Here is a 53,169-nt window from a genome sequence, read left to right on the forward strand (position 1 = left end):
GAGCGTGCCCGCCATGTAGCCGACGCCGCGGTAGGCACCGACCGGGGTCTTGTTGGTCGCGACCGCCTTGTAGGAGTACTCCGCGGCCGGTACGTCGTACATGCCGCTCGGTGTCATGACGGCGGCACACCAGGGCTCCACGGCCATCGACCACGGCGGCTGGTGGTACGCACCACCGTCACCGAGGGCATGCGTGCGCACCGCGGTGATCCGTCCTCCGCCGTCGAGCGCGTAGGAGATGTCGACGTACTGCTCGTGCGCGTGGGTCCCGGCCATGAGGTTCTCCCGACGGTCCTCGACCCACTTCACGGGCCGATCGACCTCGCGCGCGAGCAGCGGCAGAAGCATCTCCTCGACGTACACGTGCGCCTTCTGGCCGAAGCCACCGCCGGTGTCCGGCGTGATGACCTCGATGCCCTGCTCCGGAAAGCCCAGGTACGCCGTCAGGCAGTACCGCAGGTAGTGCGGCATCTGGGTCCCGGTCCAGACCTTCAGCTGCCGCGACGCCCAGTCGTAGGTCGCGATCACGCCGCGGGTCTCCATCGGGGCCGCCGACACCCGGCAGGTGTAGAACCGGCCCTGCACCACGGTCTCGGCGGCGTCGAACGCCCCGGCGACATCGCCGTGGGTGTCGCCTCCGGACAGGCCGACGTTGTCGGGGAGCTGGCCGTTGGCGACCGCCTCGACCGCGACTGCAGCGTCAGCCCTGACGACGGCCGGCAGCTCCTCGAAGCCCCACTCGACCCGCTCGGCGGCGTCCTCGGCGACGTACCTCGACTCGGCGACGACGACCGCGACGGGCTCTCCGACGTAGCACAGCTCGTCGTGCGCGAGCAGCGGCATCGTCGTCGGGTTGCACCCCTCGACGGCGAACTCGCCGACGAGGCCCTCGCTGTGCTGCAGCGCGTCGGCTCCGGTCCACGCGAGGAAGACCCCCGGTAGGTCGAGCGCGCCGGAGACATCGATGCTGGTGATCCGGGCATGTGCCACGGGCGAGCGGACGAAGGCGACGTGCAGCTCGCCGGGCAGGGTCACGTCGGCGAGGAACTGGCCGCGGCCGCTCAGCAGCCGCGGATCCTCCGAGCGCAGGACCCGGGTCCCGATCGACCGCGCGGCGACCTTCGGCGTCCGGAGGTGGTCGTAGGACTCCTTCATCGCTCGGTCCCTTCCTGCCCGGCGGCAGCTGCCTCTTCGACGGCTTCGATGATGGTCTGGTAGCCGGTGCAGCGGCATAGCGATCCCGACACGGTCTCGACGATCTCGTCGCGCGACGGGGTCGGGTTGGTCTCGAGCAGCGAGGTGGCCGACATCAGGAAGCCGGCCGTGCAGAACCCGCACTGCAAGCCGTGGTTGTTGCGGAAGGCTTGCTGGAGGGCGTTCAGCTCGGCACCGTCCGACAGGCTCTCGACGGTCCGGACCAGCCGACCCTCGGCCTGCACCGCGAGCATCAGGCACGAGCGGGCGGGCAGGTCGTCGACGAGCACCGTGCACGCACCGCACACGCCGTGTTCGCAACCGAGCTTGGTGCCGGTGAGAGCGGCGTCCTCCCGGATGAAGTCGGCGAGCGTTCGGCGGGGCTCGACCTTGCTGCGGTAGGTGCGACCATTGATGGACACTGCGATCGGGTGGAGGTCGTCGGGGGTCGTGGACACGTCAGGCTCCTTCGCTGAGATCGAGTACTGCGCGGCGCGTGAGCGTTCCGACGAGCGCACGCCGGAACGCCGCGCTGCCGTGGATGTCCGAGATCGGCTCGAGGCTCGAGGCGGCTGCCGCTTCTGCGGAGCGGGCCAGCTCCTCCCCCAGCTCGGCCCCCTCGAGGACCGCCTCGACCTCGGGCAACCGGGTCACGGTGCCGACCGCGCCACCCACGCTGACCCGGGGCCGGCTGACGGCGCCGCCCGCCACGTCAGCGGTCACGACCACGATGGCAAGGCCGTAGTCGCCGACCTTGCGGGCCGCCTCCTGGAAGGACCACCGGCGCTCCTCGCGTCGGATCCGTACGCCGACGAGGACCTCGTCCGCTTCCATCGATGAGGTGAACGGACCGGTGAAGAAGTCGTCGATGGCGATCGCCCGATGACCGTTGGAGCCCACCACGTCGACCGTGGCCTCCGTGGCGAGCAGCACGGTCGGCCACTCGGCGGACGGATCGGCATGGGCCGTGCTGCCGCCGAAGGTACCGCGCGACCGGATCTGCGGGTGGGCGATGTACCGGGCGGCGTACGGCAGGAGCGGCAACGCCCCGGCAAGGGCCTCCGACTCCTCGATCACCCGGTGCGTCACCCGCGCGCCGATCCGCACCTCGTCGTCGGCGACCTCGATCCGCCCGAGCCCGGGAACATCCTTGAGGTCGACCAGCACGCTGGGTCCGGCGAGCCGCATGGCCAGCAGTGGCATGAGGCTCTGGCCGCCTGCGATCACCTTCGCGTCCGGCTCGGCAGCAAGGACACTCACCACACCCTCGACACTCGTCGGAGCGACGTACCTGAACTTCGGTGGTTTCACGATCGTTCCTCTCCTGCGTCCGGCAGCCCGGGCACGTCCGGCTAGCGTCCTACGGATCGCGCCTTGGCTGATGCGTATCCAGCGGCGAACACGCTGATCAGGGCCGCGCCGACGGCCACCAGCGTGCCGCCCGCGGGGATCGCCTTGGCCCACGACATGCCGCCCGCGAGGGCGAGGACGTCGAGCACCTCGTCGTCGGCCGGGCGCGGTGCCGCGGCGGGGGTGATCGCCGGAGCAGCCGCGGCTGCCACAGCAGAGGCAGGTGCCGACGGGTGGACGGTGCCGGCCGCGGCGGGCGCGAGTCCCTCGGCGGCGACCATCTCCTGCAGACGCTGGGCGAACAGACCCATCAGCGCGCCGCTGACGTCAGCCAGAACCCCGCGCCCGAACTGGGCGACCTTGCCGGTGAGGGCAAGCTCGGTCTCGACGCTCACCCGGGTGCCGCTGCCGTTGGGGTGCAGCGTGGCGGTCACGGTGGCGGTGGCGTCGCCCTGTCCGCGGGCATCCTTGCCGCGGGCGAGCAGCACCGCCCGGCGGTTGTCGACGTCCAGCTCGGTGAACTGCGCGACCCCCTTGTACTGCGCCGTGATCGGACCCACCTTGATCTTGGCCTGGCCCAGGAAGTCATCGCCCTCGCGCGAGGTGATCGACGCGCCGGGAAGGCAGGGCGCGACCTTCTCCAGATCGGTCAGGAGGGTCCAGGTCTGCTCCGGCGGCAGTGCCACCTCGAACTCGTTCAGCAACTGCATCGTTGTGTCTCCTTCGATCTGCTCGTATGGGAATCCTGGCACTGCCGGACGCCGGCGGAAGGCCCGCGACTCGGCCGATCACGCCGCGCAGGAGGCGCTACTGCAGCTGCGGCTGAGGCAGCCCGAACCGGTACTCCGGCGCACCCGGCGGGAAGGCTCCGCCGTGCTGGAGCACGGCCGCCATCGCCCGCACCTTGGTGAGATAGGCGTGGCCGATCTGGAGCTGACGGGGCTCCCAGGCTGCGAGCGCCGCGGCGACGTCGCCGCCGGTCGCCGCCAGGTTGTCCGCCAGGCCCCACGCGTCGGAGCACGCCTTCGCCGCACCGGCCGCGGCGTGGGGGCGCGGCGTGATCGCAGCGTCACCCATGAGGACCACGTCGTCGAAGACCATCCGGTCGATCGAGGCGTCCGAGACGATGGTCACGAACGGCTTCGACGCCGACCCGATCAGCTCGGCGAACGGGCCGTCGAGCTCCCGCGCCGCCCGTGCACGGAACTCCTCGAGGTTGTGCGGGGCGAGTGCCTCGTGGTGGACCGAGACCGGGCGACGCTCGCCGTCGGCCGCGGTCATGAGGTCGTCCAGGGCAGGGCCCTCCGCAACGTTCCAATACCACTGGAAGTTGAGACGGGCGTCCCCGGTGAGCCGGCCTTCGGCAGAGACTTGGGGGATCGGGTAGGCGATGATGTGGCTGTCGTCGAGGAGCCCGTAGCTGAAGGCGTCCTGGAAGAACTCCCACGTCTCGGCCGACACGTCGGCACGGTCGACCATGCCCCGCCAGGTGACATAGCCGGCGTACGTCGGCATCACGCCGAGGAGGGAAGCACGCGCGACGGAGCCGCCACCGTCCGAGCACACGAACAGGTCGGCCTCGACGACCTTTCCGTCCGCAAGCTCGGCGACCGTCCGGCCATCCTCCCGGCGAAGGCCGGACAATGCCTTGCCCAGGTGGTAGCGCTCGGTGCCGAACACATCCAGCAGCTGCCGGTACATCGCGTTGTACGCCGTGAAGCGCCACTCCGCGTCGACCTCACCGGCCAGCACGCTGGTCGACGCGTCGTAGTACCGCATCGACGAGCTCGGCACGCTGACGTCGTCCAGCGTTGCTCCGGCACGCTCGACGACATAGCGGACCAGCTCGGGTTGGACCACGATCCCGGTCCCGAACCCGGACAACAGCTGCGGCGTGCGCTCGTAGACGTCGACGTCGCAGCCGATGTCGCGCAGCAGGTTGGCTGCGGTGAGTCCGCCGATCGACCCGCCGATGACGGCTACCTTCGGCATGCTCATGGTCGTGGTGCTTCCCCTCGTCGTATGTCGGTCAGTTGGCCCGGAGCGGCAGGGCGATCGGGCGCAGCGGGGCGCCGCTGGCACCACGCAGCCGGATAGGCGCGGCGATCAGGCAGAACTCCTCGACACCGTCGCGCGACAGCTCCTCCAGGTTCGCCAGCTCGATCATCGGAACGCCCGCTTCGGCCAGGAAGTGGCAGTGCCCGGGCAGCCAGTTGTCCTCGTGCTGCGACGGACCGACCTCGACGCACTCCTGGTCGGCGGCGATGGCTGAGATGCCTTGACCGGTCAGCCAGTTCGCGGCCTCGAGGCTGAGTCCCGGAGGGTTGCCGAGCACCTTGGAACCGTCGGGCCAGTAGCGCATCCGTCCGGTCCGCACGAAGGCGACGTCGCCCGGCTCCAGAGTCAATCCCGCCGCGGCGAGGGCCTTCTGGCAGTCCTCCACGGTGATCGCGTAGCTGTCCGGGAGGCAGTCGACACCCATCACCTTCGCGACATCGAGCAGCACCCCCCGGGTGATGATCGGCGGGATGACCTCGGCGCCACCCTTGACCCAGCCGCGGCTACCGAGGTTCTCCTCGGCCTTGAAGTTGTTGTAGATCTGTCCGTCCACACCGAAGTGGTTCAGCGAATCGATGTGGGTCCCGGTGTGGGTGTACATGAAGATCACGTCGCCCGAGTAGCAGACGTGGCGGTTCACCGCATCGCCGACGCCGTTGAGGTTGTCGACCACCGTGCCCGCCGGGGTGTGGCTCATGTAGATCTGGTAGCTCGGGTCGCCCGCCGCCTGGAAGCTGGGCATGCCGACGAAGTAGTCGATGCTCAGGTCGTACGAGCGCGAGCCGTCGACCCGGGCCAGCACCGCCGCCGACTTCTCAGGGGTGAGGTGGTTGAGCGCGCCGAGCTCGTCGTCGGGCCCCCAGGGGCTCGTCGCGACCTTGATCCCGGCCTGCGCCCCCATCACTCGCCCTCGCGCACGAAGTCGACGACAGCTCGCTCGGCGAGCTGCGGCTTGAGCTTCGCGACGACCTCGAGGTGGAAGGAATCGACCGAGTAGCGCTGCAGGTCCTCCCACGAATCGAAGTCGTTGATGAGGACGCCGCTGAAGGGGGCGCCGTTGTCGCCCGGGTCGCCCTCGTGCGCGCCGAGCTCCCAGTACTTGATGTACGGGTACGGCTCGCGCAGCGTGTTCAGCAGCTCGATGACGTCATCGTTGCTGTGGCCCTCGGCCACCCGCCAGGAAAACACGTGTCGGATCATGGGCTTCTCCTTAAAGAACGCTGGACGACTCACGGGATTTCGTGTGGCGTCAGTCTCGGAGCGCTGGACATGAGGTGCCTCTTCATGCTCTGACAAGATCGCGACGCGGTTTGTCGGATTGGTGAGGGTCAGGCGCTCCTCCGGCGCGTCTACGTTGTGATGGTGACCACCGATCCGCGCCACGCTCCGCTGTTCGAGCCCCTCCAGGTCGGCCCGAAGACGTTCCGCAACCGCTTCTACGTTGCCCCGCACTGCTCGGGGCTCGGCGTCGAGTACCCGGGAGCGCAGGCCTACCTGCGCGGGATGCGGGCCGAGGGCGGCTGGGCTGCGGTCAACACCGAGTACTGCGCCGTGGACGCCGAGAGCGACGACGCGCCGTGGGTCCAGGCCCGGCTCATCGACCAGCGCGACGCGGCCAACCTTCGGCTCATGGTCGAGCGCGTGCACGAGTTCGACGCGCTCGCCGGCGTACAGCTGGTCTACATGGGACCCGACCACACCGGGTTCGTGACCCGCCTCCCCGCCGGCGGCCCATCACAGGTCACCAGCCCCATGTCCGGGCACTCCTGCTACGAGCTCGACAAGCGCGACATCCGCCGGATCCAGAAGTCGTACGTCGACGCGGCGATCCGGGCGCGCGACATCGGCTTCGACCTCGTCCAGGTCGCGGCTCGGGAAGGCTTCTCCCTGCCGCTGCAGTTCCTGTGGCGTTACTGGAACCACCGCACGGACGAGTACGGCGGTTCCATCGAGAACCGCGTCCGCTTCTGGCGCGAGACGATCGAGCAGGTCCGCGACGCGGTCGGGGACGACTGCGCGATCGTCGCCGGGTTCTGCCTCGACTCCTTCAACGACGAGTCGGAACGTGCGTTCAAGGTCAACGAGGACGGCATCGCCGTCGTCGAGCTGCTCGACGACCTGGTGGACCTGTGGGACATGCAGGTCGGTCACCTCGAGGACGACGTCAGCTCCTCGCGGTTCTTCGAGCCCTTCTGGCAGCGCAGCTACATCGAGCAAGTCCGTCCGTACGCCAAGAAGCCGATCGCCGCCGTCGGTCGCTTCACCGACCCGGAGCTGATGGCCCGCGCCGTCAAGGACGGGGTGATCGACATCATCGGTGCCGCCCGCCCGGCAATCGCCGATCCCTTCATCCCCCTCAAGATCAAGGAGGGACGCGGCGACGACATCCGCGAGTGCATCGGATGCAACATCTGCGTCTCCCGCTTCAACAACGGAGGCGGCCGCATCGTGTGCACCCAGAACGCGACCGTCGGCGAGGAGTACCGCCGCGGCTGGCACCCGGAGAGGTTCAACGCGTCCGAGGCGGCCGAGCGGCCCATCCTGATCGTCGGTGCCGGCCCGGCCGGCATGGAGTGCGCCCGCGTACTGGGCGAGCGCGGCTTCGAGAACGTCCACCTCGTCGAACGTGAGGCGGAGGTCGGCGGCCACGTCAACTGGGTCTCCCAGCTGCCCGGATTCCGCACCTGGCGCCGCGTCGTGGAGTACCGCGAGGCACAGCTCGCGAAGCTGTCGAAGGTCACCGTGCTGACCAACCACCCGATGGGCGTCGACGACATCCTCGAGTACGGCGCGCAGACGGTCATCCTGGCGACGGGCTCCGCCTGGGATCCCACGGGGACTAACCCCATCACGCACGTTCCGATCGACGGCGTCGCCGCGAACCCGGGGATGGTCTTCACCCCCGAGCAGGTCATGGTCGAGCGCGTGCAGCTGCCCGGCGACACGGTCGTCGTCTACGACTGCGACGGCTACTACATGGGGTCGAGCATCGCGGAGAAGCTCGCCAACGACGGCAAGTCGGTCACGCTGGTGTGCCCGGCGGACCAGGTCGGGTCCTACCTCTTCTTCACCGACGAGGGCGGCCACAACATGCACAGCCTGCTGCAGCTCGGCGTCGACATCGTGCCCAGCCACCTGGTCACGTCGATCGAACCGGGCAGGGTCAACGGTCATCACAGCTACCACTCCGGTCGTACGACGACGTGGGCCGCCGACTCCGTCGTGATGGTCACGCAGCGCCGCTCCCGCAACGACCTGTACGCCGACCTGACGAGCGACGCCGCGCGCCTCGCCGCCAACGACATCGAGCAGGTCTTCCGCATCGGCGACTGCGTCGAGCCGCGGGTGATCGCGGAGTCGGTATTCGAGGGACATCGGCTGGCACGCGAGATCGATGCGCCCGACCCGGCCGTCCCGCTCCCCTTCATCCGCGAGCAGCGGATCCTCGGCTGGCGCGAGGACGACTACGACGCCGAGCTGACCCACCGACACCTGCCCCTGACTCCGGTCTCGCGCACTTCCGCCACGCAGCCGGCACGTTGACCATGGCCGCCGACCCACGTGCGACGGCCGTTCGTCCCACCGACGTGCGCCGGCTGACCGGCACGCACGCCGAGCACCTGTCGTACTGGATGGTCGATGCCGTGGCATCCGAGGACGAGGTCCTCACGCGGCCGACGCTGGACAGGGACCTCAGTGCTGACGTGTGCGTCGTCGGCGGCGGCTTCACCGGCCTGTGGACGGCCATCGAGCTGAAGCGACGCGACCCTGGCACCGACGTCGTGCTGATCGAGGCCAACATCTGCGGCGCCGGTGCGAGCGGGGCGAATGCCGGGATCGCGATGAACCTGTGGCCCAAGCTCGGCGCCATGATGGCGGCCGGCGGGACCGACGAGGCCGTCGCCCTCGCGCACGCCTCGACGCGCGCCGTCCACTTCCTGATCGACTTCTGCGAGACCAACGGCATCGACGCGCAGGTGCGGCGGACAGGTTGGCTCTGGGCCTCGACGAACCGCACCCAGGACGGCGCGTGGGACGACGCGGTCCGGACCGCCTCGTCATACGACGGCTCGCCGTTCACGGTCCTCGATGCCACCACGGCCTCAGAACTCGCGGGCACGCAGGTCCGCGGCGGCGTGCTGGACAGCACCTGCGCGCACCTGCACCCGGGTCGCCTGGCGCGTGGCCTCGCGCGGGTGGCCGAAGGGCTCGGCGTCCGGATCCACGAGCGTACCCCGATGACCGGCATCCGGTACTCCACGGGCGATCCCGTCGTCACCACCCCCACCGGCTCGGTTCGCTCATCAAGCGTCGTCCTCGCCGTGAATGCGTGGGCGGCGAATTTCCGGCAGTTCCGTCGGCACCTGGTCATGACCGCCTCCGACAACCTGATCCTCAAGCCTGACCGGCCACTGGTGGACCGCGGCCTGGCCAGCGTGTCGGACGCGGGTCGGTTGCTCGACTACTGGCGGCCGCTCACGGACGGCAAGCTGTTGTTCGGAAAGGCCGGGCTGGGCCTCGGCTTCGGCGGACGCGGCGCGAGCACCCTGTACCAGCAGGCGCCGCGGGCAGGTCGGCTGCGGAGGCAGCTCCTCACTGCGCTGCCGGAGCTCTCCGGCGCACGGACCGTGTCGGCGTGGCGTGCGCCGGTCGAGTACTCCGTGTCGTCGCTGCCGTTCTTCGTCCCGCTCGCCGAGCATCCGCGCGTGTTCTGCGGCACCGGCTACTCCGGCGACGGGATCGGACCGTCGGTGCTCGGAGGGCGCGTGCTGGCAAGCCAGGTGATGGGGGTGCGCGACGAGCTGTCGACGTCATTCCTGACCAGGGAGCCGGCCGGGCGTGGGCTCCCGCCGGAGCCGTTCCGATTCCTCGGCGGCCAGGCCGTCAAGGCCGCCCTGCTCCGAGGCGACCGGCTGGCGGATGCGGCCCGCCCGATCGACCCGCTGACCCGGCTGGTGAGCCGGATCGACCCGACTTCGTTCGTCGGCTGAGGAGGACCGGAGGACAAATGAGCACAGAGGTGATCACCAACGACGAGGTCCTCGCCGCCGCACGACGCAGCTGGCTGGACGGCGAGATGTTCGGCATGGCCACCGTGGTCGGGACTCGCGGCTCGGCCCCCCGCCCGCTCGGCGCGCGGATGACGGTCGACCGCGACGGCGCGGCGCTCGGCTCGGTCTCCGGCGGCTGCGTGGAGGGTGCGGTGTACGAGCTCACGCAGGAGGTCATCGCCGACGGCACCCCCGTCCTGGAGAGCTACGGCTTCTCCGACGACGACGCGTTCGCGGTCGGGCTGACCTGCGGCGGCGAGCTCGATATCTTCGTCGAGCGTGTCGACGCACGCTCGTTCCCCCAGTTCGGCCTCTTCCTCGACGACATCACTGCCGACCGACCCGTCGCGGTCGCCACGGTCATCGCCCACCCCGACCCGGCGCGCGTCGGGATGCGGATGCTGGTGCGCCCGGGCGATCCGGCACTGGGTGAGCGCGGAACACTGGGGAGCGACCACACCGACCGGGCGGCGTACGACGACGCGCTCGGCCTCCTCGCTGCCGGTGAGAACGCCGTGCTCACCTACGGCCCCGACGGCGAACGACTCGGCTCGGGCATGCAGGTCTTCGTCGATTCGCACGCACCGCGGGCGCGGATGCTGGTCTTCGGAGCTATCGACTTCGCCTCTGCCGTGTGCTCACTCGGGAGCTTCCTCGGCTACGAGGTCACCGTGTGCGACGCTCGGCCCGTCTTCGCGACCCGGCGGCGTTTCCCGGCCGCGGACCACCTGGTGGTCGAGTGGCCCCACCGCTACCTGGCGGCCGAACGCGACGCCGGACGCATCGACGAGAGGACCGCGATCGTGGTCCTCACCCACGACGCGAAATTCGACGTGCCGCTGCTCGAGGTCGCCCTGCGTCTCCCAGCCGCGTACATCGGCGCGATGGGGTCACGCCGTACCCACGAGGACCGGCTGTCCCGCCTCGCGGCGGTCGGCGTCACCCCGCATGAGATCGCGCGCATGCACAGTCCCATCGGGCTCGATCTCGGCGGCCGGACCCCCGAGGAGACGGCCCTCAGCATCGCCGCGGAGATCACCGCCCACCGCTGGGGCGGGTCCGGCAACTCTCTGAACCGGACGCGCGGTGCGATCCACCAGCCGGCCGGTCACCGCGCGGTCGTGTCATGACTGAGGACGTGCCCTCCATCGTCGAACGCCTCGCCGGCACCGGCTACCTCTGTGACACCAACCTGGCGACCACCACGTTCCTGGCGATCCGGATGGGGCGGCCGCTCCTGCTGGAGGGCGAGCCGGGTACCGGGAAGACGGCCCTGGCCGAAGCGCTGGGCGTCGCCCTGGGCCGCCGGGTGGTCAGGCTGCAGTGCTACGAGGGCATCGATGCGAGCCAGGCCCTCTACGACTGGAACTTCCCTCGCCAAATCCTGCACCTCAGGGCGTTGGAGGCCGCCGGATCCCGCATCGGCGACACGGGCTCGCCGGAGCAGCTCGAGCACAGCCTGTACGACGAGCGCTTCCTGCTCGACCGTCCAGTGCTGCAGGCGTTGCGCGGCGAGCCCGCCGTGCTCCTCATCGACGAGATCGACCGGGCCGACGACGAGTTCGAGGCCTTCCTGCTCGAGGTCCTCGCAACTGAGCGGATCACCATCCCGGAGCTGGGCACGATCCGAGCGACGACGCCTCCCCTCGTGGTCCTCACCTCGAACCGGACCCGTGAACTCCACGACGCCCTGAAGCGCCGCTGTCTCTACCACTGGATCGACCACCCCGGCCTGGATCAGGAGGTCGCGATCCTGCGATCACGGGCACCCGAGGTCTCCGAGCGGCTCGCACGCGCGGTGGCCGAGGTCGTGCACGCGCTGCGGCGGGAGGCCAACCTGCTCAAGCCGCCGGGCGTCGCCGAGTCGCTGGACTGGGCTCGCGCCCTGCACCGCCTGGGCGCAGTGGAGCTGGACCTGGTGTCGGCGACCGCCGCGATCGGAGCCCTGGTCAAGCACCGGGAGGACACCGACGAGGTCCGCGCGAGGCTCGCCGGCCTGTTGAGCGACTGACCGTGGTGGCCCCGGACCGTGATGCCGACGAGATCCTGGTCGGGTTCACCCACGCGCTCAGGGCCGCGGGGCTCGCGGTCGGCTCCGCCCGCTCGCGGGTGTTCCTCGAGGCCGCCGAGATGCTGGGACCGACGCCCGACGGGCTGCGCGGAGCCGGTCGCGCGACCCTGTGCTCCGGTCCCGGCGACCTCGAGATCCACGACGCTGTGTTCGACCTGTACTTCAACGGCGACCTGACCCTGTCCCCCGGCCCGCGCCTACCTCCGACTGAGGTCGAGCCCTCGCCGTTCGCCGCGTCGGACACCCCTGACGTCCACGCCGACGACGCGCCCGGTTCGCCCGTCACCGTCACCGCCAGTCGGACCGAGGTCCTCCGCACCCGCGACCTCGGCGAGCTGGCCGCCTCGGAGAAGCACCGGGTCGACGAGCTGATCAGCCGACTCGTGCCGCGTTCCGCCCTTCGGCGTACCGCCCGCCGGGAGCGGCATCGCCACGGCGAGCTGGACGCCGACCGGACGCTGAGAGCCATGCTCCGCCGGTTCGGCGAGCCGAGCGCGATCGAGCACCGCCGCGCGACCCGACGACCGCGTCGGATCGTCCTGGTCGTGGACATCTCCGGCTCGATGACCCCGTACGCCGACGCGACCCTGCGCCTGGCCCACCGGATGACGCAGGCACTCCCCGGGCCGGTCGAGACGTTCGCGGTCGGCACGCGGGCAACATCGCTGACCCGGCAGCTGCGCACGCGGTCGACCGATCGGGCGCTGAGCGCCGTGGCGAGCGCCATCCCGGACTGGTCCGGCGGGACCCGTCTCGGCGACAACCTGCGGGCACTCCTGCGCGATCGTGTCGTTCGTCAGGCGGTCCGTGGCTCCGTCGTCGTGATCTTCAGCGACGGATGGGAGGCGGGAGACGTGACGCTGCTCGGCGACCAGGTCCGTCGGCTCCACCTGCTCGCCCACCGGACCGTGTGGGTCAACCCGCACCGCGGCAAGGTCGGCTATCGGCCCGTGCAGCGAGGGGTTCTGGCGATCCGTCCCCACGTCGACCACTTCGTCGCAGGACACTCCGTCGCGGCTTTTGCCGACCTTCTCGACCTCGTCGCCGAGGTGTGAGGCGGTCAGTCCCGGTCGCGAAGCGGGGCGAGCGCGGCGGTGAGGCGCGACACCTCGTCCAGCATGGCCTTGGCGGCACCGTCCAGTCCGTCGTCCGGGACGAACGCGTCGTGCTCGATCCGGGACGCGAAGCTCGGGATCGACACGGCCTCGACCGCAGGAACCATGCGTAGTGCCGCGAGCACCGGCTTCAGCGATGCGACGGACCGCAGGCCCCCCGACACGCCGCCGTAGGACACCAGCCCGACCGGCTTGTCGGCCCACTCGACGAACAGGAAGTCGAGGGCGTTCTTCAGCGAGGCAGGGAACGAGTGGTTGTACTCGGGAGTCACGATCACGAAGGCGTCGGCACGGGCCACCGTGCTGCTCCAGGCCCGGGTGTGGTCCTGGGTGTAGCGCTGCATGCTGGGGTGGTGGGGCTCGTCGAGGAGGGGGAGACCGACCTCCGCGAGATCGACGAGCTCGACCTCGAACCCGGCATGGGCCTGGGCAACGTCGGCGATCCAGTGCGCGACAGCGTCCCCGCGGCGGCCGGGGCGGGTGCTGGCGACGATGATCTGGAGAACGGGCAGGGTCATGACAGCTCCTTGTCGACGGAGCGGGCGGATCCCGCTCCGGGGGTGAGGGTCCAGCCACGGGCGCGTGCCAGGACTGGGGTGCGTGGATCGGTCAGCGCGTGATCGGCGCAGAGAGTGGCGAGGTACTCGACCTGGACGGCCCACGGACGTCGATCGACGACCACCGCCGACAGCGCGACAGCGGCGTCCTCGGGTGCGGTGCGCAGCGCGTTCCACGCGATCTCGAGGTCGTCGTACCCGATGGCTGCGCCGGCGGTGCCGAACTCGGACTCGACGACCTCGTTCCGGAGGCGGTCGAAGGCGCGCAGCACGTCGGCACCGGTCAGCGGGGCTGCCGAGGCGCGGACGAGGGTGGTGGTCACCCCGGTGGACGTCGGTGCGGTCGTGGTGGTCACGGGTACAGCCCTCTCGCTCGGTGTGCTTCGGCCACGGTCTCGACGGCGATCGACGTCGCTGCCGTTCGCAGGGTCAGGCCGTGCTGGACGGCGTGGTCCCGGACCCGGTGCCACGCCAGCACCATCCGCTCCTCGAGTCGCTGCTCGACCTCCCGGACCGACCACCAGTACGTCTGGTTGGCCTGCGCCCACTCGAAATAGGAAACGACGACCCCACCCGCGTTGGCGAGGATGTCCGGAACGACGACGACACCCGACGCGGCCAGGATCTCGTCGGCGGCCGCGGTGACAGGTCCGTTCGCGCCCTCGACGACGATCCCGGCCCGAACGCGCCGCGCGTTGTCGGCGTGGATCACGCTCTCGACAGCGGCCGGTACCAGCACCGTGACCTCGAGCTCGAGGAGCTCCTCCTTGCAGGCGAGCTGGTCGGCGCCGGGGAACCCGGCGACCGAGCCGGTCTCGTCGACGTACCGCTCGAGCCCGGGGACGTCGAGCCCGCCGGCGGCGTGGACCGCGGCGTACTGGTCGCTGACTGCGACGACCCTGACCCCCCTCTCGTGGAGGATGTGTGCGACGCCACGACCGACCTTGCCGAAGCCCTGGACCGCGACCGACGCGTCCGCCACGACCAGGGACTGGTCCGCGAGCGCGCATACCGCGACGTGGACGACCCCCAGCGACGTCGCCATCGCCCTGCCGAGGGATCCGCCGAGGCTCAGCGGCTTGCCCGTCACCACACCGAGCACCGTCTGTCCCCGCGCCACCGAGTAGGTGTCCATCAGCCACGCCATCGTCTGCTCGTCGGTCCCGATGTCAGGGGCCGGGATGTCGATCTCCGGGCCGATGAACGTGGCGATCTCGCTCGTGTAGCGACGTGTGACCCGCTCGAGCTCGGCGAGGCTGTAGCGCCTCGGATCGATCGCGACGCCGCCCTTGGCACCGCCGTAGGGCACGTCGAGAAGCGCGCACTTCCATGTCATCCACATCGCGAGAGCACGCACCTCGTCGAGGTCGACCGACGGGCTGAACCTGAGGCCGCCCTTGGCCGGCCCACGCGACAGGTTGTGCTGGACCCGGTGACCGGTGAGCACCTCGATCGAACCGTCGTCACGGCGCAGCGGGATGCTGACCGTCATCTCGCGGCGCGCGACGGCAAGCATCTGGTAGACGCTGTCGTCGTACCCGAGCAGATCGACCGCTGCCCGTAGCTGTAGCCGGGCATCGTGCAGGGGCGTCGCCGTCGTGGCCTCGCCGCGCTCCACCGCCAGCGTCATCGTCAGGCTCCCGGGGTCGTGTAGTCGAAGAACCCGCGTCCGGTCTTGCGTCCGAGCTGCTGTGCCTTGACCATCCGCAACAACAGCGCCGGCGGCGCGAAGTGCAGCTCCTTGAACTCCTCGTACATCGACTCCGCGATGGCGGCCGTCGTGTCGAGCCCGATCAGGTCCGCGAGCTCCAACGGGCCCATCGGGTGGGCACACCCCAGCCGCATGCCCGCGTCGATGTCGTTGGCGGAGGCGAAGCCGGACTCGAGCATCCGGACCGCCGACAGCAGGTACGGGATCAGCAGCGCGTTGACGACGAAACCAGCGCGATCCTGCGAGGTGATCACCTGCTTGCCGAGCGCCGAGGTCACGAAGTCGGTCGCGATCTCGACCGTCTGCGGCGAGGTCTTGAGAGAGGTGACGATCTCGACCAACGGCAAGACAGGCACCGGGTTGAAGAAGTGGATCCCGACCACCCTGTCAGCCCGGCCGGTCGACATGGCGAGGTTGATGATCGGGATCGAGGAGGTGTTGGAGGCGAGGATCGCATCCGGACCGACGATCGAGTCCAGCTGCGAGAACAGCGCGCTCTTCGCGGCCGGGTCCTCGACGACCGCCTCGACGACGAGGTCGCGGTCGTGCAGGTCGGCCAGGTTGCTGGTGAACCGGAGGTGTCCCAAGGCCCGTTCGTGCACCTCGTCGGTCAGCTTGCCCTTGCGCAACGCACGCGCCAGGGAGCCGGTGATCCTCGCCCGCGCCTGGTCGACCCGCGCGTCGTCGGTCTCGCACACGAGCACGTCGAGGCTCGCGCGGGCACACACCTCGGCGATGCCTGATCCCATCTGGCCGGCACCGACGACGGCGATCTTGCGGAGGGAGTTCATGGTCCTGTCCTGGTGGTGGAGGGTGGAGATCCGCCGGCCGCGGCGGGAGTTTGCCAACGAGTGCGCCGCGGCCGGCGGAGCAAAGGGGCGGTCAGCGGAAGGCGGGCTGACCGGTCATGGCCTGACCGACCACGAGGGTGTGCATCTCGACGGTCCCCTCATAGGTGAGGACCGACTCGAGGTTGTTGGCGTGCCGGATGACCGGGTACTCCAACGAGATGCCGTTGGCTCCGAGGACGGTGCGGGCGGTGCGGCAGATCTCGATCGCCGCGCGGACGTTGTTGAGCTTGCCGAGCGAGACCTGCTCGGGCCGCAGCCGACCGGCGTCCTTGCGGCGACCGAGGTGCAGCGCGAGGAGAACACCCTTGGTGTACTCCAGGTTCATCTCGACCAGCTTCTGCTGGGTCAGCTGGAAGGCGGAGATCGGCTTGTCGAACTGGACGCGGTTGTTGGCGTAGTGGAGCGCCACCTCCAACGAGGAACGAGCAGCGCCCATCGCCCCCCAGACGATGCCGTAGCGGGCCTCGTTGAGGCAGGACAGCGGGCCCTTGAGGCCGCGCACCTCGGGGAAGGCCGCCGAGGAGGGCAGCCGGACGCCGTCGAGAACGATCTCACCGGTGACCGAGGCGCGCAACGACTGCTTGTGCTTGATCTCCGGGGCGCTGAAACCGGGGGTCCCGGCCGGCACCACGAAGCCCCGCACGCCCTCATCGGTCTGCGCCCACACGACGGCGACATCGGCGACCGAGGAGTTGGTGATCCACATCTTCCGCCCGTCCAGCACCCAATCGGATCCGTCGCGGCGGGCCCGGGTCCGCATGCTGCCCGGGTCAGAGCCGGCGTCGGGCTCGGTCAGGCCGAAGCAGCCGATGGCGTCGCCCGCTGCCATCCGCGGCAGCCACTCGCTCTTCTGCTCCTCGCTCCCCCAGCGGTGGATAGCGAACATCGCGAGTGAGCCCTGCACCGACACCAGCGAACGGATGCCGGAGTCGCTGGCCTCGAGCTCGAGGCAGGCGAGGCCGTAGTCGGTAGCCGACATACCCGCGCAGCCGTAGCCCTCCAGGTGCATGCCCAGCAGCCCGATCGAGCCGAGCTCCTTGGCCAGTCCGCGGATGTCGTCGATGGTGCCGCGCTCGAACCAGTCAGCGACGTAAGGGTCGATCCGGTCCGCACACAGCTGGCGGACCGTGGCTCGTACTGCCTTCTCGTCCTCGCTGAGCAGGTCGTCGATCCCGATCGGGTCGAGCGGCTCGAAGGGCGGGAGGGTGGTCGGGTGGCTCATCGTGGGTTCTCCTGGTCGTCCTGAGGGCTGCTCAACATGGTTCGTACGACGTCGTTGTGCTCGCCCAGACCGGGCGGAGCGGTGTAGGCGGTCACCGGGGTGGCCGAGAAGGTCAAGGGGCTGCGGACCTGCCGCGCCCGGCCTTCGCCGACATCGATCGTGGGCTCGAGACCGAGCTGTTCGGCGAGTGCGAAGCCGTCCGCGACAGTGCCGACCCGGCCGACCGGGAGCCCGGTGCCCGCGAGCCGCTCGACCCAGGTGTCGACCGTGTCGGCGGCGAGCACATCCTCGAGCAGCCTGACGAGCGCAGCGCGGTGCGCGACGCGGTCGCTGTTCGAGGCGAACCGTGGATCGTCGGCGAGCTCCGGGTGACCGACCGCCGAGGCGAGCCGGGCGAACTGCCCGTCGTTGCCGCAACACACGGCCACGTGACCGTCCTTGGCGCGCAACGTCTCGTAGGGCGCGATCGAGGGATGCCGGTTGCCCATCGCGGTGGGCGTCACGCCGGTCGTGAGGTACGCCGATGCCTGGTTGGCCAGGGATCCGAGCAGGCTCGAGAGCAGGTTGACCTCGACGTGTTGTCCGATGCCCTGGGGGTCCTCGGTCCGGGCCCGCAGAGCGGCGAGGATCGCGACGACGGCGTCCTTGGAGGTGAGCACGTCTACGAGCGCCACGCCGGCCTTGGTCGGCTCGTCCGGTTGACCGGTGATGCTCATCAGGCCGCCGACGGCCTGCACCAGGAAGTCGTAGCCGGCCAGGTCGGCGCCCTGCCTGCTGCCGAAGCCGGTGATGGAGGCGTAGACGACGCCGGGGTTGCGGGCCGCGACGGCGTCGTACCCGAGGCCGTGGCGGTCCAGCGCGCGCGCCTTGAAGTTCTCGATGAGGATGTCGCACCGGGTCGCGAGCTCGTGGGCCACCGCGAGATCATCGGGATCGGAGAGGTCGAGCTCGACCGACTTCTTGGACCGGTTCGCGCACTCGAAGTACGAGCTGGAGCCGCCCGTCGGCGTCTCGGTCCACGGCGGACCCCAGTGCCGGGTGTCGTCCCCGACACCGGGACGCTCGACCTTGATCACCTCGGCTCCGAGGTCGGCCAGCGTCGCGGCAGCGAGCGGACCGGCCAGCACCCGGCTGAAATCCGCGACCAGCAGGCCCTCGAGCGGGAGGCTCATGGCCGGCGGCCGTTCACCCGCCGTCGCACAGACCACGGGTTGGCGGCCTGCGCCTCTGGCGGCAGCCAGCCGTCGTGAGTGGACTGGTAGGCCACCGGCCGGACGAAGCGGCCCAGAGCGGCCGCCCCGACCGACGTGGTCGCCGGGGCGGATGTCGAAGGCCAGGGCCCGCCGTGCTGCTGCGCCCAGGTGAACGCGACGCCGGTCGGCCACTCGTCGACCGCGACCCGACCGACCTTGCCGCTGAGCAGGCCGACGACCCGTGCGCCCTGGTCGTCCTCGGCGCCGCCGGTGAAGACGCTGGCGGCGAGCGAGGACTGCACGCTGCCCACCGCGTGGGCGAGCTCCGCCTCACCGTCGTACTCACACACCAGGACCACAGCCCCGAAGGTCTCCTCCAGGAGCCGGCTACCGGGAACAAGCGCAGACACAGGTGCGGCGAGGACCGCCGCCGGCGCCGTCCACCCCTCGAGCCCCGCAGGCATCTCGCCCACGAGCTCGGCGCCAGCAGCGACCATGGCCGCGATGCCGCCGGACACTCCCTTCGCGATCGCCTCGGTGAGCATGACGGGTGCCGGGGCGGCGTCGTGCAATGCGCGGGCGACCGCCTCGGCGGCACCGGATCCGGCCGGCGCGAGCATCAGGCCGGGCTTGGTGCAGAACTGTCCGCTGCCCAGCGTGAAGGAGCCGACGAAGCCCTTCGCGACAGCCTCCATGTCGTCGGCTCCGGCGCTGGTCACGACGACGGGGTTGACGGTGCCCATCTCGGCGTAGACCGGGATGACGAGCTCACGCTCGTTGGCGATCCGCCACAGCGCCAGGCCCCCGGCCTGCGACCCGGTGAACCCGACGGCGGTGATCTGCGGCGCCTTCACCAGGTCCACGCCGGTCTGGTGACCGCTGACGACGGCGTAGGTGCCGCGCGGTGCCCCGGCTGAGGCGAGCGCCTCGCCGGCGATCTCGGCCTGGCGGATCGAGAGACCCACGTGGGCGGGATGGGCCTTCGCGACGACGGGGCACCCCGCGGCGAGAGCGGCAGCGGTGTCGTTGCCGAGCACGCTGAACGCGAACGGGAAGTTGCTCGCGCCGAAGACCGCGACCGGGCCGAGCGGCCGGTTGACCCGGACCAGGCCGGGCGTCGTCGCCGTGGGCTCATCGACGGTGACGTCGAGGTAGGAACCCTCCGCGGCGACATCGGCGTAGAAGCGCAGCTGCCCGGCGGCCCGCGTCACCTCGCCGGTCAACCGCTCGCGACCGAGCGCGGTCTCCCGATCGGCAAGTCGGGCGAGCTCGTCACGGTGCAGCTCGAGCGCGTCGGCGACGGCGTACCACCAGGTACGACGTACGGCAGGGCTGGTCGCCGCGAGCGGAGCGGCCGCGTCGGCGGCCGCCGCGAGCACGGACGCCAGCTGGGTAGTGCTCGTGTCCGCCACCGTGGCGACGACCGCGCCCGTGCGCGGGTCGAACGACGTGGCACTCACCTGGCGCTCCTCACGGCGTCCTCGAGCACTCCGACAGCCTCGTCGAGCAGATCCATCGGGATGACCAGCGGCGGCAGCAACCGGATGACGTTGCCGAAGGTGCCGCACACCAGGGTCAGGACGCCCTCGCGGTGGCAGTGCTCGACGATCGCCTTCGCGATCTCCGGGGCCGGGTCCGTGGTGCCCGGGCGCACGAACTCCAGGGCGAGCATCGCGCCCCGACCACGGACGTCTCCCACCACCGAGTCCGGGCCGAGAAGCGCCTGCAGGCGCGGGAGCACCCGCTTCTCGATCTCCCGGGCCCGGTCGACCAGGCCCTCGGTCTCGATGGCCTCGATGGCGCCGAGGGCAGCGGCACAGGCCACGGGGTTGCCGGCGTACGTCCCGCCGAGCCCGCCGGGCGCGACCGCGTCCATGATCTCGGCGCGACCGGTGACGGCTGCGAGTGGCATGCCGCCCGCGAGTGCCTTGGCGGTCGTGATCAGGTCTGGTACGACGCCCTCGTGCTCGCACGCGAACATGGCGCCCGTTCGAGCCAGGCCGGTCTGGATCTCGTCGGCGACGAAGACGATGCCGCTGTCGTTCGCGAACTCCTGCACGGCCTTGAGATAGCCGGCCGGCGGGACGATGAAGCCACCCTCGCCCTGGATCGGCTCGGCCACGATCGCGGCGACGTTGGTGACCCCGATCTGGGTCGTGATGATCTCCTTCAACGCGGCGAATGCCTCAGCGCCTGCGTTCTCCGGGCCGGTCGCCCAGCGGTAGGGGTACGGCGACGGCACGCGGTAGACCTCGGGCGCGAACGGCCCGAAGCCCTCCTTGTAGGGAACGTTCTTCGCCGTCATCGACATCGTCAGCAGCGTGCGGCCGTGGTAGGCGTGCCCGAGCACCACGACCGCCGGACGGCCGGTGGCCGTGCGAGCGATCTTGATGGCGTTCTCGACCGCCTCCGACCCGGTGCTGAACAGCGCCGTCTTCTTGGCGTGGTCGCCCGGTGTCAACCGGTTCAGCGCCGCGGCGACGTCGACGAAGCCGTCGTACTCGGTGACCAGGAAGCAGGTGTGCGTGAACCGCTCCGCCTGCTCGGTGATCCGACGCGTGACCGCAGGGTGCGCAGCGCCCACGCTGGTGACGGCAATGCCGGACGCCATGTCGATGATGTGGTTGCCGTCGACGTCGACGAGCACGCCACCGCCAGCGCGCTCGATGAAGACCGGCATCGTGGTGCCGAGCCCGTTGGCCAGCTCGGTACGTCGCTGCTCCTGGAGCTTCTGCGACGCTGGGCCGGGAATGGCCGTCGCCAGGATGCGGCGCTGCTCGGGCAACGACATGTGCCTACCTCCATCAGGTTGTGATGGGACGAGGCTAGGAACGACGCTCCCCAACGTCTTTAGACGAATCCGACCAAATTGGCCGCTTGTTCAACGGAATGTTCAGTGCCTCCGCGCAGCCGACCGCCGCCCGGCACGACGACGGCCCTGCCACCGCCCGGGACAGGCGATGGCAGGGCCGAGAGGAGGCCTTGGATCAGACGGGCAGCTTGCGCGGCCCGCCGGTCGCGTCGAGTGCCAGACGCTCCTCGTCGAGCGGCTCGTCCTCAGCGAAACGCCCACGGGTCGTCGCGCGCACGACGACGCCCGCGACCAGCCAGAACAGGCCGACGAGGACCGCGGCCCGGTAGGGGCTCGGCGGGAGCGGGAAGAACTGGGCTTTGATGGAGATGCCGATGATCAGGAACACCAGGACGGGCGCGACGATGCTCGTCACGTAGCTGGCCTTCGTTCGCAGGCCGACCACCGCACCGGCCAGCGCGACGATCGGGTAGACGAGCGCGATGAGCACGGCATCGACCGTGTACATCCAGCTGAACGAGGTGAGACCGCCCTCCGCGCTGCCACCCTTCCAGAGGTAGCTGGCGACATAGCCGAGCACGCAGATGACGGCGATCGCGCCGAGCGCAACGTGCGGCGTCTTGTGCTCCCGATGCGTGCGACCCACGACGGCCGGCAGGTGGCCGTCGCGCCCCCACTCGAAGATGAGCCGGGCGAGGTAGTTGGTGAACGCGAGAGCACCCGTGATGCCGGCGATGGCGACGATCGCCAGCAGGAACGAGCCGTACCAGGACACGAAGTAGGTGTCGGAGAGCTCGCCCACGACGTCGGCCCCGAGCAGTCCCCAGCCCGACGTACCAGCGGTGCCGAGGCCGCTCGTCACGGCCAGCGAGGTCAGCAGGTAGAAGGCGACGACCAGCGCCATCGTGCCCATGATGGCCCGCGGGACCGTACGACGGGCGTCGTGTGCCTCTTCGGCCATGAACACCGCGCCCTCCGAGCCGGCGAGGCAGGTGACCGCGAGACCGACGGCAAGCAGCAACGTCTGGACCGAGACGCCGTGCAGCGAGAACGGGTTGAGCGAGGACCACGCGATGCCGTCCTTGCCACCCTGCGCGAGGACGACCAGGTCGAGCAGCACGATCGACGCGATGCCGAGCGCGGTGAGGACGAGCAGCAGCCGCGCCGAGATCTGCACTCCGAAGTAGGCCGCCATCATGACGAGAGGGGTGAGCACGATCGCCCACGGCACCCACGACGAGGACAGCCAGTGCTGGCTCGGCGCGACCGAGGCGAAGAAGTTCTGGGTCAGGAACGCCGACGAGATGAAGGTGGCCGGCGCGACGACCATGCCGATGCCCAGGTACAGCCAACCCACCAGGTAACCGACATCGCGACCGAGGCCCTTGCGCGCGAAGCTGTAGAGGCCGCCGGCCGCGGATACGTGCCGGGACAGTCCCGCCATCACCAGACCGAAGGCGAACATCCCCACCGCCGCGATCACGAACGCCGCAGGGGTGGCCCCGCCGGCGATGCCCGCCACCACCGACCCGGTCAGCAGGATGGAGTACTCCGGGGCGACTCCACCCGCAGCGATGGCCACGAGTCCCGGTACGCCGAGGGCGCCCGCCTTCAGCTGTTCTTCCGCCTTGTCGGTGGTGCTCACGCCAGCTCCATTTCGCTCTGTGCCGTTCCATCCCCGGCATCTCGACGACGCTTCGGATGGCGATGTGAGACGGGACACTAAGTCTGCGGCCACTGGGCTGCTTATGCGCAATACGACAAATGTCGCGAGCCGGATGCGCGTCAATCCACAACACGACGACCGAGGGTCGAGCACGACAGGATCGAGCCGAACGCCGGTGAGGATCAGATGGCGTCGTTGCTCAGGTCGAGCGAGATGATCGGATCCTCCGCGTGATCCTCGCCCCCGCTGAGCGCCGAGAGGATGTCGGCGAGGCGCAGCGCGACGGCGATCTCGTCGCGTCGAGCGTTGATCGACACTCCCAGGCGCTGCTCGATCGAGCGCAACCGGTAAGCGATCGTGCGCTCGTGCACGTGGATCTCGTTCGCCGCCGCGGCCGCGTTCTGCCCCGTCTTGAAGTAGGCCCGCAATGTCTCCCGGAGACGATCGTTGCGCGCGTCCTCCTCGTCGATGCCACGGAGCTCGCGAGCCACGAAGTCCTGCATCGCCTGACGGTCCCGCAGCACGAGTGCCTCGAGCGAGACCTCGTCGTACCGCACCACCTCGCGCGGCCGGATGCGATTGACCCGGTAGGCCTGCCATGCCTCGCGATGGCTGAGCCGGAAGCCTTCGAGCCCCGGAGCCACCTCGCCCAACGACAGGTACGTCTCGGGCAGCGCCTTGAAGCTCGCACCGCCCTCCTCGACGCGTCGCGCGAGGTTCGATCCACCCAGCCAGCCGAGGACCGTGCCGGACGTGCCGCTGACCGTGAGGTGCCGTGCCTCGAGCGCCTGCGCGATCGTGCGGATGTTCGCCTCCGGAGACCGGCCCCAGGCGACGACGGCGAGGTGCTCGGTGCGCAGGTTGTAGCCGAGCTGATCAGCGTCGGTCGGGACGCCGCGCAGGAGGTCGCTCACGATGGCGCGCCGGCGGCGGTCCTGGCTGCGGAAGAAGTAGGCGTTGTGCTCGGCCTGGTAGGTGCTGACCACTCCTTCGGTCACCCTGTCGTTCCACGCGTAGTGGAAGTCGGAGGCCTGACGTAGGACGGCGATCCGGCGGGTGTCGTCCGGGACGAGGCGCATGGCCTCCTCGAGGATCGCGTTCCACACGATCGCCTGGCCGATGCGATAGGTCTTCAGCAGCGCGTGCAGATCGATACCCGCCTGTGCGACCACGCGCGCCTCCTGCAGTGCGGCGTCCGAGGCACGGTCAGGAAGACGTCGGCCCTCGGCCAGACCGTCCACGATGCTGGTGAGTGCCGAGACGATGCTGGGGCGCTCGGACTCGGAGAGGACGGGATCGTCCTTGCCGTGCGACTCGGGCACCTGCTCGCCGACCTCGCGCTCGATCTCGCGGACCAGGTCCGGGATACGGCGGCGGACGCCTTCAGCGACCGCTCTGAGGTCCTGCTCGATCGACACGAAGCCACTGTATTCCGAGTTCCGTCCCGCTGCTGGCTGCTCGGTCAGGACACGACCGCCAGATCGAGGAGACGCTCGGCCCACGCCTCGTCGTACCCGTCGAACCGCAGGAACCCCTCGCCCGGCGGTGCCGTCCAGTGGTAGGTCACGCCGGGGTTGTGCTCGGAGTATCTGTCGCCCAACAAGAGCTGGGGGCTGCCCTGGATGGGAAACTCCTTCGCGGTGTGCCACTGGCTGAAGACGTCGCCGATCCCCCCGCCGCGCTGGAGCGCGTCGTCGAGGGCGGTGGCGTTCACGGAGCTGCAGCCGCTGGCGGCGTCGAGGATCTCGGCGTGGATCGAGATGCACCGGCCGTCCTCGTAGAAGGCGCGCCGCAGTGCGGTGTCGAGCTCGGCGCTGGCACGCAGGCCTCCCACCGCCGGATACTTGGCCGCCTGGACGGCCGCCATCGCGGGCAACGTGGTGACCGGGTACGCCGACAGGTCCGACGACCACGTACGCCACCCCAGCGAGCGGACCAGCGCCCCGATCGCGGCGATCTCCGGGTCGAGGATCCACCGCGGGGTGCCCCTCTTGTTGAACAGCTCCAGCGGGAAGGCGCGATGGTCGATGACCAGGTCGACGTCCCTGTCCACAGCCACCGTGTGCAGCGTGTGCAACGCGAGCGTCGCCCACGGGCAGCCGATGTCGGACCACACGGTAAGCACGCCCGGCTCCTGGCTGACCAGCCGCTCGTCGTTGAACGGATCTTCCGGTGCGTTCATCGTTCGCTCCGGTCGCCGACACGAGTAAGTGCCCGCGAGTGCGCCCTGCGCCACATCGTCTCGGGAGTGACGGGAAGCTTGGCCACGACCACGCCGTCCGCCATCGCATCGTCGATCGCGCCGGCGATCGCAGCGCCTGCAGCGATCAGTCCGACCTCGCCCAGACCCTTCGCACCGAACGGGTTGTTGGGCGTGGGAGCGTCCTCGGTCATGAAGAACTCCACGTCGGGCATCTCCTCGGCGCCGGGAAGCAGGTAGTCCATGAACGACGTCGCCATCGGCTGGCCGTTGTCGTCGTAGAGGAACTCCTCGTACAGCGCTCCCCCGATGCCTTGCACCGCGGCTCCGATCACCTGACCACGGGTCGTCATCGGGTTGATCGCGCGCCCGGCCTCGGTGGTCGTGTAGAACCGCCGCAAGGTGTGACCGCCTGTGGTCGGGTCGATCTCGATCTGCACCAGCGTGACTCCGTACGGGTAGTTCATGTGGTTGTCGACGTACACCGACTGTGCGCCGAGGCCCGGCTCGTCGCCGGCCAGCCGTGCCGACCAGCCGTCCCAACGTCCGGCGATCTCTGCCAGGCTCAGTGCGACGTCGCTCCCCACGACCGCGATCGAGCCGTCGCGGACCTCGAGGTCCTCGATGCTCGCCTCGAGCATGTCGGCAGCGAGCCGCTTGGCCTTGTCGATCGTCTCCAGCGCGGCCATACGTGCGGCCCCTCCGGCAAGAACGGTGGAGCGGCTTGACCACGAGCCGACGCCATCCGGGACGAGCTCGGTGTCACCGTGCACGACGTCGATCAGCTCGGGGTCGATCTGCAGCTCCTCGGCCACGATCTGGGCCAGGACCGTCTCGATGCCCTGCCCCACCGAGGAACCGCCCGTGCGAACTCGGACCCTGCCACTGGCGTCGACGTCGACCGCACCGGTCTCGTAGAGGCCGAGTCCGGCCTTGTCCATCAGAACGCCGATGCCGTTGCCGACCAGGCGACCCTGGCTGCGGAGCTCGGCCGCATCCTTCTCCCACTGCCCGAAGTCGGCGTCGGCGAGCGCGGCGTCGAAGTGGTTCAGCACGTCGCCGGAGTCGAAGTGATACGGCTCGAAGCAGATGTCCATACCCGGTACGAATGGCAGGTCCGCGGCCGACAGCAGGTTGCGGCGCCGGATCTCGACACGGGAGATTCCCATGGCATCGGCGGCTTCGTCGAGCAGTCGCTCGCGCGCGAAGGTGCCCTCGTAGCGACCCGGGCCACGGTATGCCGAGAGGGGGGTCTTGTTGGACAGCACGGCGTGCAGGGTTCCGGCGTAGGCCGGGACCCGGTAGGGGCCCGGAACCATGCCGACGGTGATGTCGCTGACGAGCGGTTCCGCCTGGCGGAGGAAGGCGCCGTGGTTGTGCCAGATCTCGTCCTTGAGCGCTAGGAGTCGGCCCTTCTCGTCGAAGGCAGCTGCGATCTCGTGCACCTGCTCGCGGGCGTGCGCCGTCGCGACCATGTGCTCGAGTCGATCCTCGCTCCACTTGACCGGACGCCCCAGTCTCAGCGCGGCCCACCCCACCATGACGTACTCCGGGAAGACCCCGCCTTTGACACCGAAGTTGCCACCGATGTCGGAGTGCTTGAGCCGTACGTCGGCGACCGGCAGACCCAGCACCTGGGCGAGGATCCGCTGACAGTCGTGCACGTGGACGGGGCCCCACACGAACAGCTGGTTGCGGCCCGGGTCGGGTTGTGCGACGCAGCCGCGCGGCTCCATCGGGACACCCGAGTGGCGTCCGACGGCGTACCGACCCGAGATGACATGGGCAGCACCGGCGAAGGCTCCCTCGACGTCGCCGTACTCCTTGTCGATGCGCACCGCCTCGTTCCGCCGCCCTTCGAACAGCTGCGGAGCATCGGGCATGAGCGCGGCCTGCGGGTCGAGAACAGGAGGGAGCAGGTCGTACGAGACCTTCACGGCGGCGGCAGCGTCCTCGGCCAGGTACGGGCTGTCGGCGACGACCGCCGCGACGGGCTGGCCGACGTAGGTGACCTTCTCCCCCGCCAGGACCGGGTGCGCGAAGTCCTCGATCCACGGATACGCCTCGTGGTACCCGATCTGCTCGAGCGGTACGACGGCCGACAGCTCCTCGGCCGTGATGACGAGTCGCACGCCCGGCATCCGGCGCGCCTCTTCCACGTCGACGCTGAGGACGCGGGCATGGGCCTCGCTCGAGCGCACCACTGCCAGGTGCAGCTGGTTGTGAAGGTCGACGTCGTGGACGAAGTGCGCGTCGCCCCGCAGGAGACGTCGGTCCTCCCGCCGCTTCACCGGCTGCCCGATGAAGCGTTTGGCTCCGCTGCCGAGGCCCCCCGAGGCACCGGGGGTACTGATGGCTCCGCTCACCTGCGTCCTCCTCCATTGGAAGTGGCAAGTATCGGCGGTTGAGAGCCGATGACCTTGCTGGTGTCATGCAAAAGACCGGTGGCCGGATTGGCGGAAAGTGCAGAGCAAACCTGACGCAACGAACGACGGTCGGCGTCCCTAGCTGGTCACGACCGTGGCCCTCCCGTCAAGCTCCGCGAACGTGCATTGTGCGCCGTGTGATGCCGTCGAATCAGCGCGCATCGTGCGATCGACGACGACATTGGCGGACTTGACGACGGCGGTGGCACGCACTCCGGGCTCAAGCCCCAGCTCATCGGCTGTGTGGCGACTCATCAGCGAGACAAGGCGGAAGTCACCACAGATCAACTCGACCCGTGCCGTGACCGCGTCGCGGTCGACCTGCACCACGACGCCATCGAGGCGGTTCCGTGAACTCGACCGGCTCGATCGCTGGTCAGCCCACGCGAGGAGCTGCGCGAGACTGTCAACGTGAAGCACACGCCACGTTCCTCGCCTCTCGAAGGTGACGTGCCCCTCGACCTCCCTGCGACGCAGCGTGTCGACGCTGACGCCCACAGTCTGCGCGACCTCGCCGATCCTCATGTAGTCCGCGGTGTAACGACGTGCCATGCGATCGATGCTGCACCGGACTCGTAACGAGAGCACTTGCATGATCCGTAACGGGTGCGCGTCTTGTTGTGGCATATCCGCAACAAGACGAGCGCCTCCAGGACTCTTACAGTGCATCTCGCAGACGAACGTGAGGAGGGTCGGGACCGCGCTACGTTGCGAGCGTCGGCAACTCGTACCCACGGCCGCCGGACACCCCAGAAACACCTCCACGCCGCATTCGCATGGTCACGGTGACCCGCCTGGACCGCCTGGCGCAGGCGCGGAACCGGCACTCAATTCGTTCGGGACGAGGAGGCCGCAGGTTCAAGCCACGTCACGCTGACGCACTCCGACATGACTTGGGGATACCTGTTGACCTGCGCAAACGGTGTTCTCGGGCAAGGTTAACCGGTCGGGTAAGCCTGGTTCGGGTAAACCTGCCGGTGCAGCGTCGTCAGCATGTACGACCCCGACAATCCCGTCCCCCGCTGGAGCGTCGCGACGATGCGGCGCGTCGCGGCCGAGCCCACACTGGCCGGTGCGGCGCTCCGTTACGCCAACCTCGGCATCCCGATCTTCCCCTGTGTCCCCGGCGGCAAGCAGCCCCTGACCATGAACGGGTTCCACGACGCGACCTCATCAGCGCAGGTGGTCCATGCCTGGTGGAAGCGCACCCCGGACGCGAACATCGGGCTCCCGACCGGAGCCCGTACCGGCGTGCTCGTCGTCGACATCGACGTCCACGCCGGCGGCAGCGGATTCGAAGCATTCGAGCGCGCCCGCTCCGACGGGCTTGGGGATCGATGGGCCTGGCTGGTCCGCACCCCGTCGGATGGCGTCCATGCCTACTACCCGATCAGCGACGATCGAGAGCAGCGCAGCTGGCAGGTTCCTGCCGCGCACGTCGACTTCCGCGGCGACGGCGGTTACGTGATCGCTCCCCCGTCAGGCATCGCGGTCGACGGCGTCGCGAAGACGTACGACGTCATCGCGATCGCGACCCAGCGGCCGCGGTCCGTCGACGCGCTCAAGTTGCGCCAGTTCCTGGAGCCGCCCCGTCCGGCACAAGCCCTGGGGCCGCCGTCCTCGCTGAGAGGACCCGATTGTCACCCACCAGCGTTGGCCCGTGCCGTCGCATTGACCCCTGAGGGTGGACGCAACAGGGCCCTGTTCTGGGCGTCATGTCGGATGGCCGAGAACAACTTCACCGCGGCCGACATCGCCAGCTGGCTCACCCCTGCCGCGCAGCACTCCGGCCTCGGCGATCGGGAGATCGAGACCACGATCAACTCCGCCGTCCACCACGCCACGCGGCTCGGCCCAGTGAGCCGCCCGGGCCCTACTCGGCCGAGTGAGGGACTCCAGCTGTGAACACCCACACCGAATACCGCCGCCACAGCTCCCCGCAGCCGGAGCCGCACGCCGAGGCCGAGGCAGGCGAGCTTGCCCGGCACCGCGACCCCTCACTCTCTGCCGCGACCGGCGCCCCCAGCGCACAGAGGCACATCGCGTGGGTGCGACCGACCGAGCTTGCGTCGTACGCCGAAGCGATGGTCGGGCGCGGCATCGACCTCCATGCCGAGCTCCTGCGCCGGACGCGACGTGCGCCCATCACGACCACCCGGGCAATCAGACACCCAGCACCGACGACCCCGCCACCCGCCACGGCCCGCATGGAAGGACTCCAGCTGTGACTCACTCGTTCGAGACTTCCCAGGGCCTGCGCCGTCTCCTGACCCGGCTGCGTGTCTTCGGCGCGCACGCGTGGGAGCAGGACCCAGAGGCTCGTGAGCTGATGCTGTTCGCGGCAAAGAAGTACGAGGCGCTCGCGATCAAGCACCACCTCGACCCGAGCGCGGGCGCCGCTGCGGCATTCGAGGCCATGCGCACCTACGCAGTCCGCACCGCCGACGACCCGTGGGCGGTGGTGACCATGGCGGTCAACGTCAGCCTGATCGCCGAGGAACGTGCCAACGGCCTGTTGTGCTCGGTCGACAAGGCCAGGCGACCCGAGGTATCCCAGCACCGCGACGTACGCCGCTTCTGCGACACCGAGGCCGACCTGCCGAGCTTCCTCCCCACACTCGCCGTCGACCCCTTCGGGACCGAGGATGACGCACCGACGGGTGCCTATGAGGCGGTGGACGTGGCGATCGACCTGTTCACTGCGCTGGGCTGGCCGCGTGACACCGCGACCTGCGCGTTGGACTTCATCTGCTCGCGGTTGGTCGAGTCCGGCTGCCGCCCAAAGACGCACACCGCGCTCCGCCGCGACCAGAGCGCGCGAGCGTTCCTCGACATCGACCAAGATGCGTGGTCGACCGTGCTCCGGATCATCCTGGGCAACCCCAACCCGGACGAGTTCTGCACCACCGACGGGCGCGGCGTACTGGTTCGCATCCTGATCGGCGACCCCCTCAGCGAGCTCCTCGACGACGACCTTCTGCTGTGGGAGATCGCCCAGACTGCGCCTCGGGTCAGGGGTGAGACCCGTGTCTGAGACGCGTGGCCACATCGAACTCGACCGGGCGATCGACTCGATCACCGTCGGCGTCCGGCACCGCAAGGACCCCGGCGACCTCGCCAAGCTCGCCGAATCGATCGACCGTCTCGGGCTCCTTCAGCCGATCACGATCACCCCGGACGGAATTCTTGTTTGCGGATGGCGCCGGCTCGAGGCCGTACGCCGCCTCGGATGGAGGTCGATGAAGGTCTGGGTCCGATCCGGCATCTCCGACTCGCTCAACGCACTCCTGGCGCAGCAGGACGACAACGAGCTCCACAAGCCACTCACCGAGATCGAGAAGGCCTCGCTGTATCGCGAGCTCAAGGCGATCCGAGCTGAGGAAGCCGAGGCCAGGATGCAGGCCACCCAGTTCGGAGCCAACGCCGCCGACTCCGGGTCCGCCCCCGGTGCGGACCCGGGCGAGACCGGCGACGCACGGCGACAGGCGGCGATGGCCATCACGGGCAAGGCGTCGTACAACACGCACGAGCGCGTCTGCGCGCTCATGGACTGGGCATCACGCAGGGCAACCCCACCGCATGTCCGGGCGATGGCCGCCGACGCGCTGGGCCGGATCGAGAACGGCGAACCGGTCAAGCCGCTCTACCTGAAGGTCAAGGCTGCCTACGACGAGACGCAGCTACCGCGGCCCGATGTCGAGACGGATCTGGCCCGGATGGCACGGGAGGCGTTGGAACGGGTGACCGGCAAGAAGGAATCCGGCCAGCACCTCACCCATAGCCAGGGACCCACGAAGCACTACCGCAGCACCCGCTCCTTCAACCTGATCTGGAACGAGCTCGACGGACTGAACGAGATGTACGACGTCGACGTCCTCGCCGTGGAGATGACCGACGCCGACTGGACCCGGTTCGACAGCGTCGTCACCGCCGCAATCGCGTTCCGTGACCAGCTCGACGCCGCACGACGATGCGCCCAGGCAACCCCGGGGGCACCCGATGCGTGATCTCACCGGCCGCCAAGCCCTGATCCTCGTCGCCGCCGCGTGCCTCGTCGCCACGGTCGTCGTCGGCATCTACGGACTGGTTCGCGGCCCCGGCCACCAGGCCCCGCCCGCACCCGACGGCGCAGCGCAACACGCGCAGGCCGTCACACATCCGGATCCGCCGACTGTCGACCTTCAGGACCGCTCACTCCCCCGCACGACCGACCCGATCGTGTACGCCCGGGCAGTCGCGACGTCACTGTTCGACTGGGACACCGCCTCCGGCTACCTCCCCACCGACTACACGGCCACGGTCCTGGGCGATGGCGATCCGTCCGGCGACGAGACACCCGGCCTGATCGACGACGTCGCAACCTATCTGCCCACCACGAACCAGTGGCTCAACCTCGGCGCGATGGAGGTGGTCCAGACCCTCGACATCACCCGCGCCTCGGTCCCCGCGTCCTGGCCGGCAGCGCTCGCTCAGGCGCATGGGCAACTGCGTCCCGGTACGACAGCGGTCACGATCACCGGCACCCGCCATCGCAGCGGAGTCTGGCATGGCGAGCCTGCGAGCTCCTCGTACCCGGTGTCGTTCACCGTCTTCGTCGCCTGCCCACCCGCCTTCGCCCGCTGCCACGTCCTCCGGCTCTCGCAGCTCGACAACCCGCTCCGCTGAGGCACGGAGCGGGTGCCGTGGGAATCAAACTCACGATCGCAGCCAGCTCAGCCGTCCTGTCCGTCCCGGGCGCGGCGCTCATCGCGGTCGCCGCGGTGACATCGCCGACAGCGTCCTTGACCGCCTGCGACACCGGCACGACCACCAGCGCGCAAACGCCACAAGCCGCGGCATCCGGTGGCACACGAGGTGGTGTCGGAACCGGGCTCCGGCTGGGAGTCCTGCCGGAGGTGCGTGCCGCGGCGGGGACGCCGTACGTCGGCAAGGTACGGATGGCGGTCGCGAATCTGCCGACCACCCACCGCGGTGCAGGCTCACTCCCGACGGTGCCAGGATCGCTGAGATCCATGACCACCAGCCACCCGGACTTCATCGCGCTGAACGAGGTCACCAGGGCCAGCACGCGGTTCCTGTCCACTCACGCACCGGGCTACGACGCGTACAAGGGTCCCGTCTCCGCGACGCGCCACGGCAACAGCCTCGAGAACGCCGTCATGTGGGACACGCAGAAGTGGAGCCTCGTCGACGCAGGTCGGTTCGAGTACGTCAAAGACGACCTCGTCGTCTTCAAAGGTCGGCCGGTCGACTGGAACCGCTACGCGATCTGGACCATCCTGCGCAGCCGCACCACGGGTCGACAGATCGTGGTCATCGCGACCCACAATATGACGAACCCGCAGAAGCAGCGGCGTACCCACGGCGACTACCCCTGGCCGAGCAGGACAGCGCAGTACGCCGCCGGAATGCGGCTGCTCCGACAACTCGTCACCCGACTGTCCGCCTACGGGCCCGTCCTGCTCGCCGGAGACATGAACGTCCACCCGAGTCAGGGCGCCTGGTCGGCCCCCGACCAGCTCGCGCGAGCGGGGTACTCCTTCACCTACGACCGTGCGGTCATCTACCAGTTCTTCCCCCGCACCGCGCGACTCCTGGGCACGAGCCTCGTCCCGGTCAGATCCGACCATCCGCACGCCCTGGTGACGACCGTCGTTCTTCGACGCACAGCGGAGTGGCCTGCACCGATGCAGGCCGGGTCAGGGAACGTGCCCGACAGCCTGACGGCCACCAACGCGAACGGCCGGGCCGTGACCCTGGATCGTCAACAGCTCGCTCGCGCCGCCACGATCATCGCCGTCGGTCGCAGCGAAGGAGTCCCAGCACGCGGCCAACTCGTCGCCCTGATGGCGGCACTCACCGAGTCGACGCTCCGGGTCCTTTCGAACGTCTCGGCCTATCCCGAGTCCGGGTCGATCCCGAACGACGGCAACGGCGGCGACCACGACTCGCTCGGGCTGTTCCAGCAACGCCCGGCCGCCGGCTGGGGAACTGTCCGCAACCTCATGGATCCCGTCTGGTCATCTCGTACCTTCTACGGCGGACCCAGCGGGCCGAACCATGGCTCACCCCGTGGCGTGCTCGACGTTCCTGGTTGGCAGACCATGAATCCCGGCGGTGCCGCTCAGGCCGTGCAGGGCTCTGCCTATCCCGACCGTTACGCCGTGAACCAGCCCGTCGCCGCGGCGATCCTGGCCGCACTCAGCGGCGTCTCCCTAAGCAGCGACCTCGGATGCGCACAGCCAACGGGTGGCGTTCCCGCGGATCTGCCACCCGGCTTCCCGGGCGCCTTGATCGCGGCTGCGGCGAAGGAGATCGGCACCCCGTACGTCTGGGGCGGCGGATCCTTTAGTGGACCCTCTGGCGGTGGCTTCGACTGCTCCGGCCTCGTCCTCTACGCCGCCTACCAGGCATCAGGTGGCCGCATTCGCCTCCCCCACTACACCGGCGACCAGATCCACCTCGGCCGGTCGGTCGCCTGGGCCGACAAGCAGCCGGGCGACCTGATCTTCTTCAGCTACCCCGGTGCCGGCGGCCCGCACCACGTCGCGATCTACGTCGGCGGCGACAAGATCCTCCAGGCTCCCCGTACCGGCGAGTCCGTCCGATACGGGACGATCAGTGAGTTCGCCGGACAGGTAATGACAGTTCGGCGCCTCGGGTAGCACCAAACGGACGCGGCGTTCGTGCCGCACCTGACCAGCATGAACACTTCTTTGGCGGCTGCAGTCGGTCCCGACTTCGGTGCTGTGGGCGGTTCAGCCGGTTTCCGCTCGGTCGTCGGCGCCCTGCTGACCTACGGCCTGATCATCGCCGTCCTCATGCTCGTCGTCTCCGCGACGGCTTGGGCGCTTGCCTCCGGCTCCGGGAGCTGGCATACGGCTCAGAGGGCCAAGCTCGGCTGCTTCGTCGCGCTCGGAGGCGCGACCCTCATAGGCGCGGCGCTGACGTGGGCGAACTGGCTGCTGGGCGTCGGCGCCCACCTTTAGGACGTCCGCTCTCGTCGACAGGAGACCCCCCATGACACCGCCGCTCCGGCTGCCTGACCTGGTGCCGTTCGACATCGCGATCAGTCCGAACTCCAACGGCCTGCCCGGTATCAGCCAGTTGAAGAACGTCGTCGGCGCGTCGATGTCCGTCGGGCTGATCCTCGCCGTACTCGCTCTGATCGCCTCGGCGATCGTTTGGGCGCTCGGCGCGAACTCCTCTAACCCCCACCTCGCCGGCCGCGGGAAGCTCGGCGTCCTGGTCGCGCTCGGCGCGGCCATCATCTGCGGCGCCTCGGTGACGCTGGTGAACTTCTTCTGGAACGTCGGCCAGCAGGTCAACTGAGGCGATCTGTCATGGGTGTCTGCGATGTCCCGGTCATTCACACCGTCTGCAACGTCGCCGGCGATGCGGCTGGCGCGGTGGTGACGGCGCCGTTCGATTGGCTAGCGCAGAGCATGGGCGGCGCGGCGGCGTGGATGTTCGAGTCTGTCTGGAAGGTCATCGACACCACGACGTACGTCGACGTGACCAGCGGCGACTACACGAAGGTCTACAACATCATTTTCGGCGTCGCCGTATTCGTGATGCTGGGCTTCTTCATGCTCCAGGTCATCGGCGGCATGATCCGGCGAGAACCAGCCGCACTCTCGAGAGCCGCGCTGGGACTCGCGAAATCGATCCTCGGGTCCTTCGTCGCACTCGCGCTGCTCGGGACGGCGCTCGAGATCGCCGATCAGCTCTGCGTCGGCATCGTCGACGCAGCCGGTACCAACATGAACGAGATGGGCGACAAGGTCGCCGTACTCGCCTCCGGGCTCGGCGCGATCAACCTCTCAGCTCCCGGCGCGGGCGCGATCCTGACGATCTTCCTCGCCAGCCTCGCCATCATCGGCGCGATGGTCGTGTGGATCAGCCTGCTCATCCGAAAGGCGCTGCTACTCATCGCGATCGTCTTCGCGACCGTCGCTCTCGCCGGATCCAGCTGGGACCACACCCGAAGCTGGGTCAGCCGGTGGGCCTCGTTCGTAGTCGCGATGATCCTCTCGAAGGTCGTCCTGGTGGTGATCTTCCTGCTCGCGACCGCCCAGGTTTCCGCACCGATCGACGCCGACCTGCAGTCGGTCAGCCAGCCGATGGCTGGCGTCGTCCTCATGCTGATGGCCGGGTTCGCGCCATACCTGACCTACAAGGCCATCTCCTTCATGGGCTTCGACATGTACCAGGCCATGTCGGCCGAGCAGGAGGCCAAAGCCTCCCTCAACCGCCCGGTGCCAATCCCGCTTCGAGGGCGCGGCGGTGGCGCCGAGCCGGCCAAGCTCCTCGGAGACAGCGGCGGAGGCGGTACGCCGCGCGGGGACTCGCCCAGATCCGCACCCTCCGGCAGCGCAGCTCCCGCGGCGGGAGCGGGTGCCGGGGCATCAGGCGGGGCGGCCGGTGGAGGCGCAACTGCGGCGGGCGGCGCGGCCGCCGCAGGCCTGATCGTTGCGACGGAGGCAGCCGCGGCAGGCCCCCGTGTCGGCGGCTTCGTCGCTGCCCAGTCGACCGGGCAGGCCGAGGCGAAGGAGACCTCCGCGTCCCCGACGGTCCCTCCGGCAGTCGCGGACTCGACCCTGCGCGAGCCTGCCGGACGGAAGTAGCCCGCCATGGGTACCTCGACGGCCTCCGAACCCGCACTCACTCCGATCAAGTTCTCCCGGCTCACGCGGCGCGGGATCCTGCTGGGACTTTCGGGCCCGCAACTCGTGGTGACGAGCATCGCCTCCGGGACGCTCATCCTCGGCCTGTACCTCGGCATCGTCGTGGCAACCTTCCCGATCATCGGGGTCCTCCTCGCCCTCGCGTTCGTTGGGGCCGGTGGGCGGAAGCTGATCGAGTGGGCACCACTCGGAGCAAGCTGGCTCTGGCGGTCGGCAGGTGGCCAGCTGGTCTATCGCCGGCGCATAGTGAAGCCCCGACCAGCCGGGACGATCGCGCTCCCCGGCGACGCGGCGCGTCTTCGTCAGTGGCTCGACCCCGACACGGGCGCGGTCATGATCCACGACCCCCACGCCGCCACCCTCACCGCGATCGTCGGCGTATCCCACCCGGCGTTCGTACTCCTCGACCCTGCCGAGCAGGAACGCCGCGTCGTCGCTTGGGGCCGGGTTCTCGCGACCGCGTGTCGCTCCGGCCGCCTCGCTGCTATCCAGGTCAGCGAACGGACCCTGCCCGATTCCGGCAAGGGGCTCGCGCAGTGGTGGAACAGCCACGGCGACCGCGGCCAGACGTGGACGTCGCAGACCTACGCGGAGCTCATCGACCGCGCCGGTCCCGCCGGCGAACGCCACGCCAGCACGATCTCGATCTCCCTCGACATGAAGGCCGCCAGGCGCGCGATCCGCGCGGCCGGTGGCGGAATGAAAGGTGCCGCGGCTGTTCTCCGCCAAGAGATGTCGACGATGGAAGCTGCCCTCAGGTCGGCCGACCTGTCCCACAGCCAATGGCTCACTCCCGGTGACCTCGCCGTCATCCTCCGCTCGGCGTACGACCCCGCCGTCGCAGGCGCTCTCGAGCGTCACGGACAACTCGGCCGCGACCTCGCCGCAGCCGGGCCGATCGCCGTGACCGAGTCGTGGGGGTCGCTGCGGACCGACTCCGCCGAGCACTGCGTGCTCTGGATCAGCGAATGGCCACGCTCGTTGGTCTTCCCGGGCTTCCTCGCCCCTTTGCTTCTCTCGTCTGGAATCCGGCGAACATTCACGCTGCTCTACTCACCCATGCGCACAGACCGTGCCGCCCGCGACATCCGAAAGAAGAAGACCGAGTACATCTCCGACGCCGCACAACGGCAGAAGATCGGGCAAATCGAAGATGCCCAGCAGACCGCGGAGTACCAAGACGTTCTCCAGCAGGAAGCCGACCTCACCGCGGGGCACGGCCTCCTCCGGGCAATCGGCTTCGTCGCGGTCAGCGCCAGCGATCCCGACGAACTCGAGTCCGCTGTCGCAGCGGTCGAGCAGGCGGCGATCCAGGCCTCGTGCGAGACTCGACGGCTGTGGGGGCAGCAGGCTCAGGCATTCGCGGCCGCAGCACTTCCGCTGTGCAGAGTCATGTAGAGCGCGACAGCAGCCCGTTTCGCGCTCCCGCCTGAATGCGCTACGCCTTGATCGCCAAGCCGAGGCCCGGCTCGGGCGGGCCGGATAGACATACCGACCCTCTCTCATCCTGTCCAGCCCACGATGAGAGCACTGCTTAGTCACCGATGTCCGTGCCAACCAAGTGAATGAGCACGGATGTAGGGGCCCAACGAAAGAACACGAAGGAACGAATGCACACCAACCGTCACCAACGTGACGGCCGTGTCGAGCCAGATCGTCGACAATTTCTGGCTCGCTCAAGACCGAAGAGCATAAGGCGAGTGCCGGAGACCACAGCGAATCCCAGGAAGATTCCGGTCTCGTTCGCGACGGCGTCTACGGCGGAGCAGGTGCGACCAAGCGAAGGGACAAAGTACTGGAACCCCTCGGCAAGGATCGGAATCAAGAGCGTCAGTAGCACGGCATCGCGCCGGTCCTTCAAAGCGCCCACAGTTGCGCCCAGAAGAATACCCAGCCCGACATTCAGGAGCCCCGGAGTTCGCTCGTTGGTTGGAACGCTCAGCGCCATCTGGCAGAAGTGCCCAGAACTTGAGGCGTCTGTCGGCGTCAGCGTCACCGCTAAGAACGTGCCCAGACTTAAGAGATACAGAAACGTCGGTGCGCGTAACGACCGGTGCAATGCAGCTAAACATGCGGCCAACAACGCGACGGTTGCGAACCACGCCAAGGTCACCGGGAGCAGCAGAGGTTGGTCCCGCAGGCCCAATTCGATGTGCAGCCAAAAGTCGTCCATCGCAGCTAGCAACTCCCTGTCGCACCAAGCTCTCGGCGGACCGACGCCTTCCGTACCGACCGCCGTCCGACAACGTTCGACTTTAGTCGTTGGTACACACGATGCGAGTGCTGTAGTTGTATCCCGACGCCCAGAGCAGGCCCCGGTAACAGCCGCCGCGCTGCGCACTAGGAGGATAGAGCCCCGGGGTCGCGTAGGTGAATGTGCGGGTCTTCGTTTCCCCCGCGGTGATCGGGATCAGGTTGCTCGCGCTTGTCCAATGTTGAGTGCCGATGCTGTGGCCCGTGCCGTCAGTCCACTCCCACCCGAATCGCAGGCTGATCGGTCCGCCGTACGTCTTGGCGTACTGGACATGCACCTGAGCCATGGTCGCACCGCTTACGTCCCCGTACGTACAGAACGACGCCTCGAGGCGCCCGTTCGTAAGTTGGTCCTCCCCGGTGCCCTGGTATGTGCCGGCCGTACACGTGGTCGTCACACCGGCGAATGCGGAATCCGGCATGAGCGCCAACAACGCGCCGGCGGCGATGATCGAGACAACAAGGGAAATACAGCGTCGGAGCATCAGGTGGACCTCTCGAACGTCCGCAAGACGAACACGGAACCAAGCAATGGTGGCGGGCCCCACCATCACGCACTGAGGGTGACCAGTCAAGCAAGTTGCGGGAAAGACCTGCTGACAGCCCAAACCCATAGTTTGGATCGGCTGGCGCTTCGCGGCCCGTCAACACGGCGTCGCACCATGCGCACCTCCTTGATGAGCACTCATTCATCGAGGAGACGACGATGCCCACCTTGCACGACCCGGTCGCCGACGCGGCCGAAGTCCGCGAGTCCGTACGTGGACTCGCGCACGCGACGAGAAGCATCCAGGACCCGACGGCCATCTACGACGTCATCGGCTCCCTAAGCTCGTCTCTGGCGTCGATGGCACAGGTCCTGCAACAGCTCGGCGCGACCCACGACCGCATGCCCACTACTGGAACCCAGGCCCCGATCGGCAAGCACGGCCGGGCGACGGCGTACCAGGTCTCGTGGGAGCTGCATCGCGCAGCAGAGACGGTCAATCAGGTCGCGGCGACCGTCGACCGGGCGCATCAGCTCGAAGCCGCGATCACCTACGACGTCCACCTTCCGGTCGCGCCGCTGGCAGCCGCACGGCGAGAATCGGGTCCGTCCTTATGACCGATCAGTACGGCGAGCGACGGCTCCATTCGAGTGTGCTCGTCTCCCCCGGGCGAGAACGACGCCGCGATCGAAAGATACGCAAGGCGGCCGCCCGTGCGTTGATCGCTGTGGACCGCGGGGCGCGCCGGGCCGCCGCGAGGCAGAAGGCCCAGGAACTTTCGGCCGAGCGGCGAGCCGCCATCACTCTGCCGCGCGCGGGTGAGCCCGGGCCGGCCGCGTTGCGTACACCCGGCCGGTTCAAACTGCCCCGCCACCAGGACACCTCGGCCACCCTCGCGGGCGCCTACCCTTTCCTCGCCGAGGGCGGTCTCGGAGCCGAGGGCGTGTTCGTCGGCCAGGACCTCTACTCCGGCTCGTCGTTCGTCTACGACCCCTGGGTCCTGTACGCCCGCGGCCTGATCACTGCGCCAAATCTCGTGCTCGCGGGGATCGTCGGCGCAGGGAAGTCTGCGCTGGCCAAGAGCCTCTACACCCGGTCCATCCCGTTCGGTCGGCGCGTCTACGTTCCGGGCGACCCCAAGGGCGAGCACACTGCCGTCGCCGAGGCCGTCGGCGGGAAAGCGATCGCGCTCGGGCACGGCATGCCCAACCGGCTCAACCCGCTCGACGAAGGGCATCGGCCTGCGGGGCTCGACGATGCCCAGTGGACCAGCCAGGTCATTGCCCGACGCCGCGACCTGATCGGTGCCCTCGCCGAGACCGTCCTCGACCGGCCCTTGAGTCCCCTCGAGCACAGCGCGGTCGACCTGGCTCTCGACCGGACGGTCCGCGGCTCCGACGTACCCGTCCTCCCGATGGTCGTCGGCCGGCTCCTGGCACCCGATCCCGTTGACGATCACGACGGGCGGCTCACCGAAGACGGACGCCTCGTCGGCCACGCGCTTCGGCGCCTCGTTGCCGGCGACCTCGCCGGCCTCTTCGACGGGCCCTCGACCGTCGACTTCGACCCGAGCCTGCCGATGATTTCCCTCGACCTGTCCCGTGTCACCGAGAACGCCACTCTCATCTCGGTCCTGATGACGTGCGCGTCGGCGTGGATGGAATCCGCGCTGATGGACCCGGCAGGCGGACCACGGTGGGTCGTGTACGACGAGGCCTGGCGACTCATGTCCCACCCCGCACTGCTGCGGCGGATGGATGCCCATTGGCGCCTCGCGCGGCACTACGGGATCGCGAACATGTTGATCTTCCACAAGCTCTCCGACCTCGACACCGTCGGAGACTCCGGCTCCGCCATCCGTGCCCTTGCGTCCTCGCTGCTCGCGAACGCCGAGACCCGGATCGTCTACCGCCAGGAGTCCGACCAGCTCGGACCCACGTCTGCGGCGCTCGGTCTGACCGGCACGGAGCAGGCGCTGATACCCACGCTGGGAACCGGGCAGGGGATGTGGCGGATCAAGAACCGGTCGTTCGTCGTCCAGCACCAGATGCACCCGGCCGAGCTTGAGCTCTTCGACACCTCCGCTCGCGCGTCCGGCCGGTGATCAATCTGCCTGCCATCGTCGGTCGCGGGACCACCGGTGCGTACCTCATCGGTGTCATCGTCCGAAGGAGGTAGCAATGTACGCGGCGGCATCCGCGCGTGACGCGAAGCTCGAAGCCTTGCACGCCCAACTCACCAGCGCCGTGGAGGCGCTGGTCTCCGGAGAGGACTGGAAGCGAGCGCTGACCTTCGCAGCGCGGTTCCGCTCGCGGAGCTTCAACAACACGATACTGATCTGGTGCCAGCACGCAGCGGCGTATGGCGAAGGTCGCGTGCCCGAGCCGACGCCAACGTACGTCGCTGGCTTCCATCAGTGGCTCAGCCTCGAGCGGCACGTCGAGAAAGGACAGCGCGGGTACGGCATCCTCGCCCCCGTCACGGCCAGGTTCGCCTCACCGAACCCGGCCGACGCCGCTTGGTGGCACCGACTCGGCCGCAGCGAGAAGCCGGCTCCCGGCGAGGTTGTGCGGTCGAAACTCATCGGCCTCAAACCCACCCACGTCTGGGACATCTCCCAGACCACCGGCGCCCCGGTCGCCGATCTCCCTCGCCCGGCACTGCTCCGAGGCGAGGCCCCCGCGGGGCTCTGGGACGGTCTCGCCGACCAGATCACTGCCGCACGGTTCGAGCTGCGACTCGTGTCGTCCGCGGCCGCGCTCGGCGGAGCGAACGGGATCACCGACTTCGGTTCACGCGAGGTCTCGATCCGTGTCGACATGGACGACGCGGCTCAGGTCAAGACACTGGCCCACGAGCTCGGACACGTCCTTCTTCATCGGCCGCCAGACAACGAGCTCTCCACCGGACTCTCCGGCGAACTCGCTGCCGACGCGACCCTGCATCGTGGCGTGGCGGAGGTCGAGGCGGAGTCCGTCGCCCTCATGGTGGGCGCCGCCCACGGCCTCGACACCTCGTCCTACACGGTCCCCTACGTCTCCACCTGGGCCGCGAGCGTGCCAGGCCAGACCCCGGTCGAGGTCGTCCAGTCAACCGCCGAACGCGTCCGTAAGACAGCGCTCGGCGTCCTGGACAAGCTCGGCACCCCGAAAATCGGCAACGGCAACCCACCCGGACTTGACCGCGAGGCGCTCAGCCACCCGAGGAGGCCGGCCAGCAATGGTCTTCAGCGTCCAGAGGCGGTGCTCGGACTGTGAAGATCCCGGTCGTCCTCAGCGCCCTTCAGGTGCAGATCGACACCGAGGGCGTCGTGTCGATCAACCTCGACGGGCAGCCGTATGCGACCGACCGCCACCTCAGCCGTGCCGATCTCCCAGCCGTGCTCGACGAGATCACCACCGACCTCGACACGGCAGTCCGGGTCGAGATTCTTGAAGCAGACGGCGCGACGTACGCCGACATCGCCACTCCCCCGGCACCTCCGGCATCCGCAGCCCCATCAGCCGAAGAACCCACAGCCACGGCGTGGCCGCATGTGCTCGCCGGCGCCGGATTCGACCCTGGCGAGGAAGTGGCACTCGCGTATGTGGTCACCCGGCAGCCAGCCGACTCCGACGGTCGTGCCTCCATCAACCTCCCACCGGCCGTCCTGGCCGCTTCACACGGGAGTCTGGTCATGCTGGGCCTCACCTCCCAGAAGGTCGCTGCGGTCGAGGCCCCGGTATGACCGGCGGCGTACGCCGCATCGACGACGACCTGGTCAACGTCGCGCTGATCGGCATCGGCACCGCGTTCGTGCTCGCCGCGACGCTGCGCGGTGCCGGAAGCGTCACCACGCGGTTGACCGGCGCGCCCCAGCCACGCTCGGGCCTCGCGGCCGGGCTGCGGGTCCTCGTCCATCCGGCTGATCCAGGTGCGGCGCTCGCCGCACCTCGCATGTCCGCCGTCGTCTACTGGGCTGTCGTGGCTGCGCTCATGACGGTGATCGGCGGCCTCGCCCACATCGGGTGGCGCCTGGTCCAACGGGTTCGACACCGTGCCGCGCACGATCCGCACCGGATCGTCGGGATCGCCACGCGCGCCGACATCACTCCGGTCGCCTCGAAGCGGGCGCTCGTACGTCGCGGGCGCACCCTGCGTCCATCGCTGACAAACCCCTCCGCCGGCGATGTCGGCTACTTGCTCGGCCGGTCCTGCGGGCAAGAGATCTGGGCATCGGTGGAGGACTCGATCCTCATCGTCGGCCCGCCTCGCTCCGGCAAGGGGTTGCATCTGGTCATCAACGCCATCCTCGACGCCCCCGGCTCGGTCGTCACCACCTCGACTCGGCCCGACAACATCACCGCCACCCTCGCCGCGCGTGCGGCACGCGGTCCGGTCGCCGTCTTCGATCCACAGCGGCTTGCCGCCGAACTCAACCTTCCCTCAGGCAGGCGCTGGTCACTCGTGCGGGGTTGCAACGACCCGCTGACCGCGATGATCCGCGCCAACGGCCTCGCCGCATCGACTGGCCTGTCCTCGGGCGGCGTGGAATCGGGCGGCTTCTGGGAGGGCAAGACCCGCTCAGCGCTCCAAGCCCTGCTCCACGCCGCAGCCCTGGAGAAGCTGACCACCAGGACCCTGTTCGAGTGGTCACTCGCCCCCGCAGCAGCAACCGACGCCGTCGGCATCCTGTCCAGCCACCCAGAAGCCGCGAAGGGCTGGAGCGACTCATTGGACTCGATGATCAACTCCGACCCCCGCACGCGTGACTCCATCTGGATGGCCGTCGCCGAGGCCCTCTCCTGCCTCGCGGACCCCCGCGTCCTCGACGCCGTCAGCCCCACGCCCGAAGACGAGTTCGACCCACGCACCTTCCTGACCAACAACGGCACGCTCTTCCTGCTGTCGACCGGCGCGGGAGCGGGCGCGTCATGGTCGCTCGTCGCCGCACTCATCGAGGACCTCGCAGAGACCGCCCGCCACCTCGCCGCCGCATCACCCGGCGCACGCCTTGACCCGCCGCTACTGCTGGCCCTCGACGAGATCGGCAACCTCGCCCCGCTCCCCTCACTCCCCGTATTGATGGCCGAAGGAGGCGGCACCGGCATCACCACCATGCCCGTCCTCCAGTCGCTCTCCCAAGCAAGAGACCGGTGGAGCAGCCACGCAGCCAGCGCCATCTGGGACGCCTCCATCGTCAAGGTCATCCTCGGCGGGGCCTCCGCCTCCCGCGACCTCCAAGAACTCTCCGTCTTGATCGGCGAACGGGATGAACGCTCCGACAGCACCACCACCGGCGACTACGGCTCCCGATCCGTCCAGCGCTCCACCCGAAGGGTTCCGATCCTCCCTCCCGAGAAGATCCGCACCCTGCCCTTCGGCACCGGACTCGCCCTGCTGCGCAGCGCACCCCCGATCGTGACAACGCTGCGGCCCTGGACCGACCGCTGAAGCTCCCGTCTTGGCACACATCGCGCACCTGACTACGAGAGCGGATCCGACCGAGAAGCCGCCGCGACGACAGGAGTCCCGATGTCCATCCCCACCCAGATGAGCCTGGTCGGGTTCGTCGCCTCAGCACCGGAACTGCACTTCACCAGCAAGGGCAAGGAGTGCTGTCGCCTCCGCGTCGGCGTGGAGCAGTGGCGCAAGGAGGTCGACGGCGAGTTCACCAAGCTCGACCCGACCTTCCATGACATGGTCGCGTTCGAGAGCACCGCCCGGGAGACCTTCGCCAGGTTCCGCAAGGGCGACTGCTTCGTCGCCAGCGGTTACGTCCACGAGTTCGAGGTCGAGCGCGCCGGTCAGGCGAGCGTGATCCGAGAAGAGTTCGTCGCTCGCAAGATCGGGCACAACGCCAACAAGACGGCGTACGAGGTCCAGCGCCGCCGGCTCGCCCCAGCGACCGTCCCGGCTCCGCCGACGCAGGAGCCGCCCAGCGCCGCCATCGGATTCTGAACCGGAGCCGCGTCATGGATGACGAGGCGACGTTCGGTACCGACCGTGAACTGCCGCCCGGGCCGATCAACTGGAACCTGCTCGACGCACCGACCGCGGCCATCGAATGGCGCGATCTCGACATGTTCGTGACCTGGCTGAAGAACACCTTCGGCCTCCCGCCCGCGGTCCTTCCGCCCTATTGGCACCGACACGACGAGCTGATCTGGGAGCTGTCGGCACTTCACACGCATTTCCTGGCCTGCTATGACGAGACCGCGTCGCCGTCTGCGCCGATCTCGTGGATGCGGGACTTCGCCGACACCCGGCACCGGCTTCGCGAATGGGTCGCCCAATGCGGGACCAGGCTCGATCGGGACCGGCCGACGCGGCAGACAATCTGGCCTGGGGAACCTTCGCCGGCTTCGGCAGCCGAGGTCGAGATCCGCGACCGGGTCGCTGACTTCGAAGAGTTCGTGCGAGCCGACGTGCTGCGCCGCGCGCGCATCGAAGAGATGGCACGCCAGCAGCTCGTCAGCTGACCACTTCGTCCCCATACGCCGCGCACGCATGCTCCGATCCACACCTTCGGCCACGCCGGCGCCCTTCAACGTCCCCCTGATTCACCGTCGAGACAACCACTTCGGAAGGAGGCGAGGTATGGATCTGGCCCACGCGCAGACTCTCGTCCAAGCGCGCTCGTACATCGCAGCGTTGGCAGACAACGCGCGTTCGGTCGAAGCCTCCTCCGCCTATGAGCTCCTGCTCATCGAGCTCGACCGGCTCCACGGTGACGAGTCTCCGGCGCTGTGCACCGACGGGCTCACGACGAGTCGCGACGTCCTGTTCGCGGTCGCCACCTCTGCTGTCGAGGAGCTGCGGAGCTACGGACTCGACGCCCTCGACATCGAGCTCCTCCTCGCGCGCCTCGACGAGGCACACGACCTGGACCAGCCGTGATGTACGGCGAGACCGGCGACCGCATGCGGACCGAGCTGGCCGCACTACTCCGCCAACATCGGGTCCAATATCGCCTGGACTCGGGCGGGAGTCGGCCTCCGGCCGAACGAGAGGCGGCCGGCCGCCTCATTCTCCGCTATCGCCACACCGTTCTTGCCTGGTGCGCCCAAGCGGTGATGGCCGCGAAACCGCTGGTGTTCAGCTCAGCGTTACCCGCCCCCGCGAACCCGTTCCGAGCGTCGAACGAGGCTGGGGCCGCCGTCTCCGAACTCGCTCGCGCGCTTCACGTCGCACGCGACGCTTCCACCGCAGGCAACGCCACACTGGAACTGCTCAGCAGACCCAGTGACAACGCCGTCGTCGAGCTCTGGCGTGGTGCGGCGAGCGCCGCCGCGTTGGCCGAGCACGACACGAACGGCCTCGCGGGCGCGACCCTGACCGCTGCTCAGGCCGAAGCACTCGTCGGCGACGTCGCGGCCGTCACCCAGGCCTTGGTGATGCTCGATCACCGATACGCCAACACGCCCGGCTGGGAGAGGCTGGCTGACCGCAGCCGCCTCGGATGGGCCGCTCTCGCGACTGCCCTCGACGTCAGCCTGGGCCAACCCGACTACAGCGTCGACCGGGCCGGCTGGCGACCGCGCACCAAGGTCCTACGCGGACCGGTACGACCCGGCGTACTTGGCGTGCTCCAGGCCGAGCACAACCTTCTCGTGCACCTGCGGTCCTTCCCCAACGCCGTGAATCTGCGTTTGATCGTCGACTCCCAGCGACAGGTCTCGCACTCCCTCGCACCGCTCGCCGAACGGGTAAGCGGCGACTTCGCCGCACGGTGGATCGCCCGCGGCGCGACGTACGCCGTCATCCAGCAGCAGTTGCGCAACGTCGGCGGTCGCCTCGGTCACGGTGGCCCCGCCGTCGGCGAGGCGGCGAACGCGACCGCACGGCTTCGGGCGCTCAGCCCGGACACGATCATCGAGCCGCGGGTCCTCGCTGGCTTCCAGACGCTGTTCGACCTGATCGACGACCGAGTTGCCGACATCGTCGAGGACGGAATCGACCGCGGCGTCTTCGTCGAACGCATCAAGGTCGCACAGGTCGGAGCCGACACCAGGCGCCTGATCTTCCCGACCGGGGAGAAGTTCGTCCCGGTCAGCCGAGCATCCGACCTCGACGTCGTCCGGACTCTCCGAGAGCGACTTCGGCCATCTCCCGACCCAAGCTTCGCGTCCCCCAGAGAGAGCCGCGCCGACCTCCACACAGCGATCCTGCACCGCCCATCGAACCGAGGAGCTAACCGCGATGTCCACCGTCTCTAACGCCAAGCCGGGCGCATCCGGCACTCGACGAGATCACACGCGCCTGCTGTCGGTCGAGGAGGTGGCCGAGTACCTCGCGATCCCTGTCGCGACGCTCTACCAGTGGCGGCACAAGGGCTGCGGTCCCGCCGCCTACCGCGTCGGTCGGCACCTCCGCTACGAGCCGGCCGCGGTCGACGCATGGCTCCAGCAACACCTCGATGTCCGCAGCGGCCCACAGTGAACGCCGCGATCCAGGACGAGGACTGAGATGGCCAGCATCAGCAAACGTGTCGTCGTCACGAAGGCGAAGGACGGAAGGCGGCGGGAGAGCGCACGCTACGACGTGAACTACCGCGAGCCAGACGGCCGGCAGCGCAGGAAGACGTTCCTCAAGCGGGTCGACGCCGACGCGTTCGCCAGAACCGTCGAGGCCGACAAGCTGCGTGGCACCTACCTCGATCTGGATGCCGGTAAGGAGACGTTCGGTGCCTTCGCCGATCGCTGGATCGTCCACACGTCGAAAGACCCGCAGACTTTCGGGATTCGCGAGCGCATGCTCCGGCTCCACATCAAGCCGGAGATCGGCAAGGTCGAGCTTCGCAAGATCAACGGCTCCACACTTCGTGCTCTCATCGCGTCGCTGAAGGTCGCGGACAAGTACGCGGCCGACATCTTCGGGTTGGTCTCATCGATCCTGACCGCTGCCGTGGACGACAAGCTGATCGCGAGCAACCCGGCCAAGGACGCGTCCGTTCGCAGGCAGAAGCCGCGGCCCCCGAAGCGCAAGGTGATCCCGTGGCCGGACGCATGGATCGAGAAGATGCACACGGCCATCCAGGACCGGTACAAGATCACCGTCACGCTGGGCGCCGGCCTCGGCCTGCGCCAGGGCGAGATCTTCGGCCTCGCGGTCGAGGACATCGATCTGGTCAACGACCTCGTGCGGGTACGGCGGCAGGTCAAGCTGGTGGGCAAGCGGCTCACGTTCGCACCGCCAAAGGCACGTAAGGACGACGATGCCCCGCGCGAGATCCCGCTGCCGATGGATGTTCGAGACGAACTCGAATCGCATTTGCGCACGTTTCCCGCGAAAGCGGTCACGTTGCCGTGGCGTGATCCCGCGGACGGCATCCCGGTCACGGTCCACCTCATCGTCACCAACCGGAACGACGCCGCTGCCAGCCGCCTGGTCTTCAACCCGCGCACCTGGAGTACCGCCCGGCGACGCGCCGGGCTCAAGATCGGCGGCGAGATCGAGACGGGTATGCACGGGCTGAGGCACTGGTACGCGTCCACTCTGCTCGCGGGTGGAGCTTCTCCCGTCGAGGTATCGGCGTACCTCGGGCACTCGGATGTGGGTTTCACCCTGCGGACCTACGGCCACCTCATGCCGTCGAGTGCGGAGCGAGCTCGCGAGGCGATCGCTACCGCTATGTCGAACATTCGGAAGGCAGCGAAAGATGCCGGAAGTGGCGAGGCCGCCGATGACCGCGTTACATGAGCGGTACATCGGCGGCCTCTCAGCCACCGTTTGCGCAGGTCAGTGACCGGAAGGCACTACAGGTTGATCATGTGCCCCGCGATGCCGTGGATGGCCTCCTTGACGGCCTCCGACAGCGTCGGGTGGGCGAAGACGTTGCGACCGACCTCGTCCGCGGTGAGGTCCCACTTCTGGGCCAGCGTCAGCACCGGGAGCAGCTCGGTGGCGTCGGGGCCGATCATGTGCGCGCCGATGATCTCGTTGTGCTCGGCGTCGGCCACGATCTTGACGAACCCGACGGCCTCGCCCAGACCCATCGCCTTGCCGTTCGCGGTGAAGGGGAAGGTGGCCGTCTTGACGTCGTACCCCTTGTCCTTGGCCTGCTGCTCGCTGTAGCCGAAGGAGCCGATCTGAGGGTTGCAGTACGTCGCGCGCGGGACGAAGTCGTACTCGACGGGCATGGTCTCGGCGCCGGCGATCGTCTCGGCCGCCACGATGCCCATCGCCTCGGCGACGTGGGCGAGCATCATCTTGCCGGTGCAGTCGCCGATGGCGTAGACGCCCTCGACGTTGGTGCGGCAGTACTCGTCGATAGCGATCGCGCCGCGCTCGGTGAGCTCGACCCCCGTCTTGTCGAGGCCGTAGCCGTCGATGCGCGGCGCGAAGCCGAAGGCCGCGAGGAACTTGTCGGCCTCCAGCACCTGCTCCTCGCCGCCGGCGGCCGGGGCGATGCGGACCTTGACGCCGGAACCGGTGTCCTCGACGCCCTTGACGGCGGTCGAGGTGAGCACCTTGACGCCGAGCTTCTTGTAGTGGCGCGCGAGCTCCTTGGAGACGTCGGCGTCCTCGGTGGGGACCATCCGGTCGAGGAACTCGACGATGGTCACGTCCACACCGAAGTTCGTCAGGATGTAGGCGAACTCGACACCGATCGCACCCGAGCCGCCGATGATGATGCTGCGCGGAGGCGTGTCATCGAGGATCTGCTCCTCGTAGGTCACGATGTTCTGGCCGTTGGGCTCGACGCCCGGGACGCTGCGCACCGTCGCGCCGGTGGCGATGATCAGGTCGTCGCAGGTGTACTCGGCGGAGGAGCCGTCGTTGAGCTCGACCGAGACGGTCTTCGGCCCGGTCAGCGTGCCCCAGCCGTCGATCTCGGTGATCTTGTTCTTCTTCATCAGGAAGTGGACGCCCTTGACGATGCCGGCGCTCACCTGGCGGGAGCGCGCGTGCGTCGGGCCGTAGGACATCGTGGCGTCGCCCTCGATGCCGAACTTGGCCTTCTCGTGGGTCAGCGTGTGGGCGAGCTCGGCGTTCTTCAGCAGTGCCTTGGACGGGATGCAGCCGACGTTGAGGCACACACCGCCCCAGTACTTCTTCTCGATGACGGCGACGGACTTGCCGAGCTGGGCCGCGCGGATGGCGGCGACGTACCCACCAGGGCCGGCGCCGAGAACGAGGACATCGAAGTGGGTCACGGTGCCAGCGTAGTGGCGCCGCCGCAGGCGTGGCCAAGCGCACTAACCTGTGCACTTGTGACCGCCTACGCCGCCTACGGGACGAACCTCGATCCCGCTCGGATGGGCGAGCGCTGTCCGCACTCCCCGCTGCAGACCACGGGGTGGCTCACCGGGTGGCGGCTGACCTTCGGCGGCGAGGAGCACGGCTGGGACGGCGCCCTCGCGACGATCGTCCCGGACGTGCTGGAGCAGGTCTTCGTCGCCGTGTACGACGTCAGCCCGCTCGACGTCGCCTCGCTGGACCAGTGGGAGTCGGCCGACTCCGGGCTGTACCGCAAGACCAAGGTGCGCATCTCCACGATGGTCGGCGAGATCGTGGCGTGGACCTACGTGCTGGACGCCTACGAGGGCGGGCTGCCGTCGGCGTCGTACCTGGGGGTGCTGGCGAACGCCGCCGAGGCCGCGGACGCGCCTGTCGACTATGTCGCCGCGCTCCGCAATCGCTCCTGCCGGTCCACGGGGCTCTAGGGTCGATCCGTGACCTCGCCGTACGACGCCGCCAGCGAAGCCGCCGCCCGCCTGGGCGAGCTGACCGGAGCCCCTCGCCACGACATCGCGCTCGTGCTCGGGTCGGGCTGGCTGCCGGCCGCCGACATGCTCGGTGAGGCGGCAGCCGAGATCGACGTGACCGACCTGCCCGGCTTCAGCGGTGCCGCCGTCGCCGGGCACTCCGGGAAGCTCCGCTCCATCCTGCTGCCGTCAGGAACCCGGCTGCTGGTCTTCCTCAGCCGGACCCACTACTACGAGGGCAAGGGCGTCGCCGCTGTCGTGCACGGCGTCCGCACCGCCGCCGCGGCCGGCTGCCGCGCGATCGTCCTCACCAACGGCTGCGGCGGTCTGAAGCCGACCTGGACCCCGGGCACGCCGGTCCTGATCAGCGACCACATCAACCTCACCGGCCGTTCCCCCATCGAGGGCGCGAACTTCGTCGACCTCACCGACCTCTACTCCTCACGCCTGCGCGACCTGTGCCGCACCGTCGACGCGTCGCTGGACGAGGGCGTCTACGTGCAGTTCCCCGGCCCGCACTACGAGACCCCGGCCGAGGTCCGGATGGCCGGGATCCTCGGAGGCCACCTGGTCGGCATGTCCACCACCCTCGAGGCGATCGCGGCGCGCGAGGCCGGCATGGAGGTCCTCGGGCTCTCGCTGGTCACCAACCTCGCCGCCGGCATCTCCGACCAGCCCCTGGACCACGCCGAGGTGCTCGAGGCCGGCCGCGCGGCGGCCACCCGGATGGGCGACCTGCTCAGCCGGGTCGTGCCGCTGATCTGAGCCTGTCTCGCAGCCCCGCCTCGCAGCCCCGCATCATGCGGTGGTGGTTCCAGGTCAGGAGCGGACGGGCGACGTACGACGCCAGCGCGAGGAACCCGCCCACGCCGACCTGCTGCTCGAAGTGCATCCGAGTGCCGCCGGGCTCCTCGGCCAGGTGCCAGCGCACCCAGCCGTCGAGGTCCCCGGCCACGGCCACCTCGAGCACCGGGGGCTGCTGGCTCACCGACTCCAGCACCAGGTCGAGGTCGTAGGGCAGCGCCGAGCGGCAGATCACCCGTGCCGTCCTCGGGCCCAGCGACGCGACAGCGCGCACCTGCGGCCACCACTCCGGGTAGTGCTCGAGGTCGAGGACCGTCTCCGCGACCGCGGCCAGCGGGGCCGGGATCGTCCAGTCCGCCGTGAAGGAGTACGTCGCTCGCACGCGCCCATCATGCCGGGGTCAGCGGCTGCCCCACGCCGGGGCGTCAGCGCCGGTGGCGAGGCCCTCGGGCAGGACCGCGTAGGCGTCGAGGTCACCGAACGGTGCCACGGCGAGCCGCGCGACGCCGCCGGTGATGACGCTGAAGGCGACCTGGGTGCCGTCCGGCGACCACGCCGGGTGCCCGACGTTCGTGAGGCTCGGCCCGACCTCGTAGGGCTCGCCGCCGTCCTGGATCGCCCACACCGTGCCGTAGTCGATGCCGTGGCGGGCGTTGAACGCCGCGTTCGGCCCGGTCGCACGCAGGAAGAGCAGGGTGCCGCTCTCGGCGGAGTAGTCCGGGTGCGAGTCCCAGCCGGCCGAGCCGTCGGTCAGGTCCGTGGTCGAGCGGGTGCTCACGTCGTACCGGACCAGGTGCTCGGGGTAGCCCTGGCCGGCCGTGCCGATGGCGGTGTAGACGAACGCGTCGGCGGAGACCCAGGTCGGGGCGCCCTTGACCAGGGCGCCGGCCACCGGGGCGGCGAGGCGCTCGAGGCCGGACCCGTCGGCGTTCGCGAGGTAGAGCCCGCGCGGTGACTGGTCCGAGGCCGTGCACCACAGCGCGATCCGGGTGCCGTCCAGGCTGTAGCCCGGGCGCGTCGCGGAGGCGCAGTCGCTGTCGGCGCCGAAGAGCGCGCGCGTGGAGCCGCTGGCCAGGTCGAGCAGCTCGGGCGTCCAGGCGAGCGTGGCGCCCTCGTGCATGAAGATCACCGAGCGGCGGTCCGGGGAGATGGTCGGCAGCAGGTCGCCGGGCCCTCGGGTGAGCGCCTGCTCGGCGCCCGTCACCGAGTCCACCGAGTACAGGCTGCCGTTCTGGGACATCACCAGGTCCCCGTCGGGGAGGGCGCCGGTGGCCGCGACGGCCGAGACCGTCGTCGTGGCGGTCGCGGTGGCGGTCGCCGTGGCGGTGTGGGTGACGACGGTCGTCGCGTGCGTGCTCGGCGCGGTCGACGCGGCCGGGCTGCCGTGCCGGTTCACCGCGATCGCGGCCACCACGCCGATCGCGGTGGCGAGCGCCAGGGCGAGCGCGATCAGGGCGATGAGCAGCGACGACCGGCGGCGCGGCTCGGGGTGCGCGACCGGGGCCGGGACCGAGGTCGGCACAGCGTACGCCGGCGGCGGAGGGGGCGGATAGCCGCCGGCCGACCGCGTGGGGGCGCCCGGGATCGGGCGGGTCGGGGTGCCTGGGGCGCCCGTGGTCGGCGCTGCGGGCGCGAGGGTCGGCGCCGCGCCGCGTCGTACCGTGTCCGAGGGCCGCGCCGACTCCGGCATCCGCGGGATCGCCCGCAGTGCGACCGGGTCGAGGGCGCCGGTGGCCCGGGCGAGGACCGCGACCACCCAGGTCGCGTTGC

General features: G+C 69.3%; 51 protein-coding genes (1 of these 51 running past the window's edge). 27 read left to right on the plus strand and 24 right to left on the minus strand.

Going from position 1 to position 53,169, the window contains the following annotated elements:
* The 7 genes from ACYU8V_RS06615 to ACYU8V_RS06645 form a co-directional block, all read right to left on the minus strand.
* Positions 1-1,155, minus strand: partial view of a xanthine dehydrogenase family protein molybdopterin-binding subunit gene (locus tag ACYU8V_RS06615; RefSeq protein ID WP_460846076.1) — the beginning only. The gene continues 1,233 nt to the left of window position 1, outside the view; only the first 1,155 of its 2,388 coding nucleotides appear in the window; it begins with the start codon at positions 1,153-1,155; the stop codon falls past the left edge of the window.
* Positions 1,152-1,652 carry a (2Fe-2S)-binding protein gene (locus ACYU8V_RS06620; RefSeq protein ID WP_460846077.1) on the minus strand — a complete coding sequence of 167 codons (501 nt, stop codon included), beginning with the start codon at positions 1,650-1,652 and terminating at the stop codon, positions 1,152-1,154. The genes ACYU8V_RS06615 and ACYU8V_RS06620 overlap by 4 nt, the downstream gene beginning before the upstream one ends.
* A gap of 1 nt (position 1,653) precedes the next feature.
* Complete coding sequence (locus ACYU8V_RS06625; RefSeq protein WP_460846079.1) at positions 1,654-2,658, minus strand: FAD binding domain-containing protein; 1,005 nt, start codon at positions 2,656-2,658, stop codon at positions 1,654-1,656.
* A complete protein-coding gene (locus ACYU8V_RS06630; protein WP_460846080.1) occupies positions 2,547-3,254 on the minus strand; it encodes an SRPBCC family protein in 708 nt (235 codons plus the stop codon). Before ACYU8V_RS06630 ends, ACYU8V_RS06625 begins: the two co-directional genes overlap by 112 nt.
* Positions 3,255-3,351: 97 nt before the next feature.
* Positions 3,352-4,542, minus strand: coding sequence for an FAD binding domain-containing protein (locus ACYU8V_RS06635; RefSeq protein WP_460846081.1), 1,191 nt, complete (start codon positions 4,540-4,542; stop codon positions 3,352-3,354).
* Between the two features lie 31 nt (positions 4,543-4,573).
* Positions 4,574-5,503: a cyclase family protein gene (locus tag ACYU8V_RS06640; protein ID WP_460846083.1), complete on the minus strand. Its 930-nt coding sequence runs from the start codon at positions 5,501-5,503 to the stop codon at positions 4,574-4,576.
* The gene (locus tag ACYU8V_RS06645; RefSeq protein ID WP_460846085.1) at positions 5,503-5,802 is read right to left on the minus strand and encodes a Dabb family protein; all 300 of its coding nucleotides are present in this window, start codon (positions 5,800-5,802) and stop codon (positions 5,503-5,505) included. Before ACYU8V_RS06645 ends, ACYU8V_RS06640 begins: the two co-directional genes overlap by 1 nt.
* 162 nt (positions 5,803-5,964) lie before the next feature.
* On the opposite strand from ACYU8V_RS06645, the gene ACYU8V_RS06650 reads away from it, so the two are divergent.
* From ACYU8V_RS06650 to ACYU8V_RS06670, 5 genes are read left to right on the plus strand one after another with little or no spacing between them, the layout of a single operon-like run.
* A complete protein-coding gene (locus ACYU8V_RS06650) occupies positions 5,965-8,145 on the plus strand; it encodes an oxidoreductase (protein ID WP_460846086.1) in 2,181 nt (726 codons plus the stop codon).
* A 2-nt stretch (positions 8,146-8,147) separates the two neighbouring features.
* The gene (locus ACYU8V_RS06655; protein WP_460846088.1) at positions 8,148-9,593 is read left to right on the plus strand and encodes an NAD(P)/FAD-dependent oxidoreductase; all 1,446 of its coding nucleotides are present in this window, start codon (positions 8,148-8,150) and stop codon (positions 9,591-9,593) included.
* A gap of 17 nt (positions 9,594-9,610) precedes the next feature.
* Positions 9,611-10,783: an XdhC family protein gene (locus ACYU8V_RS06660; protein WP_460846089.1), complete on the plus strand. Its 1,173-nt coding sequence runs from the start codon at positions 9,611-9,613 to the stop codon at positions 10,781-10,783.
* Complete coding sequence (locus ACYU8V_RS06665; protein WP_460846090.1) at positions 10,780-11,664, plus strand: AAA family ATPase; 885 nt, start codon at positions 10,780-10,782, stop codon at positions 11,662-11,664. The genes ACYU8V_RS06660 and ACYU8V_RS06665 overlap by 4 nt, the downstream gene beginning before the upstream one ends.
* Before the next feature lie 2 nt (positions 11,665-11,666).
* A complete protein-coding gene (locus ACYU8V_RS06670; RefSeq protein WP_460846092.1) occupies positions 11,667-12,779 on the plus strand; it encodes a vWA domain-containing protein in 1,113 nt (370 codons plus the stop codon).
* Positions 12,780-12,784: 5 nt separating this feature from the next.
* Here the strand turns inward: ACYU8V_RS06670 and ACYU8V_RS06675 are convergent, their stop codons facing one another.
* The 13 genes from ACYU8V_RS06675 to ACYU8V_RS06735 all read right to left on the minus strand — a co-directional run bounded on the left by ACYU8V_RS06675 (position 12,785) and on the right by ACYU8V_RS06735 (position 28,029).
* Positions 12,785-13,357, minus strand: coding sequence for an NADPH-dependent FMN reductase (locus ACYU8V_RS06675; RefSeq protein WP_460846093.1), 573 nt, complete (start codon positions 13,355-13,357; stop codon positions 12,785-12,787).
* A complete protein-coding gene (locus ACYU8V_RS06680) occupies positions 13,354-13,752 on the minus strand; it encodes a hypothetical protein (protein WP_460846095.1) in 399 nt (132 codons plus the stop codon). The genes ACYU8V_RS06675 and ACYU8V_RS06680 overlap by 4 nt, the downstream gene beginning before the upstream one ends.
* Positions 13,749-15,026: a Glu/Leu/Phe/Val family dehydrogenase gene (locus ACYU8V_RS06685; protein WP_460846097.1), complete on the minus strand. Its 1,278-nt coding sequence runs from the start codon at positions 15,024-15,026 to the stop codon at positions 13,749-13,751. Before ACYU8V_RS06685 ends, ACYU8V_RS06680 begins: the two co-directional genes overlap by 4 nt.
* Before the next feature lie 2 nt (positions 15,027-15,028).
* Positions 15,029-15,898 (minus strand): 3-hydroxybutyryl-CoA dehydrogenase, encoded by an 870-nt coding sequence (locus tag ACYU8V_RS06690; RefSeq protein WP_460846098.1) that lies wholly within the window; start codon positions 15,896-15,898, stop codon positions 15,029-15,031.
* Positions 15,899-15,989: 91 nt separating this feature from the next.
* A complete protein-coding gene (locus ACYU8V_RS06695) occupies positions 15,990-17,180 on the minus strand; it encodes an acyl-CoA dehydrogenase family protein (protein WP_460846099.1) in 1,191 nt (396 codons plus the stop codon).
* A complete protein-coding gene (locus ACYU8V_RS06700; RefSeq protein ID WP_460846100.1) occupies positions 17,177-18,352 on the minus strand; it encodes a CaiB/BaiF CoA transferase family protein in 1,176 nt (391 codons plus the stop codon). Before ACYU8V_RS06700 ends, ACYU8V_RS06695 begins: the two co-directional genes overlap by 4 nt.
* Positions 18,349-19,833 (minus strand): aldehyde dehydrogenase family protein, encoded by a 1,485-nt coding sequence (locus ACYU8V_RS06705; protein WP_460846102.1) that lies wholly within the window; start codon positions 19,831-19,833, stop codon positions 18,349-18,351. The genes ACYU8V_RS06700 and ACYU8V_RS06705 overlap by 4 nt, the downstream gene beginning before the upstream one ends.
* Positions 19,830-21,164, minus strand: a complete 1,335-nt coding sequence (gene gabT, locus ACYU8V_RS06710) for a 4-aminobutyrate--2-oxoglutarate transaminase (protein ID WP_460846103.1) — start codon at positions 21,162-21,164, stop codon at positions 19,830-19,832. The genes ACYU8V_RS06705 and gabT overlap by 4 nt, the downstream gene beginning before the upstream one ends.
* A 196-nt stretch (positions 21,165-21,360) precedes the next feature.
* Positions 21,361-22,830, minus strand: a complete 1,470-nt coding sequence (locus ACYU8V_RS06715) for an APC family permease (protein ID WP_460846104.1) — start codon at positions 22,828-22,830, stop codon at positions 21,361-21,363.
* A gap of 203 nt (positions 22,831-23,033) precedes the next feature.
* Entirely contained in the window at positions 23,034-24,269 is a 1,236-nt protein-coding gene (locus ACYU8V_RS06720) for a PucR family transcriptional regulator (RefSeq protein ID WP_460787325.1), read from the minus strand.
* Positions 24,270-24,313: 44 nt separating this feature from the next.
* The gene (locus tag ACYU8V_RS06725) at positions 24,314-25,033 is read right to left on the minus strand and encodes a DsbA family oxidoreductase (protein WP_460846105.1); all 720 of its coding nucleotides are present in this window, start codon (positions 25,031-25,033) and stop codon (positions 24,314-24,316) included.
* Positions 25,030-27,417, minus strand: a complete 2,388-nt coding sequence (locus tag ACYU8V_RS06730; RefSeq protein WP_460846106.1) for a xanthine dehydrogenase family protein molybdopterin-binding subunit — start codon at positions 27,415-27,417, stop codon at positions 25,030-25,032. The genes ACYU8V_RS06725 and ACYU8V_RS06730 overlap by 4 nt, the downstream gene beginning before the upstream one ends.
* A gap of 138 nt (positions 27,418-27,555) precedes the next feature.
* A complete protein-coding gene (locus ACYU8V_RS06735) occupies positions 27,556-28,029 on the minus strand; it encodes a TOBE domain-containing protein (RefSeq protein WP_460846107.1) in 474 nt (157 codons plus the stop codon).
* Positions 28,030-28,470: 441 nt separating this feature from the next.
* On the opposite strand from ACYU8V_RS06735, the gene ACYU8V_RS06740 reads away from it, so the two are divergent.
* The 9 genes from ACYU8V_RS06740 to ACYU8V_RS06780 all read left to right on the plus strand — a co-directional run bounded on the left by ACYU8V_RS06740 (position 28,471) and on the right by ACYU8V_RS06780 (position 37,562).
* A complete protein-coding gene (locus tag ACYU8V_RS06740; protein ID WP_460846109.1) occupies positions 28,471-29,382 on the plus strand; it encodes a bifunctional DNA primase/polymerase in 912 nt (303 codons plus the stop codon).
* A gap of 319 nt (positions 29,383-29,701) precedes the next feature.
* Positions 29,702-30,511, plus strand: coding sequence for a serine/arginine repetitive matrix protein 2 (locus tag ACYU8V_RS06745; protein WP_460846110.1), 810 nt, complete (start codon positions 29,702-29,704; stop codon positions 30,509-30,511).
* Positions 30,504-31,484: a ParB N-terminal domain-containing protein gene (locus ACYU8V_RS06750; RefSeq protein ID WP_460846111.1), complete on the plus strand. Its 981-nt coding sequence runs from the start codon at positions 30,504-30,506 to the stop codon at positions 31,482-31,484. Before ACYU8V_RS06745 ends, ACYU8V_RS06750 begins: the two co-directional genes overlap by 8 nt.
* Entirely contained in the window at positions 31,477-32,142 is a 666-nt protein-coding gene (locus ACYU8V_RS06755; RefSeq protein ID WP_460846112.1) for a hypothetical protein, read from the plus strand. The genes ACYU8V_RS06750 and ACYU8V_RS06755 overlap by 8 nt, the downstream gene beginning before the upstream one ends.
* 347 nt (positions 32,143-32,489) lie before the next feature.
* Positions 32,490-34,142: an NlpC/P60 family protein gene (locus ACYU8V_RS06760; protein WP_460846113.1), complete on the plus strand. Its 1,653-nt coding sequence runs from the start codon at positions 32,490-32,492 to the stop codon at positions 34,140-34,142.
* Between the two features lie 21 nt (positions 34,143-34,163).
* Positions 34,164-34,466, plus strand: coding sequence for a DUF6112 family protein (locus ACYU8V_RS06765; protein ID WP_460846114.1), 303 nt, complete (start codon positions 34,164-34,166; stop codon positions 34,464-34,466).
* A gap of 31 nt (positions 34,467-34,497) precedes the next feature.
* Positions 34,498-34,809 carry a DUF6112 family protein gene (locus ACYU8V_RS06770; protein WP_460846116.1) on the plus strand — a complete coding sequence of 104 codons (312 nt, stop codon included), beginning with the start codon at positions 34,498-34,500 and terminating at the stop codon, positions 34,807-34,809.
* A gap of 134 nt (positions 34,810-34,943) precedes the next feature.
* Positions 34,944-36,104 (plus strand): TrbL/VirB6 family protein, encoded by a 1,161-nt coding sequence (locus tag ACYU8V_RS06775; protein ID WP_460846118.1) that lies wholly within the window; start codon positions 34,944-34,946, stop codon positions 36,102-36,104.
* Positions 36,105-36,110: 6 nt separating this feature from the next.
* Complete coding sequence (locus ACYU8V_RS06780; protein ID WP_460846121.1) at positions 36,111-37,562, plus strand: SCO6880 family protein; 1,452 nt, start codon at positions 36,111-36,113, stop codon at positions 37,560-37,562.
* Between the two features lie 226 nt (positions 37,563-37,788).
* On the opposite strand, the gene ACYU8V_RS06785 is transcribed toward ACYU8V_RS06780, so the two are convergent.
* A complete protein-coding gene (locus tag ACYU8V_RS06785; protein WP_460846122.1) occupies positions 37,789-38,337 on the minus strand; it encodes a VanZ family protein in 549 nt (182 codons plus the stop codon).
* Positions 38,338-39,123: 786 nt separating this feature from the next.
* On the opposite strand from ACYU8V_RS06785, the gene ACYU8V_RS06790 reads away from it, so the two are divergent.
* The 11 genes from ACYU8V_RS06790 to ACYU8V_RS06840 all read left to right on the plus strand — a co-directional run bounded on the left by ACYU8V_RS06790 (position 39,124) and on the right by ACYU8V_RS06840 (position 48,586).
* Positions 39,124-39,522: a hypothetical protein gene (locus ACYU8V_RS06790; RefSeq protein WP_460846123.1), complete on the plus strand. Its 399-nt coding sequence runs from the start codon at positions 39,124-39,126 to the stop codon at positions 39,520-39,522.
* Positions 39,519-41,009 carry an ATP-binding protein gene (locus tag ACYU8V_RS06795; RefSeq protein ID WP_460846125.1) on the plus strand — a complete coding sequence of 497 codons (1,491 nt, stop codon included), beginning with the start codon at positions 39,519-39,521 and terminating at the stop codon, positions 41,007-41,009. The genes ACYU8V_RS06790 and ACYU8V_RS06795 overlap by 4 nt, the downstream gene beginning before the upstream one ends.
* A gap of 76 nt (positions 41,010-41,085) precedes the next feature.
* Positions 41,086-42,162, plus strand: a complete 1,077-nt coding sequence (locus tag ACYU8V_RS06800; protein WP_460846128.1) for an ArdC-like ssDNA-binding domain-containing protein — start codon at positions 41,086-41,088, stop codon at positions 42,160-42,162.
* Positions 42,159-42,632: a hypothetical protein gene (locus ACYU8V_RS06805; RefSeq protein WP_460846129.1), complete on the plus strand. Its 474-nt coding sequence runs from the start codon at positions 42,159-42,161 to the stop codon at positions 42,630-42,632. Before ACYU8V_RS06800 ends, ACYU8V_RS06805 begins: the two co-directional genes overlap by 4 nt.
* Entirely contained in the window at positions 42,629-44,338 is a 1,710-nt protein-coding gene (locus tag ACYU8V_RS06810; protein WP_460846131.1) for a type IV secretory system conjugative DNA transfer family protein, read from the plus strand. Before ACYU8V_RS06805 ends, ACYU8V_RS06810 begins: the two co-directional genes overlap by 4 nt.
* Before the next feature lie 81 nt (positions 44,339-44,419).
* Positions 44,420-44,845, plus strand: coding sequence for a single-stranded DNA-binding protein (locus ACYU8V_RS06815; RefSeq protein ID WP_460846133.1), 426 nt, complete (start codon positions 44,420-44,422; stop codon positions 44,843-44,845).
* Between the two features lie 14 nt (positions 44,846-44,859).
* Positions 44,860-45,366, plus strand: a complete 507-nt coding sequence (locus ACYU8V_RS06820) for a hypothetical protein (protein ID WP_460846134.1) — start codon at positions 44,860-44,862, stop codon at positions 45,364-45,366.
* A gap of 118 nt (positions 45,367-45,484) precedes the next feature.
* The gene (locus ACYU8V_RS06825; RefSeq protein WP_460846135.1) at positions 45,485-45,784 is read left to right on the plus strand and encodes a hypothetical protein; all 300 of its coding nucleotides are present in this window, start codon (positions 45,485-45,487) and stop codon (positions 45,782-45,784) included.
* Positions 45,784-47,103 carry a hypothetical protein gene (locus tag ACYU8V_RS06830; RefSeq protein ID WP_460846136.1) on the plus strand — a complete coding sequence of 440 codons (1,320 nt, stop codon included), beginning with the start codon at positions 45,784-45,786 and terminating at the stop codon, positions 47,101-47,103. Before ACYU8V_RS06825 ends, ACYU8V_RS06830 begins: the two co-directional genes overlap by 1 nt.
* A complete protein-coding gene (locus ACYU8V_RS06835) occupies positions 47,087-47,326 on the plus strand; it encodes a helix-turn-helix domain-containing protein (protein WP_460846137.1) in 240 nt (79 codons plus the stop codon). The genes ACYU8V_RS06830 and ACYU8V_RS06835 overlap by 17 nt, the downstream gene beginning before the upstream one ends.
* 27 nt (positions 47,327-47,353) lie before the next feature.
* Positions 47,354-48,586 carry a tyrosine-type recombinase/integrase gene (locus tag ACYU8V_RS06840; protein ID WP_460846138.1) on the plus strand — a complete coding sequence of 411 codons (1,233 nt, stop codon included), beginning with the start codon at positions 47,354-47,356 and terminating at the stop codon, positions 48,584-48,586.
* Positions 48,587-48,642: 56 nt separating this feature from the next.
* Here the strand turns inward: ACYU8V_RS06840 and lpdA are convergent, their stop codons facing one another.
* A complete protein-coding gene (gene lpdA / locus ACYU8V_RS06845; RefSeq protein ID WP_460846139.1) occupies positions 48,643-50,043 on the minus strand; it encodes a dihydrolipoyl dehydrogenase in 1,401 nt (466 codons plus the stop codon).
* A gap of 57 nt (positions 50,044-50,100) precedes the next feature.
* On the opposite strand from lpdA, the gene ACYU8V_RS06850 reads away from it, so the two are divergent.
* Positions 50,101-50,553, plus strand: coding sequence for a gamma-glutamylcyclotransferase (locus tag ACYU8V_RS06850; protein ID WP_460846140.1), 453 nt, complete (start codon positions 50,101-50,103; stop codon positions 50,551-50,553).
* 9 nt (positions 50,554-50,562) lie between these two features.
* Positions 50,563-51,360: a purine-nucleoside phosphorylase gene (locus ACYU8V_RS06855; protein ID WP_460846141.1), complete on the plus strand. Its 798-nt coding sequence runs from the start codon at positions 50,563-50,565 to the stop codon at positions 51,358-51,360.
* On the opposite strand, the gene ACYU8V_RS06860 is transcribed toward ACYU8V_RS06855, so the two are convergent.
* Both ACYU8V_RS06860 and ACYU8V_RS06865 read right to left on the minus strand, forming a co-directional pair.
* Complete coding sequence (locus ACYU8V_RS06860) at positions 51,335-51,781, minus strand: SRPBCC family protein (RefSeq protein ID WP_460846143.1); 447 nt, start codon at positions 51,779-51,781, stop codon at positions 51,335-51,337. The genes ACYU8V_RS06855 and ACYU8V_RS06860 overlap by 26 nt on opposite strands.
* An 18-nt stretch (positions 51,782-51,799) precedes the next feature.
* Positions 51,800-53,169 (minus strand): TolB family protein (locus ACYU8V_RS06865; RefSeq protein ID WP_460846145.1); only part of this gene is annotated, 1,370 nt, incomplete at its 5' end.

This window comes from Nocardioides ultimimeridianus (genome assembly GCF_054777895.1).

Bases quoted from the DNA above. Each gene is read 5' to 3' on its own strand.
- ACYU8V_RS06760 (WP_460846113.1), top strand. From the start codon at position 32,490: ATGACCACCAGCCACCCGGACTTCATCGCGCTGAACGAGGTCACCAGG.
- ACYU8V_RS06820 (WP_460846134.1), top strand. From the start codon at position 44,860: ATGGATGACGAGGCGACGTTCGGTACCGACCGTGAACTGCCGCCCGGG.
- ACYU8V_RS06690 (WP_460846098.1), bottom strand. From the start codon at position 15,898: ATGAACTCCCTCCGCAAGATCGCCGTCGTCGGTGCCGGCCAGATGGGA.
- ACYU8V_RS06795 (WP_460846125.1), top strand. From the start codon at position 39,519: ATGACCGATCAGTACGGCGAGCGACGGCTCCATTCGAGTGTGCTCGTC.
- ACYU8V_RS06770 (WP_460846116.1), top strand. From the start codon at position 34,498: ATGACACCGCCGCTCCGGCTGCCTGACCTGGTGCCGTTCGACATCGCG.
- ACYU8V_RS06790 (WP_460846123.1), top strand. From the start codon at position 39,124: ATGCCCACCTTGCACGACCCGGTCGCCGACGCGGCCGAAGTCCGCGAG.
- ACYU8V_RS06840 (WP_460846138.1), top strand. From the start codon at position 47,354: ATGGCCAGCATCAGCAAACGTGTCGTCGTCACGAAGGCGAAGGACGGA.
- gabT (WP_460846103.1), bottom strand. From the start codon at position 21,164: ATGTCGTTGCCCGAGCAGCGCCGCATCCTGGCGACGGCCATTCCCGGC.
- ACYU8V_RS06640 (WP_460846083.1), bottom strand. From the start codon at position 5,503: ATGGGGGCGCAGGCCGGGATCAAGGTCGCGACGAGCCCCTGGGGGCCC.
- ACYU8V_RS06655 (WP_460846088.1), top strand. From the start codon at position 8,148: ATGGCCGCCGACCCACGTGCGACGGCCGTTCGTCCCACCGACGTGCGC.
- ACYU8V_RS06780 (WP_460846121.1), top strand. From the start codon at position 36,111: ATGGGTACCTCGACGGCCTCCGAACCCGCACTCACTCCGATCAAGTTC.
- ACYU8V_RS06675 (WP_460846093.1), bottom strand. From the start codon at position 13,357: ATGACCCTGCCCGTTCTCCAGATCATCGTCGCCAGCACCCGCCCCGGC.
- ACYU8V_RS06695 (WP_460846099.1), bottom strand. From the start codon at position 17,180: ATGAGCCACCCGACCACCCTCCCGCCCTTCGAGCCGCTCGACCCGATC.
- ACYU8V_RS06630 (WP_460846080.1), bottom strand. From the start codon at position 3,254: ATGCAGTTGCTGAACGAGTTCGAGGTGGCACTGCCGCCGGAGCAGACC.
- ACYU8V_RS06645 (WP_460846085.1), bottom strand. From the start codon at position 5,802: ATGATCCGACACGTGTTTTCCTGGCGGGTGGCCGAGGGCCACAGCAAC.
- ACYU8V_RS06825 (WP_460846135.1), top strand. From the start codon at position 45,485: ATGGATCTGGCCCACGCGCAGACTCTCGTCCAAGCGCGCTCGTACATC.
- ACYU8V_RS06835 (WP_460846137.1), top strand. From the start codon at position 47,087: ATGTCCACCGTCTCTAACGCCAAGCCGGGCGCATCCGGCACTCGACGA.
- ACYU8V_RS06810 (WP_460846131.1), top strand. From the start codon at position 42,629: ATGACCGGCGGCGTACGCCGCATCGACGACGACCTGGTCAACGTCGCG.
- ACYU8V_RS06815 (WP_460846133.1), top strand. From the start codon at position 44,420: ATGTCCATCCCCACCCAGATGAGCCTGGTCGGGTTCGTCGCCTCAGCA.
- ACYU8V_RS06785 (WP_460846122.1), bottom strand. From the start codon at position 38,337: ATGGACGACTTTTGGCTGCACATCGAATTGGGCCTGCGGGACCAACCT.
- ACYU8V_RS06685 (WP_460846097.1), bottom strand. From the start codon at position 15,026: ATGACGCTGGCGGTGGAGCGCGGCGAGGCCACGACGGCGACGCCCCTG.
- ACYU8V_RS06775 (WP_460846118.1), top strand. From the start codon at position 34,944: ATGTTCGAGTCTGTCTGGAAGGTCATCGACACCACGACGTACGTCGAC.
- ACYU8V_RS06800 (WP_460846128.1), top strand. From the start codon at position 41,086: ATGTACGCGGCGGCATCCGCGCGTGACGCGAAGCTCGAAGCCTTGCAC.
- ACYU8V_RS06830 (WP_460846136.1), top strand. From the start codon at position 45,784: ATGTACGGCGAGACCGGCGACCGCATGCGGACCGAGCTGGCCGCACTA.
- ACYU8V_RS06635 (WP_460846081.1), bottom strand. From the start codon at position 4,542: ATGAGCATGCCGAAGGTAGCCGTCATCGGCGGGTCGATCGGCGGACTC.
- ACYU8V_RS06660 (WP_460846089.1), top strand. From the start codon at position 9,611: ATGAGCACAGAGGTGATCACCAACGACGAGGTCCTCGCCGCCGCACGA.
- ACYU8V_RS06740 (WP_460846109.1), top strand. From the start codon at position 28,471: ATGTACGACCCCGACAATCCCGTCCCCCGCTGGAGCGTCGCGACGATG.
- ACYU8V_RS06700 (WP_460846100.1), bottom strand. From the start codon at position 18,352: ATGAGCCTCCCGCTCGAGGGCCTGCTGGTCGCGGATTTCAGCCGGGTG.
- ACYU8V_RS06735 (WP_460846107.1), bottom strand. From the start codon at position 28,029: ATGGCACGTCGTTACACCGCGGACTACATGAGGATCGGCGAGGTCGCG.
- ACYU8V_RS06665 (WP_460846090.1), top strand. From the start codon at position 10,780: ATGACTGAGGACGTGCCCTCCATCGTCGAACGCCTCGCCGGCACCGGC.
- ACYU8V_RS06725 (WP_460846105.1), bottom strand. From the start codon at position 25,033: ATGAACGCACCGGAAGATCCGTTCAACGACGAGCGGCTGGTCAGCCAG.
- ACYU8V_RS06755 (WP_460846112.1), top strand. From the start codon at position 31,477: ATGCGTGATCTCACCGGCCGCCAAGCCCTGATCCTCGTCGCCGCCGCG.